Genomic DNA, 57421 nt, shown 5'->3' on the forward strand with positions numbered 1-57421 from the left:
GGGCGGCCCCGCTGCATACGCGAGATAAACCCGGGGTTCAGCTCACGTACCTGCGCTTCCAGCAAACCGCTGTCAACCTTTATACCCGCTTCACGCAAGCGCGAAATACCACGACCGGCCACTTGCGGATTGGGATCCTGCATGCCAACCACCACACGCCTGACACCAGCCTCCACCAACGCCTCTGCGCAGGGTGGCGTGCGCCCGGTATGACTGCAAGGCTCCAGTGTCACATAGACTGTTGCACCACGGGCGCGCGCACCGGCTTCGCGCAACGCATAAACCTCGGCGTGTGGTTCACCGGCACGCCGATGCCAGCCACGTCCCAGCACTTCACCCCCGGCCACCACCAGACAGCCAACGCCGGGGTTCGGGTGTGTGCTGTAGATGCCACGCCGGGCCAGCTGCACGGCCTCGGCCATACAGGCGTAATCGGCTGCATCAAACAACATTTCACCCGCCGCCGGCGCCTCAGGCATCGGGTGCTGCATCCTCTTCGTCAGGCAACAGCGGCATCTGGTCACGCTTTTCTTCCGGCGTCGGCCCCTGCTCAAGGCGCTCGATCTCGTCACGGAACTCACTCACATCCTGGAAGCTGCGATAGACCGAGGCAAAACGCACATAGGCCACCTGGTCGAGGTTGCGTAATTCGTTCATGACCCATTCACCCAGCTGTCGCGATGGAATTTCGCGTTCGCCACAAGCCTGTAACCGGTGTTGAATGCGATTGATGGCAGCTTCTACACTGTCCGTGTCAACCGGACGTTTTTCCAGTGCACGCAACACACCGGTCAACAGTTTCTCCTCGTTGAACGGTTCGCGTGTTCCATCACTTTTAATGATGCGCGGCATGACCAGCTCAGCTGACTCATAGGTGGTAAAACGGTCCGCACAGGCGATACATTCACGACGACGACGCACCTGCATGCCATCACCCGCGAGACGCGAGTCAATGACCCTGGTGTCCATGTTCCCACAGAACGGGCAGCGCATAGGCAGTCAGCCTCCGATGGCGTAGTGGCTTCAGCCGTATACCGGGAAGCGTTTGCAGATTTCCAGAACTTTTGCCCTGACTTGCTCAATGGTATCGGCGTTGTCCACATCATCCATGATATCGCACATCCAGCCGGCCAGTTCGCGTACTTCGTCGTCATTGAAACCGCGGGTCGTCACTGCCGGGGTGCCCACACGGATGCCGCTGGTTACAAACGGCGACTGCGGGTCATTCGGCACGGCGTTCTTGTTCACGGTGATATTGGCTGCACCCAGCGACGCATCCGCCTGCTTGCCGGTGATACCTTTGGAAATCAGGTCAACCAGGAACAGGTGGTCGTCGGTGCCACCGGACACCACGTTGTAGCCGCGATCCAGGAACACCTGCGCCATGGCGCGCGCATTGGCCAGTACCCTGCCCTGGTATTCACTGAACTCGGGCTGCAGGGCTTCCCTGAACGCCACGGCCTTGGCGGCAATCACGTGCATCAACGGACCGCCCTGGATACCGGGGAACACCAGTGAGTTGAGTTTCTTTTCGATATCCGGGTTGGACTTCGCCAGAATCAGGCCACCGCGCGGACCACGCAGGGTCTTGTGCGTGGTGGTGGTCGTCACATCGGCAATCTGTACCGGGCTGGGGTAATGCCCGGTCGCAACCAGGCCGGCGACGTGCGCCATGTCGACAAACAGGAAGGCGCCGACAGAATCGGCAATCCTGCGACAGCGTTCCCAGTCCACCACACGCGAGTAGGCGGAGAAACCGGCAACGACCACTTTCGGCTTGTGCTCCTGCGCCAGGGCTTCCATCTGATCGTAGTCGATCTCGCCGGTGTCGGCATTCAGTCCGTACTGGATGGCGTTGAATACCTTACCGGAAAAATTCACTTTCGAGCCATGGGTCAGGTGCCCCCCATCGGCGAGACTCATCCCGAGAATGGTGTCGCCCGGGGCGCATAGCGCGAGATACACTGCCGCATTGGCCTGCGAACCCGAGTGCGGCTGCACATTGGCGTAATCGGCACCGAATAACTGTTTGGCGCGGTCGATAGCCAGCTGCTCGGCCACATCAACATGTTCACAGCCGCCGTAGTAACGCTTGCCCGGGTAGCCTTCTGCATACTTGTTGGTCAGCACGCTGCCCTGCGCTTCCATGACACGCGGGCTGGCGTAGTTTTCCGACGCAATCAGCTCAATATGTTCTTCCTGGCGCACCTCTTCGGCGGCAATGGCAGCGGCGAGTTCGTCATCGAACCCCTTGATGGTCATTTTCTTGCTGAACATTCGACTTCCCCGACACGGCTGAAAAGAGGCGAATCATACTGGAATCAGGGCGTTTCGCCCAGTAGCGCGGCAATCACCGCGGTCCAGGCACGGGCCAGATTATCGCGGTTGTAACCCCCGCCACCCAATACCAGTAATCGACCACCGCCATGACGCTCAGCCAGCTGTTTCAGGCGGGCTGCGGCATGGGCATGGGCGGCCTCGGACAGCTCCAGGTGGGTAATCGGGTCACCCGCCAGGCTGTCGGCACCGCATTGCAGCACAATCACCTCGGGCGCGAGTTTATCGAGGAAGGACTCGGCCGATTCCCATAGCCGGAAGAAGGTTTCATCGCCTGCCCCCGGTGACAGTGGAATATTCAGCTTACGCCCTGCAGCCGGGCCCTGCCCGGTTTCGTCCACCGACCCTGTACCGGGATAGAGATAACGGCCATCCTCGTGAAAGTCTACATCAATCAGTTCCGGATCATCTTCAAATGCGTAGAACACACCATCACCGTGGTGTGCATCGATATCGACATAGGCCACTCTGCCAATACCATGACGCCGGCGCAATGACTCGATTGCCACCCCGCAATCGTTGAATACGCAAAACCCTGCTGCACTGTCGCGGCTGGCATGATGCAGCCCGGCAATCGGCACAAAAGCCTGCCGGCAATCGCCGTTCATAACCTCTTCCAGTGCTGCCAGCGTGGTGCCAACCACCGTGCCTGCAGCCTCATACATACCCTTGAAGGCTGGCGTATCACCACAATCGAGGTACCCCTCGCCAGTCGTCGACAGACGTTTGACCTTTTCCAGGTAGGTCGGGGTGTGGAACAGCAGGATATCTTCGTCACTGGCCCGAACCGGCACCCGGGTCTCGACCCGCTGATCCATTCCCTCGTCACACATTCGCTGCCAGAACGCCGCCATACGATCAGGCCCAAAAGGATGGCTGTCGCCAAAGCCATAAGCGGCCAGCGCATCGCCAACATAGACAGCCACACAATCAGAACCCATACACAGATCCCGCAACCAACTGCTCAAGTTGGGGTAGTTCTCGTTACCCTGCCAGCATTCAGCGTCGATACCGCGGACACCAACACAACCCCAGCACGTAACCGGTATAATACCTCCAGTCTACACCAACCAGCGAGGTCACATGGCCCAATACGTCTACACCATGAACCAGGTCGGCAAGGTTGTGCCGCCCAGACGCGAAATACTGCGCGATATTTCCCTGTCATTCTTTCCCGGCGCCAAAATCGGGGTTCTGGGCCTGAACGGTTCCGGTAAATCCACGCTGCTGCGCATCATGGCCGGCATCGACACCGAGATTAACGGCGAGGCGCGCCCGCAACCCGGTATCAAGGTCGGATACCTGCCACAGGAGCCGCAGCTGGACGAGAGCAAGGATGTGCGCGGTAATGTTGAAGAAGCACTGGCAGAGATCACCGATGCACAAAAACGGCTCGATGAGGTCTATGCCGCCTACGCCGAACCGGATGCGGATTTTGACGCACTGGCCGCTGAGCAGGCGAAGCTTGAAAATATCCTGCAGGCCAGTGACGGCCACAACCTGGAACGTACGCTGGAAATTGCCGCTGATGCGTTACGGCTGCCACCGTGGGATGCCGACGTCAGCAAGCTGTCCGGTGGCGAGAAACGCCGCGTCGCGCTGTGCAGGTTGCTGCTTTCCAAACCTGACATGCTGCTACTCGACGAACCGACCAACCACTTGGATGCCGAAAGCGTGGCCTGGCTGGAACGCTTCCTTCACGAATACCCCGGCACCGTGGTCGCCGTCACTCATGACCGTTACTTCCTCGACAATGTCGCCGGCTGGATTCTGGAACTGGATCGCGGCCATGGCATCCCGTGGGAAGGTAACTATTCCTCCTGGCTGGAGCAAAAGGAAAACCGCCTTGAGCAGGAAGAAAAAACCGAAAGCGCCCGCCAGAAAGCCATGAAGGCGGAACTGGAATGGGTACGCAGCAACCCCAAAGGTCGCCACGCCAAGAGCAAGGCCCGCCTTGCCCGCTTCGAAGAACTGTCCTCGCAGGAAGCCCAGAAGCGTAACGAGACCAAGGAACTCTACATCCCGCCAGGTCCGCGGCTGGGTGAACTGGTGGTCGAAGCCAGCCATATTCGCAAGAGCTTCGGCGACCGACTGCTGATCGACGACCTGAGCTTCCGTCTGCCGCAGGGCGGCATCGTCGGCATCATCGGCCCTAACGGCGCAGGCAAGACTACCCTGTTCCGTATGCTAATGGGCGTTGAACCGGTTGACAGCGGCGAACTGCGGATTGGTGAAACTGTACAACTGGCCTGCGTCGACCAGAGCCGTGACGCGCTGGATGACAACAAGACTGTGTGGGAAGAAATCTCGGACGGCCAGGACATCATCACCATCGGAAAATACGAGATCAACTCACGCGCCTACGTATCACGCTTCAACTTCGGCGGCACTGAGCAGCAGAAACACGTCGGCACGCTGTCCGGTGGCGAACGCAATCGCGTGCATCTCGCCAAGCTACTGCGGAGTGGCGGCAACCTGCTGCTGCTCGATGAGCCAACCAACGACCTTGATGTCGAAACCCTGCGGGCACTGGAAGAAGCCCTGCTGGATTTCCCGGGCTGCGCCGTTGTTATCTCCCACGATCGCTGGTTCCTGGACCGCATCGCCACACACATACTTGCCTTTGAGGGCGACAGCCAGGTCACCTGGTTTGAAGGCAACTATGCCGACTATGAGGAAGACCGAAAACGCAGACTCGGCGACGAGGCCAACCAGCCACACAGGATCAAATATAAACGACTACACTAGTATTGAGCGGGTATATAACTCAGAAACAAGGAGGCAGATATGTCCAGACCAGATCACACGCTAAAGGCAGCCGCAATCGTCGCATCTCTCGTGGCCTTTTCCGGCACAGGGTATGCTGACGATATCGAAGACTCCATCAACGAGGCCTTGCAGTATTACCAGGACGGCGAATACAAGGACGCCGTGGAAAACCTGAATTATGCAACACAGCTGATCCAGCAAAAGAAAGCTTCACAACTGGAGGCGTTCCTTCCGGAACCTGTGAGCGGCTGGAGCGCGCAGGATGCATCATCCCAGTCTGCCGGCACGGCCATGTTCGGTGGCGGGGTAACAGCAGAACGCACATACAGCAAGGGGTCCAGTTCGATTACCGTCAAGATCATCACAGACTCCCCGATTATGCAGGGTGTAATGATGATGTTCTCCAACCCCATGTTTGCCACCTCGGACGGCGGAAAACTTGAGCGCATCGGGCGTCAGAAAGCTATCGTGAAATACGATGCCGGCAACCGGGACGGCGACATCAACATTGTCGTTGACAAGCGCTTTCTTGTGACAATCGAAGGCAGCGATGTCAGCATTGAAGACCTCAAGGCCTACGCAGGGGCAGTTGACTACAAGAAATTGAAGGCCATGCCATAACCCACACAACAACAGGGTGGTGGTGGCAACGGGAAAACAGGCCGCCACCTTCCCTGCATGAGCGGGAGCGTTATCAGCTTACGCAGCGCTCTGTCGATGTACGGGCAACAACAGGCTTGCGCTTCAACCTGAGCGCAAGCAGTAAAACAAGAACAGCCGCATACACCAGCGGTTCCAGTACATCAGCCTTCACCAGCCACCAGAAATGCAAAACGCCGAGCAACGGAACCACATAGGCAAGGCGATGCAAACGCTTCCAGTTGCGTCCAAGTCGTCGCACCATGGCATTAGTGGACGTTGCAGCAAGCGGCAACAACAAAATAAAGGCGAGCATACCGACGGTAATAAACGGCCTGTCGATAATATCCAGCCAGATTTCACCCCAATCAAAAAACTGGTCGAGCCAGAGATAGGTAACAAAATGAAGTGCTGCGTAAAAAAATGCAAAAAGACCCAGCATACGCCGCACCCGGACAGGCCACCCCCAACCAGACAGGCGTTTTAACGGGGTTGCCATCAGCGTTATCAGCAGAAACCGTAACGCCCACTCACCTGTCGTATCAGCGACTTCATCGATGGGGTTTGCACCAAGCCGGTCGGCATAAAGCCCCCAGACCAGCAGCGCAAGCGGCGCCAGGCACAGGAGAAAAACCGCTGGCTTGAGTAATTGTCTCTGCATATCGGGCAGCGCAGGCCTAGAAATATTTATTCAGGTCCATCCCCGCGTACATGGCGGCGACCTGTGCTTCGTAACCGTTAAACATGAGCGTGTTGCGTTTGCGGAACTCACCGATGCGGCGCTCGCGCTTCTGGCTCCAGCGCGGGTGCGGTACATTCGGGTTCACATTGGAGTAGAAACCGTATTCGCGTGGCCCGGCTTTCATCCAGGAACTGGTTGGCTGCGTTTCACGGAAACGGATTTTTACAATCGACTTGATACTTTTGAAACCGTATTTCCAGGGCACGACCAGGCGCAAAGGTGCGCCGTTCTGGTTGGGCAGGACTTTCCCGTACAGCCCAACCGCCATGAGCGTCAGCGGATTCATGGCCTCATCCATGCGCAGGCCTTCGCGGTAAGGCCAGTCCAGCACGCGGCGACGCTGACCACGCATCTGCTTCTTGTCGTACAGGGTTTCGAATTCGACGTACCTGGCTTTCGATGTCGGGGAAAAACGTTTTATGAGATCGGCAAGCGGGAAACCGATCCATGGAATCACCATCGACCAGCCCTCCACACAACGCAGTCGGTAGATACGTTCCTCCAGTGCGTGGGGCGCAACAATGTCTTCCAGTGTGAACATGCCCGGCTTCTCGCATTCACCCACAACCTCTACCGACCAGGGGTCGGTTTTCATGCGGTGGGCGTTTTTTGCGGGATCCGACTTGGATACGCCGAACTCATAGAAATTGTTGTAGGTCAGCACATCCTTGCGGTCGGTTTTTTCCTCGTCTGTGCTGAACGGCCCGGGCGTTACATTCGTAAGCGACAGGGCTGCCGATGCTGAAGGCAACCATAACGAACCTGTCAGCGCCACGCCGGCAACCACAAGCCCGGACTGCAGAAATGCCCGCCGCTGTTGATAAATTTCGTACGGAGTGACGTCGGACTCTTTGAGATCGGCGGATTTTCTGATCAGCACGGCACTACCCTCTGACTTCAACACTGTGACTGCAACGCGGGAAGGCAAGTTCCTCACACCGCCTTACAGGAGTGTAGCGACTTGCGCGGGGAAGTCTTCACAGAATGATCACGAACACCTGGCAGGCTGCTAACCAACCCAGTGGCGGGCATTACGGAACATACGCATCCACGGCCCTTCCTCACCCCATTCATCCGGGTGCCAGGAATGCTGCACAGTACGGAACACTCGCTCCGGGTGCGGCATCATGATGGTAAAGCGACCGTCATCCGTGGTAACACCGGTAATGCCGAATGCTGAACCGTTAGGGTTCACCGGGTAGGCTTCTGCAGGTTCGCCGTAATGATCCACGTAGCGTAGTGCCACGCGCCTGTCCTCCAGTGCTGCCTGCGCCTGCTCGCGCGAACCGAAGCTGGCACGCCCTTCGCCGTGTGCGACAGCAATCGGCAAATGGGAACCGGCCATTCCCTTGAGCAGAATCGAAGGTGTATCCAGTATTTCCACCAGCGAGAAACGCGCCTCGAACTGTTCAGACAGGTTGCGCTCGAAGCGCGGCCAGTGTGTCGCACCGGGAATCAGATCACGCAGACCGGACATCATCTGACAGCCATTGCATACACCCAGTCCCCAGCTGTCATCACGCTCAAAAAAAGCATTGAAGGCGTCACGCACAGCGGCATTGAACAGGATCGATCTCGCCCAGCCCTGCCCGGCACCCAGTACGTCACCATAGGAAAACCCGCCACAAGCCACCAGTCCGCTGAAGCCGGACAGGTCGCTACGCGCAGTGATGATATCGCTCATGTGCACGTCATGACATTCGAATCCCGCCGCAGTGAAGGCCGCGGCCATTTCGAGGTGGCCATTAACACCCTGCTCACGCAGGATGGCGACCCTCGGCGCTACACCAACGGCAATCATGGGCGCCGCAACATTATCTTCCGGGTCAAAACTGACACGTGGCTGCAAACCCGGGTCACTGCCATCGAGCAGGCTGGCAAATTCCTGCTCCGCACACTCGGGGTTATCCCGCAACGCCTGCATCTGATAGCTGGTTTCTGCCCAGGCACGCTGCAGATCAATACGTTTTTCGTCAAACACCGGCTTGCGCGCGCGCGTAAATACAATACGGTCATCGTCACGCAAGCTGCCAATAACATGGCTGTGGCGCCACAGGCCCGCCTCGCGCAATGTTTCCAGTATGGTGTCGGTATCGCAATGCCGCACCTGCAACACGGCGCCCAGCTCCTCATTAAATAACGCCGCGCGACTGTTATCACCCAACGCATCGAGTTTAACTTCCACACCACAGTGAGCGGCAAAAGCCATTTCACACAGGGTCGTAAACAGGCCACCGTCGGAACGGTCATGGTAGGCCAGCAACAAGTCGTTCTGGTTGAGGTCCTGGATGGCAGCAAAAAAACTCTTCAGTGCATCCGGGTCGTCCAGATCGGGCGCATGGTGACCGACCTGTTTATAGGCCTGCGCCAGCGCAGAACCGGCCAGCCGGTTACGGCCCTTGCCCAGGTCAACAAATACCAGGTCCGTATCGCCACAATCCCGGCGCAACTGAGGTGTCAGGGTTCTGCGCACATCGATAACCGGTGCAAAACCGGTCACGATCAAGGACAGGGGCCCGGTAACCGAGCGCGACTCACCCTGCTCTTCCCACACGGTCTTCATCGACAGTGAGTCCTTGCCCACCGGGATACACAGGCCAAGGCGCGGGCATAATTCTTCGCCCACAGCGCGCACCGTATCGAACAGGCCGGCGTCTTCACCGGGGTGTCCGGCCGGGGCCATCCAGTTGGCCGACAAACGGATACTGGACAGGGCTTCTATACACGCAGCCGCCATGTTGGTGATGGTCTCACCCACCGCCATGCGCCCGGAGGCCGGCGGATCGACCAGCGCCACCGGCGGCCGCTCGCCCATTGCCATGGCTTCACCGCGATAACCCTGATAGTCGGCACAGGTTACGGCAACGTCGGCCACCGGCACCTGCCAGGGACCAACCATCTGGTCGCGTGTCACCTGCCCGGTCACGGAACGGTCGCCGATGGTAATCAGAAACTGTTTGCTGCCGACCGATGGCACGCGCAGCACGCGATAGGCCATATCTGTCAGGTCATCCGGCAAGTCGAGGTCGGGCTTACTGAAGGTGCGATGATGGACATCGCGCAGCATTTTAGGCGGCTTGCCGAGCAACAACGACATGGGCAGGTCGATCGGCGTGTTGTCGAAATACCCGTCTCCCAGCACCAGCTGCGGTTCACCGGTGGCTTCACCCAGCACTTCCATGGGACAGCGTTCACGCTCGCACAGCGCCTGGAACTCCTCAACACGTTCGTCCGACACTGCCAGCACGTAACGTTCCTGCGATTCGTTGCACCAGATCTGCATGGGCGACATGCCCGGTTCATCGTTGGGTATGGCACGCAACTCGAAACGACCGCCCCGGCCGGCATCATTGACCAGCTCCGGCACGGCATTGGACAACCCTCCGGCCCCAACGTCGTGAATAGACAGGATCGGATTGGCTTCGCCCATCTCCCAACAGCGGTCGATAACTTCCTGGCAACGGCGTTCCATTTCCGGATTGCCGCGCTGCACCGAAGCAAAATCGAGATGCTCGGCACTTTCGCCGCTGGACACAGACGAAGCCGCACCACCGCCAAGACCGATCAACATGGCCGGACCGCCGATGACAATAATTTGTGCGCCGGCCGGAATATCCTGTTTTTCAATGTGCTGTTCGCGGATATTGCCATAGCCGCCGGCGATCATAATGGGCTTGTGATAGCCGCGCACTTCTTCACCGGCCGGTCCCGGCACACGTTCTTCAAAGGTACGGAAATAGCCACACAGGTTGGGGCGGCCGAATTCATTATTGAACGCTGCGGCACCGAGTGGTCCTTCAAGCATGATATCCAGCGCGGACACGATGCGTGCCGGCTTGCCATGATCGGTCTCCCACGGTTGCACAAAATCCGGTATGCGCAGGTTGGACACGGAGAAACCGCACAGCCCCGCCTTGGGTCTGGCGCCACGCCCTGTCGCCCCCTCGTCGCGGATCTCGCCACCGGAACCGGTTGCCGCACCCGGGAAGGGAGAAATGGCTGTCGGGTGGTTATGGGTTTCCACCTTGATCTGGATGTGGGCCATTTCGTCATGACTGCGATAACTGCCGCTCCCGGCATCGACAAAAAAACGCTTCGCCGGGTTGCCCTCGATAACAGCAGAATTATCGTGGTAGGCCGACAGCACGCCCTCGGGGCTGGCCCGGTGCGTGGCGCGGATCATGTTGAACAACGAAGTCTGCTGCGGTTTGCCGTCAATAACCCAGCTGGCATTGAAAATCTTGTGCCGGCAGTGCTCCGAGTTGGCCTGCGCAAACATCATCAGCTCGACATCGGTCGGGTTACGACCCAGCGCAGTAAAACTGTCTACCAGGTAGTCAATCTCGTCGTCAGACAACGCCAGCCCCAGCTCACGATCAGCGGCCAGCAATGCAGCCCGCCCGCCCTGGAGAATATCCACGCACGTCAGTGGCGCTGGCTCAGCGTGGCTGAACAACGCCTCGGCATCCTCTGCACGTGGCAGTACCGACTCGGTCATACGATCGTGCAGTAGTGCCAGCAGGGATTCCAGCGTTTCGCCGTCCAGTGTTGCGCCCGCATCCAGCCCCAGGTCAAAACGGATGCCACGTTCAATACGCGCCACCTTCTGCAACCCGCAATTGTGGGCAATATCAGTCGCCTTGCTTGACCAGGGAGATATTGTGCCAATACGCGGAACCACCCAGAAACGGTGTGCCGCCGCCTGACCCGTGGGACCAGCGCCACCGAGCAGCTGTTCAAGCAGCTGGTGCTCGGCTGGTGTCAGCTGCTGCTCCAGCTCCACGAAGTGAATATAGCGGGCATCCAGCGCCGTAACGCCTGCAGTGACCCGGCGCGCACGTTCCAGCAGTTTACGGATTCGGAAGGGCGAAAAGGCAGGTGCGCCAACGAGCTGCAACATGGGCTTTCCCGGTTAAAAACAAGGCCCGCTATGATACGGGATGCCCGGGTGGCGGTACAGCCGCGAGCCGGACAACTCGCGGCTTTTCTCACACCTTGAAACGATCTACAACTGCCTTGAGGCGTGTTGCAGTACCGGTGAGTTCCAACATATCCTGACTACTCGCCGACATCAGATCAGCATTTTCGGTTTGCGCGGCGGACATCAGTTCGACATGACGCGCAATGTCCTCACTGACCAGGGATTGCTCTCTTGCCGACCGGGCAATTTCTTCCACCATGTTATTCATCAGATTGACGCTCTCTGTCATGCGGTTGATAACGCCTTCCGCCTCCGTGACAGTATGCGACATTGAGCCACCCGCCTCGGCCACCTGCTTCATAGTGGAAACCAGTTCCTGACTGGAACTGCGGTTGCTGTCCAGCAGTTCGTGAATACTGGCCGTGGACTGTTGGGTCTTGGATGCAAGCTGGCGCACCTCATCCGCCACCACGGCAAAGCCACGTCCGGCTTCACCTGCGCGTGCGGCCTCGATAGCGGCATTCAGTGCCAGCAAGTTGGTCTGCCCGGCAATTTCGTTGATCACGCCAACCATGGATTCCATGGCGCGGCCTTTTTCCTCAATCATAGCAACGCTTTGTTGCAAATGCTGGATCCTGGATTCCATAACACTGGCCCTGGAAGCCATTTCACGCATGGCAGCATTACCTTCCTCGGCCTGCTCGCGCGCTTTATCGGCCTCACCGGCTGCCGTTTCAGCATTACTGGCTATATGAGCGCTTGTGGCTGACATCTCCTCGGTTGCCGCCGCAGTACTGCGCGTGCGTTCGGCTGCATCCGTCACATTGCTCTGCACCGTGCTGACACGTTCGCTGGACTGCCGGGCGCTGTCCAGCACCTGCTCGGACACAGCCACAATTTCAAGCACCATTTCCTGCAAACTGGCCATCAGCTGGTTGAAATAGCCCGACGTCTGTCCCAGTTCATCTTTTGAAGCCAGTCTTGCCCGCTGGGTCAAATCACCTTTACCACTCGCCATGCTTTCGAGAATGCTTCTCAGGCGCAAAATCGGTGCCACAATATGCTGACCGGCCAGTATCGACACACCTACGCCCAGCACCAGCGCCACTGCCAGCAAAATGCCAATAAACGACACACTGTTGTGAAGATTATCCAGCACATCGCTACTGGCTGCAGTCGCCAGTTGTCGCTGGCTTTCAACCAGGGCATCCAGTTCATGGTTAATCTCCGCCAGTAACGGTGATATTTCCGACCGGATAAGGCTGACATCCGTTCGCCAGCGACCTTCAGCATCGAGCTTCTTCAGGCCTTCAAAGTCGCGGAAAAACTTTTTCTTGGCATCGATGAAACGTGCCAGCCCGTCGTCCTGCTCAAAGGTCAGTTCGTTTTCGTAGGAACCCAGCGCCTTGATCTTGAGGTCGGTGAGGTCACTGTAAAGCTGGATTTCGTGCAGCGACCGTTCACCGCGAAACGCAATATAGGCACGCACACCGTTCATGACATTGGCCCAGGCATAGCGCATTTCGTGGATCTCGTTAAACAGTCCACGCCGACCGATACTGGCTTCTTCATCAAATTCACTGTCCAGCATTTCGCGGGTAATCTGCAGCATTTCCTGACTGACAGGGTTGAGATTCCCGGCCGCATACTGCAGACCCGCCATGTTGCTCATGCGGTTCTCCGTCAATTCAACCATACGATCACGGTAGGCCTTGAAACGTTCCACCAGGGCAACAAGGCGTCTCACGCGTTCTTGCATCAAGGTATCTCCGCGCATGGACGCCAGTTTACCCAGCTCGGTCGTCGCTGCTTCTACCTGCTGCAGGGATTTATCGTAATCCTGCAGGCTGCGTTCTTCCTCGGCCAACAAGTAAAAGCCCAGTGCGGCAGATGCCTGCGCCAGCGCGCGCGACAGGGTTTGCGAAGCCAGCATGGTCGGCTGCACTTCCTCGACCACTGTACTGAATTCGCTCTCGATCTGGAACAGACTACGCCAGGAAACGGCAGATACCGCGACAATCAACGCCAGCAGTATCCCGAAGCCACCCCAGACTTTATTGCGGATTGACAACCGTGAAAGCAATTCAAATTTCAACATAATCAGACACTCGTCCAAAAATCACAGTAGGCAGCACGCAGTACGCATCCCCCTGTCGTGTGATTTGAATACACTCAGGATAGTGGCAGTTTGCCAAATACCTTTAAGCACATTTTAGAGGCAGGGAGCGGTTTTTTAGAGGCATTCCCAGGGAATGCCGACCGACTGGTCAGCAATATGGATACGGATATCCTGGCCATCGAGGGCTCGCTCGACCTGCTCGCGCGCCAGCTCAGGGTGATTGTTTTTTTCACTGAGATGCGCGGCCACCAGCAGCTTTAATCGATGCAGGTCAATCCTGCCAAGCAGGTCAGCCGCCTGACAATTGCTCAGGTGGCCATAATCCCCCCTGACCCGTGCCTTGAGGCCTGCAGGGTATGGCCCTTCCTCAAGCATGCGAGGGTCATGATTGAACTCCAGGATCAGGGCATCCAGTCCCTCCAGCGCCTCAACTATGTGACGGGTAATACTGCCCGCATCGGTTAACAGGCCAAGCCGGTTGTTGCCATCGGAAAATACGAACTGGCAGGGTTCCCGGGCATCGTGAGGCACGGGGAAAGGCTGTATATCGATATCGCCGATACAGAAGGTCTCATGGCTGCTGAAGTGGTTCAGCTCGGCGACCTCACCGCCCTGATGCATAACCCCGGTACCTGGCGTCATCCACACCGGCGTCCCGTGACGCCGCGAATATCGGGCCACGCCGGAAATATGGTCACTATGCTCGTGCGTTACCAGAATGGCATCGATGCTGCCCGGCTCAACCTCAAGGTGCTGCAGACGCTTCTCGGTTTCCTTGCAGGAGAAACCGCAATCAATCATCAGCCGGGTGGAACCCGCCTCAACCAGCGTTGCGTTACCCTGACTACCGCTACCCAGTGAGGCAAAGCGCATGGCGCTTATTTCAATTCCTCATAGAGCAGGGTCAATATGCGAACCGGCGTAACGGAGGTTTCAGCTTCGCCCTTCTCGTTCAGCACCATGACACGGGTATCCGCGCCATCGTCGACCAGTTTGATCTGGTAAGTCACGACCTTGTCGGTATCATCATCGGACCAGAACGCCAGTTTCGACAGGAAGCCCTTTTTCTGCTGCTTCATGGGGTCGTTGTAACGCACATAGTAAATGCCCGCCGAGCGATCACGATCCTCCACCGCAAAGTCAATACGGTCCAGGGTAATACCGACACTGCGCCAGGCCTGCGGGAAGCTGTCATGAATAACCAGTACCGGTTGCCCACTGTCCTGCCTCGTCAATTCCGCCTTGTCCGGCGCAGGGGCGTGCGGAGCCGTCAGCTGCTCGGCGCGCTGTGGTGTGGCGCCAAGGTAAATCATCAATTGTTTCAACATCTCCGATTCCAGGCCCGGGTCACTGGGGCGCGGCTCCCAGACAGTGGTCTGGATTTCATCGGTTCGACCTTCCAGTTTTTCCTGCAGCCCCTTGTGGGTAATATAAATTTCAGTGGTACCAGGCTCCTCACCAGTCTCCAGCCGCATGCGATAGCGATCGCGCAGCGAGGAGGAATAGGCATTCTGGAAAACACGGCTGATGGTATTGCGGATAATATCGCCGGGCGCTTCCACCTGGCTGTCCACCCAGTCGGTTTCCAGCACGCCAAGCGCCGGGTTTTCACGGCGGATCAGAAACCCGGCGTCCAGCCAGAACTCCCGCGCCCTGCTCCAGACAGCGGCAGGGTCGCCCTTCACGACCAGCCATGCACGACCGTTGTCGCGGGCAATACGCATATTTTCCGGTGTCGGCAAAACACCCTGGCTGGCCTTGCTGCGCGTCTGCGCGGCACTGTTATAACCCGACAGGGTTGCCGCGCCATCGCGCACCACCAGTGCATCATTGACCGGCGTGGTCGTAAGGTCCGGTGGCACATCCAGCGGCGCGCTGGTTTCTGTCTTGCGGTACTCCTCGCTTCGGTCGGGGAACATCCGCTTCAACGTACCGCACCCGGACAGGAAAGACAGCATCAGGACGGGTAGCAGGATACGCAGGATAGTTGAATTTTCTGGCATAAATAAAAGTCCGCTTGTTTTCGGTTCAGACATCGGAAGTTTCGAGTACGCCGGCCTGGCGTAACGCATCGCGGACCGGTGGGTAACATTCGCGAGACAGCGGTGTCATTGGCAGGCGCAGGCCCGGGGGGATCATACCCATTTCGTGCAACGCCCACTTGACCGGAATCGGGCTGGATTCAATAAACAGGTCACGGTGCAGGGCGCGCAGTGTGGCGTCGATCTTTTCCGCCGTTTCACGGTCGCCGGCCAGGGCCGCCGCACACATGTCGTGCATGGCTTTGGGGGCAACATTGGCGGTCACGGAAATATCACCTTTGGCTCCCAGCAGGATCAGCTCCATCGCAGTGGCATCATCGCCGCTGTACAGGTCCAGTCGATCACCGCAGCGTTGCAGGATTTCCCTGCCACGCTGCAGATCCCCCGTGGCGTCCTTGATGCCGACGATATTGGAGATCGGCGCCAGTCGTTCGACCGTTTCCGGCAACATATCACACACGGTGCGTCCCGGAACGTTGTACAGAATCTGCGGGATCGGCACCGCTTCGGCGATGGTTTTGTAGTGCCGGTACAATCCTTCCTGGGTGGGTTTATTGTAGTAGGGCACCACCAGCAGGCAGGCATCGGCGCCAGCCTCCATGCCACAGCGCGTCAGATCAATGGCTTCCTGGGTAGAATTGGCACCCGTGCCGGCAATCACCGGTATACGACCGCCCACCATGGCAACAATGCGTCGCAACAGGGCACAATGTTCCTTTTCATTCAGGGTCGCGGATTCGCCCGTTGTCCCTACCGCAACGATAGCATCAGTGCCCGCGGCAACGTGGAACTCGACCAGGGCCTCAAGGCTGTCCTCGTCGATTGCACCATCCTCACGCATGGGCGTGACCAGTGCCACCATACTGCCGTGAAACATCGGAACCTCCGCTGTGAAAAACCAGATGCATGTTACGTTTCCGTCCCGCTGCTGACAAGCCGGCCTGCGGTGACAAACCCGCCTGATTAGTCCATTTAATACCGGATTCAGCAACCCTTGGTTTCCATCTCGCGCCGGACAACGATAATTAGCCCCATCCGAGCAAACTGGCGAACCATCATGAGTGATCAGCCCGAAACCATCCGAGAAATCCGTATCAACCCCATCGTGCCCAGCGAATCCGTGCTGGTGTCTACCGCCCGCGGCATGCGCCCGCGCAAGGACGAGGCCCCGGCCCCGCGCGACACCCGCAAGCACGTCGACCGCTGCCCGTTCTGCCGCGGCAACGAGGAAATGACCCCGCCGACCGTCACAGCCTCTCCGGAAACCGGTGACTGGCAGGTACGCGTGGTGGAAAACCTCTACCCGGTGCTGGGTGACGAGAGCACCTCCGGTAACCTGGTATTCGGCCTGCAGCAGGCCATCGACGGCTACGGCCGCCACGAGGTCATTATCGACCACCCGGAACATGGTATCGCCCTCCATGAAATGTCAGAGGACCACCTGTTTCGCCTGATCGGTGTCTACCGGGATCGCATACGCAACCTGTACGAGGCCGATACACGCATCCAGTATGTACTGATCTTCAAGAACTTTGGCCCGGCTGCCGGTGCCAGCATTGCGCATACCCACAGCCAGGTTATTGCCATGCCGGTGGTGCCGGAGAATGTTTATAACGAAGTCATTCACAGCCGCCAGTATTTCGAGAAAAACCGGCAGTGTATTTTCTGCTCACTGATCGACGAGGCACTGACCTTCGAGGCCAGAATCTACGACCGCGAATCCGGCTCGGTACGCCGCAGGATCGACGTCGGGCAATACGTGATAGAACGCGGCGAGCACTTCGTCGCCATCAAACCCTTTGCCAGCCGCTATGAATGGGAGGTGCATATACTGCCCCTGAAACACGCCAGTGATTTCATCGACATCAATGACGCCCAGCGTGAAGACCTGTCACGCGTAATGAAACGCGCCATGGCCCGGCTGGACGCCGTGATCGGCGGCGCACAGTACAATTTTTTCCTGCATTCGCTGCCGCACAACAATGATTTCAGCAACTGCCGGGACAGTTACCACTGGCACATGGAAATCTGCCCGCGCACCAGCATCCCGACCGGCTTCGAGCTGGGCTCAGGCCTGTTCGTCAGCACCATCAGCCCGGAACAAGCCGCCGAACAGCTGCGTGCCGTGGTGCTGGATTAGTGGTAGGCTGCACACATGAGTAACCAGTTGGTGATTGCCGCGCTGGGCGAGGATCGGCCGGGTCTGGTCGACCGCCTGTCCGGCTGGGTAACGGGCAGCGGCTGCAATATTGCCGACAGCCGGATGACGGTACTGGGCGGTGAATTTGCCGTGCTGCTGCTGGTGACCGGCAACTGGAACAACCTCGCCAAACTGGAAAACCAGTGCGACGCGATGCAGGACCAGCTCGGCATGACGCTGCACATCAAGCGCACCGGACCGAGGTCTACCGAGGGTGACTTCCTGCCCTACGGCGTAGACGTGGTGTCCCTCGACCACCCCGGCATCGTGCACAACCTGGCCAGCTTCTTCTCCCAGCGCAGCATCAATATCCAGGACCTGTCTACCTCCACCTATGCGGCTGCCCATACCGGCACGCAGATGTTCGCCGTGCACATGGTGCTGGATGTCCCGGCCAGCACCCATATCGCCACCCTGCGCGAGGAATTTCTGGACTTCTGCGACCGCCTGAACCTGGATGCCGTAATCGAACCCGTAAAAGGATGAGTACCATGCCTGTCGTCCAGCTCAACAAAAAAGTACCTGATTTCAGCGCCGAATCGACTGGCGGCACATTTCGCCTGTCCGACCACAAGGGCAGAAATGTGGTGATCTACTTTTACCCGAAGGACAGCACACCGGGCTGCACCCGGGAAGGCCAGGATTTCCGCGACAATATCGCAAAGTTCCGGCGCAACAGGAGCGTCGTAGTCGGTGTGTCACGCGACAGCCTTGCCTCTCATGAAAAGTTCAGGGCAAAACAGGAATTCCCGTTCGAACTGATATCGGACAAGGATGAAGCCCTGTGCAAACTGTTTGATGTCATCAGGGAAAAGAACATGTACGGCAAGAAGGTAATGGGCATAGAGCGCAGCACCTTCCTGATCGATGGCAACGGCAAGCTGCGCCGCGAATGGCGCAAGGTCAAGGTCGACGGTCACGTCGATGAAGTACTGGAAGCCGTGCGCGAACTGAACCGCGTCAACCCGTAAACCCTGCATAGCGAGGAAAAAACCGCCCTCCATGACACAGGCCGACTCTGCCGCCAAACGCCTTTTTATTCTCGACACCAACGTGCTGATGCACGACCCAACGTCCCTGTTCCGTTTCAAGGAGCACGACGTCTACCTGCCCATGGTCGTACTGGAAGAGATGGACGCCGGCAAGAAAGGCGTGTCTGAAGTGGCGCGCAATGTGCGCCAGGTCAGCCGCTTCCTCGATGAACTGATGCGTGACATCAGCACCGAACAGATCGAGCAGGGCATCCCGCTGGTCACCCGCGGGCTGATCGAGGACCTGCCGGAAGAGCAAAGCGGCCGGCTGTTTTTCCAGACCCACACCCTGAAAGCTGCGTTGCCCGATGTGCTGCCCGGCAACCGTCCGGATAACAGTATCCTTGCCACTGCACTGGCGCTGCAGAATGAACACCCCGACCTGACCGTGACGCTGGTGTCAAAAGACATCAACCTGCGCATCAAGGCCGCCGTACTCGGCATCCACGCCGAAGACTACTTCAACGACCAGGTACTGGAAGACGTCAATCTCCTGTACCCCGGCGTATCCGAACTGCCGGAGGATTTCTGGCAGGCCCACAGCGATACACTGGAGTCCTGGCAAAAGGACGGCCGCAACTATTACCGCGTACACGGCCCGCTGGTGGAATCCTGGAATGTCAACGAGTGTGTGTATATTCCCGGCGAACAGGGCTTCGAGGCACTGGTGCAGGAAATCGGAGATGGCAGCGCCATACTGGAAACCGCCATTGACTACCGCGGTTCCAGGCACACGGTATGGGGCATCAGCGCACGTAATCGCGAACAGAACTTTGCCCTTAACCTGCTGATGGACCCGGAGGTCGATTTCGTCAGCCTGGTGGGTACGGCCGGCACCGGCAAGACGCTGCTGGCACTGGCAGCCGGCCTGACGCAAACGCTGGAAGAGAACCGCTACAAGGAAATCATCATGACCCGCGTCACCGTGCCGGTGGGTGAAGACATCGGCTTCCTGCCAGGCACCGAGGAGGAAAAGATGACACCGTGGATGGGGGCACTGATGGACAACCTGGAAGTGCTGACACGTTCCGATGTGGGCGGCGACTGGGGGCGTGCGGCAACCAATGACCTGCTCAGTAACCGCATCAAGATTCGCTCCATGAACTTTATGCGCGGGCGGACTTTCCTGAACAAGTACCTGATCCTCGACGAAGCGCAGAACCTGACGCCCAAACAGATGAAGACCCTGGTGACGCGCGCCGGACCGGGTACCAAGGTTATTTGCCTTGGTAACGTGGCGCAGATTGATACGCCCTACATCACCGAGACCAGTTCCGGCCTCACTTATGTGGTGGATCGCTTCAAGGACTGGGCACACAGCGGGCACATTATGCTTACCCGCGGTGAACGTTCACGACTGGCGGATTACGCGTCTGAGGCCCTGTAAACCCGACCCTCGTCATTCCGTCACACGCGGAATGACGGCTATGGAACAAAGACGGTTGTTAAACGGATAAGGGCTTCCTTAACCTGTGGAAACGTTCGCTTCAGGCAGGGGTTTCTTCGGCCAGGCCTTGAGCACTGCCTGCACCACCGTGGCCAGTGGAATGGCGAAAAACACGCCCCAGAACCCCCACAACCCACCGAACACGACCACAGCAATAATAATGGCGACCGGGTGCAGATTGACCACCTCGGAGAACAGCAGCGGGACCAGCACATTACCATCGATTGCCTGAATTACGCCGTAGGCCAGCAGGATATACCAGGCATCGCTGCTCCAGCCCCACTGGAAAAAAGCAATTGCTGCAATCGGCAAGGTCACGACTGCCGCACCGATGTACGGGATAATGACAGAAAGACCCACCAGCGTGGATAACAGTACAGCATACTGCAGCCCCATGAGGGTGAACGTGGCGTAAGACACGCCACCGACAACAAGAATCTCCCAGACCTTGCCACGCACGTAATTCGCAATCTGCACATTGACGTCCTGCCATACGCGGGTCGTCAGCGCCCGCTCTTTCGGCAGATAGCCCTGCAACCAGTCAATAATGCGCTGTTTGTCCTTGAGGAAAAAGAACACCAGGAAAGGAACCAGTATCAGGTAGACCATCAACATCATGATACCGACGACCGACGCCATGGAAGCCGATACCACGCGCTGACCCAGACTGCCCAGCTCGGCACGAATGGCATCCATCAATTCGGCAACCTGCGCCTCGCTGACAAGATCCGGGTACTGCTCCGGCAGGTGCATGATAACCGCCTGGCCCTTACCGATGATATTGGGTAGTTGCTGAAACAACTGCGTTACCTGGTAGGACAACCTGGGCAGCAGCCCGAGTAACGCAAATACCAGCACGACGATGAACACCAGGAACACCAGCACCACAGCAAACAACCGAGGCATCCCCAGGCGCTGCAATGCGGCTACGACACCCTCCAGCAGGTAGGCCAGCACCAGCGCTGCCAGCACCGGCGCCAGCATCTTGCCCATGGTGACGACCACCACAAAGCCCAGCAACAGGACCAGCGCAAGAATAACAACCTGCGGATCCGAAAAATGGCGCTGGAACCACTGACGAACAACCTCCATGTTGTCAGTCCCCGCCCTGCCTGAGCGCTTCGTACTCTTCCTGGAAAACGCGCTCCAGTTCAGCAATCACATCACTGGCCTCACGCCCCTGCAGAACATGCTGCGTCATCAGGTCTGATGTCACCCCGAGCATCTTGCTCTTGCCCAGCATGGAATAAGTCTTTGACAGGCGTTTAATCGCCGCCACCACGCGTTCGTTTTCGGGAGCGGGTATATGCTCAGGCTCAGGGATTTCAGATGGCTCGTCCACCACCGGGGCCGGGCTATCCTGCAGAGGGACAGAAAAACCGGGCGAACGCTTCAGCAGGAAGTCAGCAAAACTGGTAACCGCCGACTGGTCTGTCGGCGAGAGTTTTTCAAACGTTTCTAAAAGGGCTTTCTTCCGGTCGGCGTCCATACGTGGATTTATACAACGTCGGGGTGTGATTTGCAGTAGTTTCTTGCGAAATCCAGCAACTCATCCATGGCACGGTGGCGAAACTTCTGCTTCTGGTGCACAAAGGAAAAGGGGCGTTCCAGTGCCGGCTCAAGCCTCAGCCTGACGAGCGTGCCAAGCTTGAGTTCTTTCTGGATCGTCGCGAGGGATACAATCGATACACCCATGCCAGCTTCGACCGCGCCTTTAATCGATTCCGGACTACCCAGCTCCATCGACAGGTGTACCTGTCCCGGCGTAATACCAAGCCCGTGCATGTATTCCGCAATGACCTCGCGGGTACCGGAACCTTCTTCGCGGCAAATGTAGGGATATTGCAGCAAGTCCTTTATCTCTACCATGTCACGCTCGGCAAGATGGTGCGACGGCGACACAACGGCCACCAGCTCATCCTTGCGACACATTTCCACCACAAGGTTCTTGTTCATCACCGGCGATTCAACCACACCAAGGTCGATCACATTGTTCTCGACCATATGCACGATGCCTTCGGAGTTCGACACCTTGAGCTGGACGTTCACGTCCGGATATTTCTTTTTGAAATCGCCAAGTAGTGCAGGCAGCATGTACTCAGCGATGGTGGTGCTGGCGCCAATCATCAGTATACCGCTGACATCGCCGGTCATGTCCTTGACGGCGTTCTCCATCTCCGAATACAGGTCGAAGATACGCCCGGAGAAATCAAACACCCGCTTCCCGGCTTCGGTCAGACTGATACGATTATGGGTACGGTCAAACAGGCGTGTATTGAACTGTTCTTCCAGCTGGCGCACCTGGAAAGTGACCGCTGGTTGAGTCATGTGCAGAGTGTCCGCCGCCTTGGTAAAACTCAGAAGACGAGCAACCGTATGAAATACCTGCAATCTGCGATCTGACATGTTTTCGAACCCTTCTCTGCGCCCAGGCGCCAGCTAAAATTTTTTCGAGCCAATAAAAATAATTGATCCGGGCGCGAACAATACAGTACAGAAGCTCTTTTTGCATGCCTTTTCACCCCTCCCAAAAGGGATAAAAAAAGCCGGACGGTGTCCCGTCCGGCTTGCCATTTTGCAGTTTTCCGCCCTGACTAGATCTTGAACTGGGCCATCAGCGACTGCTGCTCCGCTGCCAGACGCGCCAACTCCTCGCTGGCCTGGGCTGTCTGCTGCGCCCCTTCTGCCGAGCGGTCAGAGACCTCACGGATATTGTTCATGTTCGCCTGCATCTCGGCAGCCACCGCACTCTGCTCTTCGGCAGCACTGGCAATCATGGTATTCATGTCATTGATATTGGAAACGGCACCGGCAATCGAGGCCAGTGATTCCGCCGCCTTTTCGACAAGCTCGGAACTGTCCTGCGCCTTGTGCTGAGCGCCTTCCATCACCTTGACTGCATTGACAGCACCATCCTGCAAGCGCTGAATCATATCGTGAATTTCCTGGGTCGACTGCTGGGTGCGGCTGGCCAGCGTGCGGACTTCATCCGCCACCACGGCAAACCCGCGACCCTGTTCTCCGGCACGCGCCGCTTCAATCGCGGCATTGAGCGCCAGCAGATTGGTTTGCTCGGCAATGCCGCGTATGACATCCAGCACCGAACCGATATTTTCGCTTTCCTTCTCCAGGTTACGAATGACCTGTGCCGCTGAATCAACTTCACCCAGTAATGAGTCAATGCCACCAATGGCCTCGGTTGCCACCAGCGCACCGGACTTCGCATCATTGTCTGCACTGTCGGCCGCTCTCGATGCCTCTGCGGCATTTCGCGCCACTTCCTGCACGGTAGAGGTCATCTCATCCATCGCCGAAGCAATGCTGTCGATCTCTGCCCGCTGTTGCTGAACACCGCGACTGGTTTCATCCGTGATAGCAGAGGTTTCCTCGGCCGCCGCCGCCAGCTGGGAGGTTGCCCCGCTGATCTGCCCGATCATGTTGCGCAGATTGGCTGCCATCTGGTTAAACGCATCGATGATGTCACCGATCATGTCATTACTCTGCATTTTACATTCATGCGATACATCGTTCTGGCTGATAGCATTGGCGATTTCAGAGATGCGCCTCAGCCGTTTAAGTAAAATCACATTGACCAGCCAGTAGTTGCTGACGCCAATAAATGTACCGGCAAGCAGACAGGCGCCAACGAACCAGACAAACATATCCTCCTTGACATCGACAAATAATCCGGCAAAAAAGGGGAATACCGCACCGGTGGCAAGTCCAAATAATACACTTGAAATCAATAAATTACGGAGTATGCTGGGCTTCATTTTAATACACTCAAGTCCTTGATAGCGATAAGTTCGCGCCGTTTGGCGTCTGCCCATTATGACGGCCACTTGTGGCGCAACTTAAAAGCTATTTGCATCTAATTTTTCGTTGCTCGCGATCCACTCGCGAACCTGCCTCATCCATAAAAAAACCCCTGCAAGCAGGGGTTTTGGACAGCTGCCGAACATGCTCGTTCAGATCACTTGCCGCCCGCCACAGCGGTAAGCGCCTTGTCAACGGCTTTTGGCGTAGGCATAACATTCATAAAGCTGTTCTTGCCCATCATTTTCAGATCCGGGCGGTGCAATGCCATGCGGAAACGCACATGCAGGGCAACAACCTTGTTGCCATCGACCAGGATCTCGTATGGCAGGTAAGCGGTACTCCTGGGATCCTCAAAATCGATATTACCCATGATCCAGACATCATCCATGGCCTCATTGCCGTTTTCACCCGCCTTGCGCGCCACACCGAACACCGTAACATCCCCAGGCAGGTCGAGACGGTAGACCTTGGTCACGCCGGCAACGCCGGCAGCAAGGTTCTTCTCCAGAGTCGCCACTGCAGCTTCATGGCTGTCATACTCCGCCAACTCAAGAACATCATCAAAGTATTCCATACCGAAGGTGTAGTGATACTTGCGCAATTTACGTGCCGACAGGCCCTTCTTCGAACCAAAGGTTTCAATCGCACCCAGTGAACGGCGGAATGCATCGTTCACACCTTCCAGGTCTGTCTTGAGGTGATACGCCTTGGCGATGTAGATCGGGTTCGGGTAAGCCACCTGAACCTCATCGCCGACCCTGGTGATACCAATGCGCCAGGGCGCGGCAAAACCACCGTACTTCGACATGCCCGCAGCCTTGATCAGCTCATCATTGGTCACAATGATGATGTGCGCCTTGTCGACGTGTGTTCCCTCGTACGGGGTATATTCACCCAGAATCCTGAAGCCTTCGCTCTTCAGCTTGTCACGAACTTCATTAACCCTGGTATCAAAATCTGCCGTTCCCTTGAATGCCAGTACAAATGGCTTGAACTTCTCGGCCGCCTGCACGCTGCCGGAAAATGGCAACAGCGCAATCCCGACCAGCATGAACACGGAAAACAAACGTTTGATATTGACCATTCTTCTCTCCTTGACCTTTAATTTTTTTACTCCACGGGGGAGTCTAAACAACACCCGTTAAAAATTCGACCGCATATGTTGTACAAAAAAGGGCCGTGACATCACGGCCCTTTCCCGTCAACCTGACAACATGTCAAAGTCAGCCATCAACACGACTCAGAACTTCCAGGCGTAACTGGCTTCGATAGCGTTCTGGGACATGGCTTGTGCAGCGGAGAAATTGAACCCGGTGAAATTACCCGAAGCAGGAACTGTATTTCCACCAATATAGTCATAATCCAGGCTTTCGCGGAATGCATGCATATACGCCACCGTCAGCTCAGAGGTAGTGGTTGGGCTGTAAGTAAAACCAACTGTCGCATGTTTCTGAACCACCGCAGGAGCAAGAACGTTAAACAACGCCTGATCGTCATCGTACGGCGATTCGGAGAAATTATAGCCCGCACGGAACGTCCACTTGCTGTTGTACATGTAGCTGACACCAACCTTGATGACATTGATATCGTCCCAGCCAAAACCCCAGCCATCGTTGGTTCCCAGCGGGTTCGTGATCGCTGCCGGGTTGCCAGTCAATGCCCCGACAAAAGCGCTAAAGAATTCGTCAGCTGTCGGTCCTGCATTGTTGATTGCTGCAACCTCACTATAGTTGATACGTGCCCAGTCTACTGCCAGAGTCAGACTGGATGACGGGTGGATAGCCAGACCGATACCATAGGTGGACGGGATATCAAAATCACCCTTCTCTGCAAACAGCCCGGCATACTGATCAAAAGCCTCCATGTTCAGCTTGCTGGTGTAGGATGCACCAAGAGAAAACATACCGTACGTTGCCTGATAACCGACACGGGCACCGTAACCCCAGGACTGGCTGTCACCGTTGTTGGTTACCTTGCCGGGGTTACTGGAGAAAGCCTGGAACAAACCCAGACCATAGGCACGGAAACGCTGGTAAGCAATCACCGGCGCAAATCCGACCGAGTGATGCTGATTGATCTTATATGCGATGGTCGGCGTAATCAGCACCTGAGAGAGATTTATACCCAGCGACGGAGTGTTATTCGGATTGGTATACAGTGTCTGCAGATTCGGATCCATGGCCGCTGCGGGTACACCCTGAAACTCAAGAAAACCGGCAAAGCCTGCCTGACCACCGAAATTTCCGGTCGAGGTATCACCAATGACAGGCCCGAATGCATCCATGTATACATTACCCGTACCGCCGTTGGCGCTACCATAGCGAGTATTCATGCCACCATTGGCAACAACAGCCAGTCCAAAGGTCATATCATTGCCCATGTCCATCGTGATACCAAAATTGGGTATTGCGAATACTGTTGCACCACTGGTTTCACGGCTATCCACGCCCTGACGCGGACCATTACCGAAATCCGGCGTGGCCATACCGGTAGCATCCACCTGGCCTTCTCGCTGACTCGGGCTGAACAATTCAACGCCGGCATCAACGCGGTTACCCATGCCAGCCAATGCGGCTGGATTGATGGCAGCGGCCAGGGCATCCTGCCCGAAGGCCATGCCCGCACCCGCCATACCACGGTTCTTCGAACCGTAACCAATTTTGAAATACCCGTTCGTCGCATTTGCCAGTGGCGCTGCAACCAGTGCCACCGCCACAGCGACGGATGTCAACGTACGTTTCAGGATGAGTTTCATAAGTCCTTTCCTCTCTTAAAAATTCGGCAATGTAGTGTGGCGCCCGCACTCTGTTGTATTTTCACAACACCCGGTTGGGGTGTTCGCTACAAACATGTAGCAAAAAGGTACGGGCTGTCAATTCCCCATTCACGAAAAAGCAAGTTCCATGCCGACAATTATATATAAGGATTTCCTGATACTTAGCTGCCCTTTTGAAAGCAGTTTTACGTGGATTCTGCTTGTATTACTGCGGCTGCCGGCGATATGCTGGGCACCCGTAGCGGCTACACAACAAATTAGAGGAGCTTCCGATGCTGAATCCGAAAGCCAGATTCCCGTCACTTCAACTCGCCACCGCCGGAATACTGACCCTGATGGCACCGGGTGTCATGGCGGCAGGCTTTGCACTCATCGAACAAAGCGCCAGCCAGATGGGTAATGCATTTGCCGGCAGCGCGGCCATCGCCAACGACGCCTCGACGATCTATTTTAATCCGGCCGGCATGACGCGACTGCCCAGACAACTGGTTGGCGGCCTGCACCTGGTTGCAACCCAGGCCGAATTCAGCGGTAGCGCAACAACACCGGCGACCACCCCGGTAACAACCGGCGGCGATGGCGGTGATGCCGGCGGCCTTGGCGTCATCCCCAACCTGTATTACACCTCACCTGTCAATAACCGATTTGTGCTCGGCCTTGGCATCAGCGTCCCGTTTGGCCTGGCCACGGAATACGATGATAACTGGGTAGGTCGTTACCAGGCGATCAAATCGGAAGTCACCACGATCAACATCAACCCTGCCCTTGCCTTTAAGGCCAGCAATTCACTATCTGTCGGTATTGGTGTGAACTTCCAGTACATAGAAGCCGAATTAACCCAGGCGATTGATCAGGGAACCCTGTGTGCGCCAATTCTGGCCCAGCTCCAGGCAGCCGGCGTACCAGGAGCAGACCCCACAAATTGCGCCGGCCTGCTACCTGAAGGCGCCGATGGCTTCGCCAAGGTGAAAGGAAACAACTGGGCGGGCGGCTTCAACTTTGGCCTGCTGTATGAACCCGATAACAACACCCGTATCGGTGTCAGCTACCGCTCCCGAATCAAGCAACAACTGATCGGCGATGGTGAATTCTCTAATATCATTCCGCAGCTCAATCCGGCTTTCGGGATCTTCGTGGATACGGACATCAGTGCCGGCATCACCCTGCCACAAACCGCTTCGCTGAGTGCCTATCACAACCTCAACAATCAGTGGTCAATCATGGCGGATGCTACCTGGACCGGCTGGAGTTCCTTTGACGAATTGCGTATCGAATATGATTCCAACCAGTCCGATACCGTTGTGGATGAAAGCTGGAACGACAGCATGCGCTACGCCATTGGCCTGGACTATCGGCACAATAACCAGTGGACCTTCCGCGGCGGTCTTGCCTTCGACGAAAGCCCGATCCCCGGCGACAACAAAAGGACGGCGCGTATCCCCGGTGAAGACCGCACCTGGGTATCGGTGGGCTTTGGTTACAAGATATCTCAAACGCTCGGCATCGATGTCGGTTACTCCCATCTGTTCATCAAGGAACCGAAGGTTGATCATGGCACCGCGACGACCGGCACAATCACCGGTGATTACGATGCCAGCGTAGACATTCTCAGCGCCCAGCTGGTGTGGAATATATAGCAGGCGATCCAGTTCATTGCCCGGTATGTGGCCATCGGAAGGCCCTCCTTAACTTTTTTCCCACCCAAATATGCAAATATCATTGCTGACTATCCAGAACTGGACGAGGATGATATCAAGGCTTGTTTGGCATTCGCAGCAGACAGGGAGCACCACCTGACAAGTATCACTGCTGCGTGAAACTTCTGCTGGACCAGAACATTCCCGCTGGAATCACACTACCCGGGATCTACCCGGGTTGCCGCGCCGACCACAGCCAGGCAGGTATTACACTGATCAATCCGGAGCCTGTCTCAATTTCTTCTTCGCTATCAAGACTTACAATCATTGCGCGCGTTATTCCGGTTTCCTGCATTGCAGTCGTCAGGGCTTTAACTTCACGCTCACGTGTTCGCTTGTCACGCAAATCCAGTGACACTTGATAAAGTGTCTGCAAACCGCCCTGACCCGTGGTTATGAAGTCCACTTCCAAACCACCCTCGGTACGATAGTATTCGATACCCAGTCCTTGCCGCCTCAATTCCATATAAACAAAGTTTTCCAGTAATCTTCCCCAGTCAGACTGTGGCTGGTGCAGGAAGGCATTTGCCAGTCCTGTATCGATCGCATAGACTTTTCGGGGGTTGACCCGCTTTGCTCTCTCCGAACGCGAGTAAATCGTAACTGAATAGATCAGGTAGGCATCTTTCAGATATTCGAAATAATCATGCAGCGCATTCTTGCCGCAAGCCAGGCCTTGTGACTTCAGATCATTGTAGAATTTGTTAACGCTGAACAAGGTGGCGGGGGTCGCCAACAAGCGTCGAATGAGCGCTCGCAGAGGAAGAATATTGCCTATCTGATACCGTTCGACAATATCTCGCAGGATTACAACATCGACATACTCCTGCAAGATGCGGATACGGTGGTTATCCTTGACTGACTGAACTTCCGGAAAACCGCCGTTGAGCAAATAACGACGCAGGCGATTCTCCAGCAGCGCACGCTTTTTCGCCCCCGGGCGTGGTGCCGAAATACCCCCTACCCCTTCATGGGCCAGTGTTTCGCGAAAGCTGAAAGGAAACATCTCTGTGCTGAGGGAACGCCCGCGCAACGCGGTGGCAATCTCCCGACTCAGCAGTTTTGCCGAAGACCCGGTGACCGCAACCTGTACCTGCTCAGTGTCAACCAAACGCCTTAGCCACACTTCCCAGCCGGAAATGTTCTGCACTTCATCAAAAAAGAAATAGCAGGTTCGGTCACGATGACCGGGGAACATACGATAGTAGGTTTCAGTAATTCGGCCAAGCTCATCTGCTGACATGGGCAACAGGCGTTCATCGTCGAAATTGAGATAGAGCATCGCCTCTTTGGGGATACCTTGCTCCAGGTAGCGATTCATTACCTGAAACAAAAACCAGGTCTTGCCCGTCCTGCGCATCCCGATAACTGCATCAATTTTTCCTGACAGCGCGGGCAGATCCACTTCACGATGAGTTGGCGCCGGTAAAGAGCGCTCGTGAAAGTCGGCGATCAGTTGTTCGAGTAGCGAATCCATACTGGAATACTATCTTTATAACAAAGATAATTCAAGCTATATATAGATCTAATATAAAGACAATATAAGCAATAACTGATATTGATCCGGGATTATTCATGACCACAAAAAAAAAGCGGCGCCGGAAATCTCCGACACCGCTTTTTCCGGAATCCGGCGCAGCTTACGCTTTCTTGATCAGAAACTCGTATTTGCCGCCAGCTTCCTTGGATTCGATCAGCTCATTGCCGGTCTGCTTGGCAAATGCCTCAAAATCTTTCACGGAACCCGGATCGGTCGCAATGATATGCAGCACCTTACCGCTGTCCAGCGTTCCGAGAGCCTTCTTGGCGCGCAGGATCGGCAGCGGGCAGTTCAGGCCGGATGCGTCTAGTTCTTCGTCAAAATTTGCCATCTTAAAATGCTCCTTAGCGTGTGTTCGATATAAAACGATTGGGTGGTCAGACTTGAAGGCCCGTACTTATAAGGTAAGTAATCGGCAAACGCAAGCAAAAAGCGCCTGAATACCCCATTCTGGATAGCCCTGTATCTGCTACTGGCAGCACACCAGACAGCTGCGTTCCATCACTGCACAGCGGCAACAAGCCCGGTTTCCGGTATCTCAACAGGCAAGCCGTTGCGCGCCCAGTCGACAATCCCGCCGCGCAGATTAATCACCTGATCAACACCCTGTTGCTGCAAAAAAGCGCAAACTTGTGCCGATCGTGCACCGGTTCGGCAGTAAAAAACAATTTTTCCGGATTGACGCAATTCATCGATTTTCAATGGAACAAGGTGCATGGGCAAAGCCTCTGCTCCTGGCAGCATGCCCTGCGCCATTTCATTCGTGCTGCGAACATCAATCAACCGGAAACTTTCCGTTCCTGTTTCGATCATATCGTAAAGTTGTGATGTGTTAATTTCCTGTATTGCCGTCATAGATCCACCTATATTAGCAGTTTCTTATATTTTTGGGGCAAGCCTGCCCGATGTCAACCCGGCCCCATCAGAGATCCTATGCACTATCCATCTATCCATTCACTCATACCGCGCCTTGGCGCCGACACGGCACTGGGTTATTCTGCCGGGCGAATGATACAACGCGCCTTTCAGATTCTTGCCCTGACCCTGCTGTCAGGTGGCTTTCCGCAGTTCGCATACAGTGAAATCTCGGCAGACCAGCTCCCGGATTTCGGCGATTCCAGCGGCGCACTGATTTCCCCGGCCCAGGAACAGGCGCTGGGCGAGGCCTTTATGCGCAGTGTACGCAGCCAGGCAACGCTGGTTGCCGACCCACATGTAAACCACTATATCCGGCAACTCGGCGCGCGCCTGGTCACTAACAGCGATACACCCACTTACCCGTTTACCTTTTTTGTCGTAGACGATCCATCAATTAATGCCTTTGCCGGCCCTGGCGGTCGCATTGGCGTTCATACCGGCCTGCTGCTGGCGGCGGAAAGCGAGAGTGAACTGGCAGGCGTTATGGCGCACGAAATCGCCCATGTGACCCAGCGCCACCTGTTGCGCGCGTATGAATCTGCACAGCAACTCAGCCTGCCCACGGCAGCCGCGACTATTGCCGCCATCCTGCTGGGTGCCGCAACCGGCAGCGCCGATGCCGGTATCGCCGCTGCCTCGGCCGTGCAGGCGGGCAGTATCCAGCAGCAACTGAATTTCACCCGTGCAAACGAGAAGGAGGCCGATCGTATCGGCATCCAGACACTTGCGCGTTCCGGCATCGACCCGTTTGGCATGCCGGCATTCTTCGAACGCCTGTACCAGACCACACGCCTGTATGGTGCCGCCAGTATTCCTGAATTTCTCAGCACTCACCCGGTCACGACCGACCGTATTGCAGAGTCAACAGACCGTGCACAAAAATACGGGCATGGCAAGCAACGCGATACACTGGAATTCGAGCTGGTAAAGATACGCCTTGCCGTACAGCAGTCGCGCAACCCCGGCAGTATGCTGCGCAGTCTCAATGCCGAAGCCGGTCCCGCACAGCGTTATGGACTGGCGCTGGTTAGCTGGCGCATTGGCGACACGGCCACTGCGCGCAAGCATATCGCCATTCTCCGGCGCTCAGACCCTGACCGCATACTCTACCGCACCACCCAGGCGCGCCTGCTCATGGAAGACGGCAAGCCCCGGGAAGCCCTGAAACTGTTCGAGGACACCCAGCGCCTCTATCCCGGCGACGACGTGGTCGGCCAGTATTATGCAGAAGCCCTGCTGCTCGCCAACAGGCCTGCACAGGCACGCAGCGTCATTCTGACGCTGCTCAAGGGCGAACACGCGCGTACACCACCTATTTATAAGCTCTGGGCTCGCACCACCAGTGCTAACGGGCCGGCCTGGGAAACGCGCTTTGCCTCCGCGGAACTCTATGCCATGAACGGAAATCTGTCGCTCGCCGTCGACCAGCTCGAGCAGGCACTCCGCCTCAAGGGAATCAACGACTACGACCGTGCCAGGGTTCAGGCAAGACTGCATGACCTGAAATCTCTCCTCGCCAGGCGAGCAGAACGGGAATAAAACCTCTACAAGCCCCGTCTTCGCGACTAGTAACTTGAGAAAATACCTGATTCACGACCCGAAACATGGCATCGGCCGGGTGAACAGCGCACCGCGCCGAACAAGATCTTCAACTGCCATGACAACTGTTTTGACTCACCGGAAACAGAGGTCTATAGTCGCGAAAGCATTAGGATTATTGCAGGTTCATGATGAGGTGCCTGGCTTCGCAGCCGCGCAGTTATTCGCCAGACAGCTGGCACAACAACCACACTGAAAGCGCATTGTAAGGAGGATAAAGATGCGGAAATTCCCCAGCATCCTGAAGACAGCAAGTTCTGTGCTGGCGATTGCGGGCAGCCTTGCGCTGTTCCCGGTCACCGGCACTGCTGCCGAGGCACAAACCGCTTCGGTCACCGAGCAGGGTAAAGCCCTGTCGTTTGATCGAAAAAAAGGTAATTGCCTGGCATGTCACCAGATTGAGGGTGGCAAGCTGCCCGGCAATATCGGCCCGCCACTGATCGCCATGAAAGCGCGTTACCCGGACAAGGGCAAGCTACGCGCCCAGATCTGGGATGCCACCAGGGCCAACCCCAACACCATCATGCCGCCCTTCGGGCGCCACAAGATTCTCAGCGAAAGCGAGATCGATAAAATTGTTGAGTTTATCTACACGCTGTAAGCAGCGTGCAGTTCAATCAGGAGAGATACCAGTGATTAACATGAAACGCAGAACCTTCCTGAAAGGCTCCGTAGCCGCAGGCGCAGTCAGTGCCGCTGTGGGTGCAGGCCTGTTAACCCCGCGTGCCGTTCTCGCCGCCTGGCCAACTGACGCGTTCAAGGCTACCAGTGTGGAGGCTGCGCTCGACGCGCTCACCGGCACACACGCCATGGAGGCCTCGGACAAGGTTCAGATCGATGCACCGGATCTGGGCGAAAACAGTGCCGTGGTTCCGGTCAAGGTCATCAGCCAGCTGGACAATATCGAGTCCATGAGCATTATCGTTGAAAAGAATGCATCACCGCTGACGGCTTCCTTCATCCTCGGCCCGGGCGTACAGGGCTTTGTCAACACCCGCATCAAGATGGGCAAGACGTCCAACGTCATTGCTGTCGTCAAGGCGGGCGGCAAACTGTACAGCGCGCAGAAAGAGGTCAAGATCACCATCGGTGGTTGTGGCGGTTAACCAGGATTCAGAGGAAAGAAACATGTCAACTATCAAGATTCGGGCAAAAGCCGGCGACAAGGTCACCAAGGTCAGTGCGCTGATCGAGCACCCCATGGAAACCGGCTTGCGCAAAAACAAAAAAACGGGCAAGAAAATTCCTGCCCATTTCATCCAGGAAGTGGTCTGTGAGTTGAACGGCACAGTCGTCCTGACCGCGCTGTGGGGCCCTGCGGTTTCCAAACGCCCATTCCTGCAGTTCAAGATTGAAGGCGCCAGGAAAGGCGACGTCATCAAACTGAGCTGGGTCGATAACAAGGGCGAAAAAGATTCCGCCGAGGCCAAGATTGCCTGACGTGATTCAGGCCATCCAACCGACTACCACCTATCACGGAGGCAGACAAGTTATGAAAAAACTGCTCACCATCGCCGCGACCCTGGGTCTGATGTGCACAACATCGATCACGGTTCAGGCAAGTCCACAGCAGGATCTGAAAGAATTCCGCAGCTACTTCGCCAAGCGGTTCCCCGATGTTCCCTTCCAGGAATTCGTCAATGGCGTGTACGCCATCGATGCAGCCTCCCGGGCGCAGTGGGAATCCATCGAGGAATTCCCGCCCTACGAACTCAGTATCGACAAGGGTAAAAAGCTGTTCGAAACCCCGTTCGCCAACGGCAAGACCTACGCCAGCTGTTTCCGCAACGGCGGCATTGGTATCAAGCAGGACTACCCCTACTTCGACACCAAAACCGGCAAGGTCGTTACACTGGAAGGTGCCATCAATGCCTGCCGTGTGAAGAACGGCGAGAAGCCTCTCGGCTGGAAAAAAGGCAAGATTGCCGACATTTCCGCCTACATGGCTTACACCTCACGTGGCAACAAGGTCAACGTCAAGATACCGGCTGACCCGGCCGCCATGGCAGCCTACGAGCGCGGCAAGAATCACTTCTATGCCAAGCGTGGCCAGCTGAACATGTCGTGTGCCGATTGCCACCAGTGGAACGCGGGTAACCGTATCCGTGCCGACCTGCTGAGCCCCGCGCTCGGGCACACCACCCATTTCCCGGTCTACCGCTCCAAGTGGGGCGCGCTGGGGACGATGCACCGTCGTTATGGCGGCTGTAACAAGCAGGTTCGCTTCAAGCCCTTCAAGGCCCAGAGCGACGAGTACAGGGCGCTTGAGTACTTCCACACCTACATGAGTAACGGTCTGGAGATCAACGGCCCTGGCGCTCGCAAATAAGCGCTAGCTGACCCCGAAAGCCCGGTCTCTGACCGGGCTTTTTTGTTTCTGCAAATCGGAATAAACTTGACCGCGTCACGTCTTTCCAGACAGCTTTTCCAATTGCCTGTACCTAACCCGGGAATACTAAATTATGAATATCAGTCGCCGTGAATTCCTCCAGATGCTTGCTGTTGCCAGCGCATCCGGCATTTCCCTGAGTGCCTGCGACTCGGACGCGCCTCCCCCTTCAGCCGGCGTCAAGCCGACGTCAGCCCCACTGGGGCCCTATGAGATGCTTCCCTACGGTAATGTCTCCCTGATGCACTACACGGATTGCCATGCGCAGCTGCTACCGATCTATTTTCGCGAACCGAATATCAACCTCGGCATCGGCGACATGCGCGGCCAGCCGCCACACCTGGTCGGGGACAAGTTCCTTGCCTACTACGGCATCAAACCGGGTTCCCGCGAAGCCCACGCTTTCACTTACCTCAACTTTACCGAGGCGGCGAAGAAATTCGGAAAAGTTGGCGGTTTCTCGCACTTTGCCACACTACTGAAAAAAGTCCGCGCGCAACGCCCCGGCGCCCTGCTGCTGGACGGCGGCGACACCTGGCAGGGGTCAGGCACCGCGTACTGGACCAATGCGCAGGACATGGTCGATGCCCAGAAGCTGCTCGGTGTCGACGTCATGACCGCACACTGGGAAATGACCTACGGCGCAGACCGCGTCACTGAAATTATCGAAAAAGACTTCAAGGGCCACATCGATTTCGTCGCCCAGAACATCTTCAACAACGAGTGGGAAGAGCCGGTTTTCAAACCTTACGTCATCAAGGAAATCAATGGTGTTCCGACAGCCATTATCGGTCAGGCCTTCCCTTACACACCGATTGCCAATCCCCGCTACATGATGCCGGAATGGAGTTTCGGCATCCGTGACGAACGTATGCAGAAAATGGTCGACCAGGCACGCGGAGAAGGCGCCCAGGTGATCATCGTGCTGTCGCACAACGGCATGGACGTTGATCTCAAAATGGCCTCCCGTGTCACCGGTATCGACGCCATTATGGGTGGCCACACGCACGATGCGATCCCGCGCCCGGTCATTGTCGACAATGCCGGCGGCAAAACCCTGGTGACCAATGCCGGGTCCAATGGCAAGTTCCTCGGCGTGCTCGACCTGGATGTTCGCAACGGCAAGATTCAGGGCTACCGCTACCACTTGATGCCGATCTTCTCCAACCTGCTGGAACCGGATGCAGAGATGGAAGCCTATATCAGGAAAATGCGTGCACCGTACGAAGCAAAACTGGCGGAAGAGCTGGCTGTCACCGACGAACTCCTGTACCGCCGCGGTAATTTTAACGGCACCTTCGACCAGCTGATCTGTGATGCGCTGATGGAAGTCCAGGGCGCCGAAATCTCCCTGTCACCGGGCTTCCGCTGGGGCGTCAGCGTGTTGCCAGGCGAGGCCATTACGTTTGAGCACGTTATGACCCAGACCGCCATTACCTACCCCACGGTCACGCTCAACAACATGACCGGCGCACGCATCAAGGAAGTCCTGGAAGATGTCGCCGACAACCTGTTCAACAAGGACCCCTACTACCAGCAGGGCGGCGATATGGTGCGCGTTGGCGGACTGAAATACAGCATCGCCCCGAATGCCGGCATGGGTGATCGCATCAGCAATATGGAGCTGGATGGCAAACCGATCAGTGCCGACAAGGAATACTCGGTGGCCGGGTGGGCCAGTGTAGGCCAGCCACTGGAAGGTACACCAATCTGGGATGTGGTCAGCGAATACTTGCGTGACAAGAAGACCATTTCCCATATTGAGCTGAACGAACCCCTGATCAAGGGTGTCGGTGATAACCCGGGATTTGCAGCAAAAACGTAAAGCGGCGGCGGGGGTTACCTGCCTGCAGGAAAAAACCGGGCGCAAGACCCGGTTTTTTTATGTGGGTCCCCTGGCACAAATCCGCCACACGCCCCGGCATTGCAAAAGCAACGGGGTCATCGTTATTCAGCCTCTGCTATCGACCGGATACGTTCCATAACAATTGGAACCCGTCTCTGACTACTCATATCACCGGGCAAATGACCGGATACAGCCTCGACAAAACGAGCGTCATCCAACAAAGCCCGAAATCGCTCAGCCAAATGACTTTGTAGTGCTTCAGGAGAGGCCTGTACTTCGCCAACCACCTCCGGCCGCCCATCCAGCACAGCCACAATATCTTCGATATCATGACTCATCAGATAGTCCCCCCTTCCCTCTGCCATCAAAAGCGGAAAGCTTTGGGGCTAAAAAACAGGGCGCTGTCACCATACGGATCTTATTCCCCGACGGGAGATCAACAGCTCCCGCGGCATCGAGTGCAGGCTGGTACCACTCGTTGCCAAAACCCAATATGTCAGGATTTGTCGGCATGACATCGAGCAAGATACCCTTCGCTGTCCAGCGGCAGATCGGCGCCTCCGGACTTTGGTCCTCAGTAAATCCTCTTTCCCTGAGCTGTTCGGATCAACGATGATAATCCGCCAAAGAGGCGGCCTCGGTAATGACATCAACATCCTGTGTCGGCCGGATCGGCGGTGCTGCGACATCGGTCAATAACAGCCCTGTCGCACAGCCTCCCAGAAAAACCATGTCCTGCACTAACGGACCCAGGGCATCGACCGCAATTTCCAGGATCTCGATATTCGGATTCCGTTCTCTATGCATAGCGCTGAAGTCTCGCCCTGAGTTCTTTGCTGGCAATATCCCGCTCCCGCGCCCGGCCAGCCCGAATGCCATCAACCAGCACGAGTAACTCGTAAAGCTTTGGATCCGCTCTCGCCGCTTTGGGTGCCGATTTGTACAACGGCGAAAATGCAATACCGCGTGCCTCTCCTTCCGGATCTGGCCACACAGGTGGCGGCTCGTTCGATGAGACAAACAAGTCCCCCAACGGGGACGCGGCGTAGCCCGTCGGCATTCCCCAGGCCATTTCTCCTCGCTCAGGCACAAACACGTATTTCAGGCCGTGGACCAGAAACTCTTCCAGATTCCTGATATTTGGAGCTATTTTTTCACCACTATGGACGGCCAGCGATGCGGCCAGTGACCGCTTCACCGCCGAATGAACCTGGGATGAGGCTAATCCCAGCTCGACCGATAGCGACACGTAGGACCAGGACCGATTACCCAGGGCCACGAGTTTCAGCATTACCAGGACATCTTGCGGTTTTAGAAGCACCGGGCGCTCTCCATTCTGGATTCTAGAATAGAGAATATCTGGATAGGCCAGATTGTCAACACCGAAACCCTGATTAAAGTCTGCTTATGGGGCTAACTCAGTGAGTGTAACCATCCAAAGAAAGTCACCGACGAAGACGTATCGGGCGCCGGGATTACCCGCAACGCATACCGATTGAAGGATAGTTCGGGCAGGGCAAGAACGGATACAATCTCAACTCTATTCGAGCGAAATTACTCTGTCAGAATGATACCCGTCCGGACATTGACCGCGCGTCCGAGCGACTATCGGTACTGGCGTACTGACTCGATGAGCAAGCTCTATGATTTTGGTGGGTCGTATAGGATTCGAACCTATGACCAATTGGTTAAAAGCCAACTGCTCTACCAACTGAGCTAACGACCCGGAAAGGCCGGCATGATACCGAACCGGCCAAAAATGACAAGTCTGAACCTTCGGGCTATTGTATCAAACGGCTTCCAGGCGCCGAAGCGACTTTGGCAACAAATGCATGTCGACCAGTGAGGTTACCAGCGCTGCGGCAAAACTGGCATCATCCTCATATACCATTTTGTAGTACTGGATTTTCATGGTCAGTGCGCTGCCCAGGACAATAGCACCAAAGGCAATAAACGATCCAAGCGCCAGCGTCGAAATCCCCGTAACCCCCTGGCCGATGGTACAGCCCAGCGCCAGTACGCCGCCGAAACCCATGAGTGTGGCGCCAACAAAATGGTTGAGAAAATCCCTGAACGAGGAGAACCATTCAAAACGGAAACGGCGACTCAATAGCGACCAGAGCAGTGAGCCGAGTATTACACCGGCAACCGCCATCACACCAAAAGTCACGTACGCCGAGTTGAAACCGGACAGGGTGTAGCCAGCCGTCTGCCCCATGGGATTGATGAAGGTAAAAGACTGCGGCATCAGCGGCCGGGTATCGGCCGGCTTTCCTTCTTCCGAGTCGGCAAGGAAATCCCACTGCTGGGCAAAAGACTGCAAGGTGTACTGCTCGTCGTCGATATCAATCTGCACATTGCTGGTCACATACCAGGCAGCCAGCACGGCCAGGCCAACGGCCAGACCGCCCAGAATATTGTCGAAACTGCCGCGGAAGTCGCGCGAACGGAATACAAAGAACACCAGCAGCAGTCCCAGCGCACCCCCGATAATCATACGTGCCGTAGCCGCGCTTTCAACGCCGGCAACCAGCGTACCCAGATCCTGGCTGGACCCCAGGTCGACCGCCAGCGGACGAATCCAGTTATAGAAAAGCACGGTAAACAGCGTCTGGTCAGAATCAGGGAATGGATTGATCATGAAATAGGCGATCACTGCAATGACGACAAATACAAGGATCGATTTGAGATTGCCGCCGCCAATACGCACCAGGCACTTGTTGCCACAACCGCTCGCCAGCGTCATGCCAATACCGAACATAAAGCCGCCCAGCAGGTTCTCGGCCCAGATCAACTGTGATCCGCGATAGGGCGGGAAGGTGGTGCTGACGTTAACCAGCGCATAAGGCTCGAGTGCAGTCACACCCAGCATGGCCACCGCAATAGCAAACAGCCAGGCACGAAAGCGCCCGGTATCACCTATATTGACCCAATCGGATACGGCACCCATGGTGCAAAAATTGGTTTTATTGACAATGGCGCCCATCAGCAGCGCAATGCCAAAAACAGCCCAGAGAAAAAAAGACTGCGCGGAGACAAAACTGTCAAATGTCATAACTTGGGTTCCTCTAAACTGAAATCGGTCATGGCTGGTAGTCTGTGGGATCATCAATCCCGGCTGCCGCAAAACCGGCAGCGCGTAGACGGCAGGAGTCACATTTTCCGCAGGCCCGCCCGGCTGTATCAGCAGCGTAGCAGGAAATCGTCATCCCGTAGTCCACCCCGAGCCGGGTTCCGGTGCGGATAATCTCCGCCTTGCTCATCTTGATCAACGGGGCGCGCACCTCGAAGGTACCACCCTCGACACCCGCCCGGGTTGCTAGCCGACAAAGACGCTGGAAAGTCTCAATATATTCCGGGCGGCAGTCCGGATAGCCGGAATAATCGACAGCATTGACGCCTATAAACAGGTCCCAGGCGCCCAGCACTTCAGCCCATCCCAGCGCCAGGGACAGAAAAACCGTATTACGCGCAGGCACATAGGTAACAGGGATACCCTCACCGGGCTGCTCCGGCACATCGATTTCCCTGTCTGTCAGGGCCGAACCACCAAATGCCCCCAGATCAAGCGGGATTATCTTGTGTTCCACGACGCCGAGGGCACTCGCGACGCGCTTCGCCGCTTCCAGTTCCGAATGGTGTCGCTGACCGTAATCCAGGCTCAGCGCATAACAGGTAAAGCCCTGCTCGCGTGCCAGTGCCAGCGTGGTGGCCGAATCCAGCCCGCCGGACAGCAGCACCACAGCCTTGCACTCAGCGCCCTGGCTCATTGCCCCAGAGGATCTTGTGTAACTGAATCTGGAACCTGACCGGGAGCCGATCCTCAATGATCCATTCAGCCAGCGCCGTAGCATCCTGCTGGCCGAATGCCGGCGAGAAAAGCACCTCGCAGTGAAGTGCAACCGCATATTGCTCCAGCACCCGGCAGGCCCAGAGGTAATCTTCCCGGTCACAGATCACGAACTTTACCTGGTCACCCGCTGCCAGGTACTGGAGGTTTTCAAAACGGTTTTTATCGACTTCGCCGGAACCCGGCGTTTTGAGATCCATCACCTTCATAACACGGCCATCGACCTGGCTGACGTCCAGCGCACCACTGGTCTCCAGGGATACCTGGTAGCCCGCGTCACACAGCTGCTCCAGCAGCGGCAGGCAGCCGGGCTGTGCCAACGGTTCCCCACCGGTTACCGTGACGTGCTGTACGGCATAGTGCCCCACACGTCCCAGAACATCCCCGCTCAACATGAAGTCTCCACCCCGAAAGGCATATTCCGTGTCGCAATACTGGCAACGCAACGGACAACCGGTCAGGCGTATAAACACCGTGGGTAGACCCATGGTGGTCGACTCACCCTGCAGGGACAGAAAAATCTCGCTGATACGCAGCCGTTCGGCCAACCGGCGCGATGACGTGTGAAGAAGCGGCTCCATAGCCGGCATATTACCATTAAAGCCCGTACAACAGCCGCGTGTACGTGGGGGTTATTTGGCCGGAATATGGCCTTCCTGCTTCATGCGGTCCAGCCGTTTCTGCGCCAGTTTTGCCGTCGAGGTGCCGGGGAAGCGCTTCACCACCTGTGAGAGCAGATCTGCAGCCGCCTTCCAGTCTTTCAACTCATACTCGCTATAACCCATCTTTAACATGGCGCCGGGCACTTTGGGGCTGTCGGGAAAGCCTTTCAGTAATTTGCCGAACTCATCCAGCGCCGCCCTGAAGTCACGCGTCACGTAATAGACTTCACCCAGCCAGTACTGCGCATTATCCGCGTAGCTGCTGCCCGGGTATTTTTCCAGGAAAGCGCGAAATGCCGCTGCCGCTTCGTCGTAGCGCAGCTCATTGAGAATCGCCAGGGCCTTATCGTAGTCCCTGCGCTGCGCTGCAGGGTCCAGCGCAGGCGCCTGCAGCCGGGGAACGGCCCGGTTATTCTTCGATGACGCCACAGGGGGCGCTGAAGTGCCTGCCGTACCTGCCACAGCCGATGTCGCACGGCCTGTGGAACGGATGACAGCACCTGTTTGCGCCGGGGTTCCGCCCTGCACTCCAGCGGCCTCCAGGCGATTCAGACGCCGATCGATATCCACATACAGGTCACGCTGGCGTTTCTTGAGGCTTTCCATGTCGTGTGCCTGTACCTCCAGCTCGCCGCGCAACTGCCGCACCTCTTTCTGCAAGGTTGAAACCTGATCAAACAGTTCCACCAGCCCACGGCTGTCCAGCTTGCGCTCCAGCTGCTGGATACGCGTCTCCAGCTCCGACTTGCTGATCGACCAGACGGCCGGTGCCGCTGACAGCAGACCGACGACAAGTACGCTTCTAGTAACCCACATAGACCAGTTCCACGCGACGGTTCATGCTCCAGGCCGATTCATCGTGGCCCTCGACGGCGGGTTTCTCCTCGCCATAGCTGACGGTCGTGATCTGCTGCGGTGAAACACCCTGAAATTCCAGCATACGACGTACGGCCTGGGCACGGCGCTCACCGAGCGCGATGTTGTATTCGCGTGCGCCACGCTCGTCGGTATGGCCCTCTATCGAAACCTTGACGTCCGGATTGGCTGACAGGAATGCGGCGTGTGCGGCCACCAGTTCACGGTCCTGCGCTGCCACCTCGTCACTATCAAAGGCAAAGTAGATAACCCGCTGCGACAAGGGACTGTTGGGGTCGGACAGTGACCCGATACTCAAGTCACCATAACCGGATACACCGCTGGTCGTGGCACCTTCATAACGACTGGAAGTTCCATGATCCTCGACTGCAACCTCACCTTCCTTGCTGCCGCCTGTTGAACTACACGCGGCCAACCCGCCGAGGGTCAGCATTACCACCAGAAGTTTTATGAATTTCATTGTTACGCTCCTTTATCTGTTTCAAATAGTACATCCAGGCCGTACTCAACGCTGCTGACTGAACGGCGACCACACCGGCTCTCTCACATCGCTTTGCTGCACACTGAGGCGCTGGCGAAAACGACCATCACTCGATACCGCCGCCAGCACACCACGACGACCGGCCTCGGTCGCATAAATAATCATGCTGCCATTAGGCGCGAAGCTGGGGGACTCGTCCAGTGTGCCGTCACTGACCACGCGCAGCAGCCCACTTTCGAGATCCAGCACAGCAATGCGATAACGGCCACGCTCGCCATTCACCATGGCGAGACGACGACCATCCGGTGAAAAATCCGCACTGGCATTGTAACTGCCTTCAAAGGTCAGGCGCCGGGCCTGTCCACCGCCTGTCGACATCCGGTAAAGCTGCGGACTGCCGCCACGGTCGGACGTAAACACAATACTCTTGCCATCCGGCGACCAGACCGGCTCGGTATCGATAGCCGGCCCGAAGGTCAGGCGTTTCAGCTGACCGTCTTTCAGGCGCAGCGTGTAGATTTCCGGGTTGCCATCACGTGACAGGGTCAAGGCCAGCCGGCTACCGTCCGGTGACCAGGCCGGTGCGCCATTAATCCCGGAAAAACCGGCCACCTTGCGCCGCTTGCCGGTCGAGGCATCCTGTATAAAAATGGACGCCCGACGCTTCTCGAAGGACACATAGGCAAGCTGGCGGCCGTCTGGCGACCAGGCGGGTGACATCAACGGCTCGCGCGAAGTCAGCAGGGTTTTCGCATTGAAACCGTCACTGTCGGCAAGCAACAGGCGGTATTCCTTGTAACCAGCTTTCTTTTCTACCTCAACATAGGCGATGTGCGTTGCAAACGCACCCGGCTCACCCGTGAGTTTTTCATAGATCAGGTCACTGATGCGGTGTGCGACATAACGCAACTGGTCTGCCGTGGCAGGGATACTGTGGCCCGTGATCTGCCGCCCCCGGTATACATCGAACAGACGAAACTGGATACGGTACTTGTCCACACCGGCTGTTTCGACCTTGCCAATGACCAGGTTGTCTACACCGAGCGTGCGCCAGTCCTTGAAACGAACCTGCCTGATGTCACTCGGCCTGGACAGCATGTCACGCTCGTCCAGCGGCGCAAAACGGCCGCTGCGGGCAAGATCTGCCGCGATAATACCCGACACATCCTGTGGTGGCGGGTAACGGTTATTGCTGATATCGAACGGCACCACCGCAATCGGTGCGGCACCTTCCATTCCCTGGGTGATCTCAATGGTCAGCGCTGCCTGCACAAGACCAGACAGCAGCATTAACAGACCAAACAGCGGTTTTCTACAGGCTTTTATTTTCATGAATCAGGATTGAACTCAAACGTTATTGAACGGAATTTTTCCATGACCTCGGGATCCGACGGCACCGGCAGGGGCGAGGCCCTGAATACAGCGGCCTCCACCGAGCGGTCAAACGCTGCATTGCCGCTACTACGAACAATTTTCACATCGACCACTTCACCTCCCGGGATCAGCCTGACTTTGACCACACACGACAAACTGGCATTACTGCCCGAAGGTCGAATCCAGTTCCGCTGCACCTTTTCCTTTATGTACAGGCCATATTCGTCAATCATACGCTGCATTGCCGAATCGCGCTGCGCGCGCAGACGCTCCTGCTCGGCGGCAAGGCGTTCACGCATTTCACGTTCTGCCTCGGCCTTTTTGCGCGCCTCTTCAGCCTTGCGCCTTTTCTCGGCTTCCGCCTTTTTACGCGCTTCCTCTGCCTTGCGTTTCTTCTCCGCCTCGGCTTTTTTGCGTGCTGCTTCAGCCTTGCGTTTCTTCTCCGCCTCCACCTTCTTCTGTTCGGCTTTACGCTTCTTTTCAGCCTCGGCCTTTTTCTTCAGCATCGCCTGACGTTTCTTCTCCGCCTCCACCTTCCTGCGTTCTGCCTCAACCCGGCGTTTTTTCTCGGCTTCCGCCTTGCGCTGCTGCTCGGCACGCTGCTTTTTTTCCTGCTCGCGTTTCAGGCGCAGCTGTTCGGCGCGCGCTTTTTCCCGTTGTTTTGCTTCCGCGATTTGCTTCTTGCGTTCGACCTCGGCATCCAGCTTGCGCGCATCAATGGCAACAGCCTGGATCGGCGCCGGTTTGCGTGCAACACTGGGCGCCGGACTCCAGTCCAGACTGAATACCAGCACCGCGAGCAGTACAAGGTGGGCCAGCACCGCATAGATAAAGGAGCGCGGATAGTCGCGCAGAAATCGCCACAGTTCACGAATTTCAGCTCCCTCCTTCCACCGGTTCGGTTACCAGCCCGACACGCTGTGCACCGGCCTGCTGCAGCAGTGCCATGGCTGTCACGACGCGGCCATAACCCACCTCGGCATCGCCGCGCACCATCACCGCAACCCCGGGCCTGCGCCTTAATACCGCGCTGGCGCGCTCTACCAGTGCATCTTCACTGAGCGGCTGTTCGGGATCGTCGCCAATATTGAGAAAATAGCGCCCATCCGCGTCGATGGTCAGTACCAGTGGATCTTTCGGGTCACCATCCATGGGTTCTGCATTGGCCTGTGGCAGCTCGACATCGACCCCCTGGTTCAATAACGGGGCGGTAATCATGAAAATCACCAGCATGACCAGCATGACATCAATATAGGGAACGACATTGATCTCTGACATTGGTCGTTTGCGCGGGCGTTGTCTGGCCATAGGGAAGTATCAGTTATGCGCCTGGCGCTGCAGGATAGTGGAAAATTCTTCAAGGAAGTTATCGTAGCGGTTTTCCAGTCGCTCCACGTCATTCGAGTAACGGTTGTAGGCAATGACCGCCGGAATTGCGGCAAACAGGCCCATCGCGGTGGCGATCAGCGCCTCTGCGATACCTGGCGCCACCATCGACAAGGTAGCCTGGTGGACGTTGGCCAGCCCGCGAAAGGCGTTCATGATACCCCACACCGTACCGAACAGGCCGACATAGGGGCTGGTTGAGCCCACAGTGGCGAGAAAAGACAGGTGCGTTTCCAGCTCATCCACCTCGCGCGACAGGGCGACCCGCATACAACGCTGGGCACCCTCGACAACCGCCATCGGGTCCACACCGCTCTGCTTGCGCAGGCGGGTGAACTCCTTGAACCCGGCAACAAAAATATTTGGCAAACCCCGCAGTGTTTCGCCTCGCTGCGACACCTGGTGGTACAGCGTTGACAGGTCACCGCCGGACCAGAAACGCTCCTCGAATGCTTCAGCCTCTTCGCGTGCTTCGGCAAGCGCGGTGCGCTTGCGAAAAATCATGGTCCACGACATAACGGAAACTGCCAGCAACAGGAACATGACCATCTGCACGACGAGACTGGCGCCGCTGATAAGACTGAAAAACGAGAGGTCAGCAGACATCGGTTAATGCCTCCAGGATAAGGCCGGGGATGGGGGTTGGGCGGAATGTTTCGGCATCGACACAGGCGATACGGATCTTGCCGCTGCACAAAATGGACGTCTCACCCTGCCGTCGAACCTTTTGGTCGAACGTCAGACTGACCCGCCGCTGCTCACAGACGGCGGCACTCACCTCAAGCGCATCGTTGAACCGCGCCGGCTTGTGGAAATCAACCTGGACGGAATGCACGGTAAAAAGCACTCCCTGCCCGGTACGCAAGCTGTCCTGTTCGAAACCCAGTGACCGTAAACATTCGGTGCGCGCACGCTCCATAAACTTCAGGTAATTGGCGTAGTAGACCACGCCCCCACTATCGGTATCCTCGTAATACACGCGAACCGGCCAGGTAAACTGCAACAAACTCATCCCTCTCAGTGACCACAACGATACAAAAAGATTCCTGTTGTGTTGTCATTCAAATCATCAGCGGCATAGCTTACCGGCGCAGCATTTGCTTTGCACCTGCGCTGACCCCGAACAAAAAAAACGCGGTCTGGGGGACCGCGTATTTCCCATGGACGGGAACAGAAGCCTGATTATCACCAGGAGGAAAACAAGTGGATCAGGGTTGCAGCGCAGGCGCGATGCAGAACAGCAGCGTTGCTGCCGGAATTTTCATCCATGCTCCTCGTTATTGTTGTTTGCCGTTTTATGAGGTGCAGGAGCAAAGGCTATGCCAGCTTCGAAAAAACACCACGGCACAGTCGTTTGCCGGGGTGAAAACAAAGCAACGCGGAAATTCACTGTCAAAACCGGCCGTTTTCGTTACCTGCTGGCGACAGCCGCCGGGGAATAGCAGGTAAGCAACTGATAATCAGCCAGTTAGGCCGTCCCCAAACAACGACAAGCCAGGCCGGCGCCAGCATGTCAGCGCCCACCGGAGACGACTCAAAGTGGTATCAGGTTACCGCGCGAGCACCCTTGAACTGGGAAGGATTGAGATGGTGTTTGTGCAGCAATTTGTAGAACTCGGTGCGATTCCGCTTGGCAATTCGCGCCGCCTGACTCACGTTACCACTGGTAATCTGCAACAGTTGCGTAAGGTATTCCCGTTCGAAACGCGAACGCGCATCTGCAAAGGCCGGCATTTCTTCATTGGCCTCGTCACGCAAGGCACGTTGCACCAGGCTGGCCGGAATCAGCGAGGTCGTCGTGAACGCGACTGACTGCTCCACGACATTGTACAACTGTCTCACATTGCCCGGCCATGGCGCTGACAGCAGCACCTCCATGGCCTCCGGCGCAAATCCCTTCACCCCCTTGCGGGCGGCATCGGCAAGATTGCGCAGCACATGGTTGGCGAGCAGGGGAATATCCTCGCGCCTTTCGATCAACGAAGGAATCTCCAGCGCGACCACATTCAGCCGGTAGTACAGGTCTTCGCGGAATGCGCCCGTTTTGCGCAACTCATCCAGGTCGCGGTGGGTTGCGGAAATAATACGCGTGTCAACAGGCACAGAAACGGTAGAGCCCACCGGCCGTACTGCACGCTCCTGAATGGCGCGCAGCAGCTTCACCTGGAAGCTCATCGGCATATCACCGATTTCGTCGAGAAACAGTGTACCGCCCTCGGCCGCCTGAAACAGGCCCTTGTGCTCACGCGTTGCGCCAGTAAACGAGCCTCTGGCATGTCCAAAGAACTCAGACTCGAACAGGGACTCAGGGATGGCGCTGCAATTAACGGCAACAAATTCGCCGTCAGCCTGCGGACTGGCGCGATGTATCGCCTTCGCCAGTATTTCCTTGCCAGTGCCGCTCTGGCCATGGATGAACACACTGGCGCCACTGGCGGCAACCAGTTTCGCCTGTCCCAGCAGGTCTTCCATCAGCGGGCTGCGGGTTACGATGCCCTGACGCCATTCTGAGACAGAGGACTCCCCGGAACGGTTATGCTGCTCACCGGTAACGCGTAAGGCACGCGTTACCTGATCCAGCAGATCCTTGCTGTCGAACGGCTTGGTCAGGTAGCCGAAAACACCACGGCTGGTGGCATCAACTGCATCGGGGATGCTGCCATGCGCTGTCAGAATAATGACTGGCAACGCCGGACTGCGTCGATGAATCATGTCAAACAGCGTCATGCCATCCATGCCATCCATGCGTAAGTCCGTGATTACCAAGTGAGGCTGGAAAGTCGGGATCTGTGCGACTGCCTTTTCTCCACTCTCAACGGCGGCTACTTCATAGCCCACAGCCGACAGGCGCATGGACAACAGCCGCAGCAGGGCGGGGTCATCGTCAACCACCATGACACGATAACGACAGGCACTCATTTTTACTCCTTACCGACCCCTCGGTCAGTTACGTTGCTGGATACTTTGCTCGATGTTGGTCAGCTCTTGCAACTGTCGTTCCAACTCTTCCACGCGGGTATCCGCCTGTTTCAATTTCAATCTTAGTTCATTAATTTTATCACGGGACCACAACTGTTCGTCGATTACCTGCTCCAGCAACGCCGCCAGCGCCCTGGCGCTGGCGCTGGCCCGACTGGCGTCCAGTCCTTTCAACAGCGTCAGGGCCCGGGGCTGGTCACGTACGGCCCTGGGGCCCTCGGCCAGCAACAGCGCCAGACGCAACCGGCTGCGCGGTGTTCGGGACGTCTGGAAGTCACGTTCACGGGTCTGCAGGGTACGCACCAGCTTATCATCCGGTAGTTCGCGGATACGGTTCCATTCTTCCAGCCAGTAGGCGGCGTCGTCGACCCGCACCGTCAGGGGAACCGGCCCCTCGGTACGCTGCACCGTCACCGGCTGGCAGCCCGAGATCAGAATAAATACCAGTAGAATAAATAGCTTACTCACCTACACTCTCCGATCTGTGTATTGGCAATACGACCCTCAGGCACGCCCCGGTATCCGCACTGTCAATCACTTCAATATACCCGCCATGGGCCTGCGCATACTCACGGGCAATGGACAAGCCGATTCCCGTACCGCGCACATGGCCATTGGACGATGACGACCCCTGATAGAAGACATCGAATATACGTCGTCGTTCCTCTTCAGGTATCCCCGGCCCTGAATCCGCCACCTCCAGCACAGCCTGCTCTCCCTGGCGTTCGAGCCGCACTCGCAACCGCCCTTCTACAGGCGAGAATTTGATGGCATTGGACAGCAGATTATCCACCAGTGCCTGTAATTTTTGCCTGTCTCCGTCCAGTTCGACCGGCTGCAACGATACATCCAGCAACAGCTGACGCGCCAGCACGGCAACCTTGTGGTCTTCCAGCACGGAGTCGATCACCCGGTGCAGCGGTACCACGCTGAGCTTCAGCTGTGCAGCGCTGGAACTCGCCACATTGAAGTCCAGCAGGTTTTCAATGAGTTTCTGTAACTGCAGGCTGTTGTCCCGCAGGATCGCCACAATCTCGTTCTGCTGGGCATTCAGGTTGCCAACTGCCTGCTCTGTTAACAATTCCGCGCCCTCGCGGAGGGCTGTCAGCGGGGTCTTCAGCTCGTGCGATATATGGCGCAGAAAGCGGTTCTTCTCCTGTTCGACTTCCAGCAGTCGCATACGCATCCAGTCCAGCCGTTCGCCGAGCTGTTCCAGGTCACGCGGGCCAACAATATGCGCAGAACGGGAAAAGTCACCATCACCCAGCCGGCGAATGGCCCGATCCATTTGCCGTATGGGACGCGTAATAAGCACGGTGAAAAATACCGTCAATATCAGCGCGGCGGGCACCAGTGCCATCGCCTGTACGATCAGCCCACGCTGCAAACCCGCACCCTTGGCGTCCAGCCGGTCAACCTCGCGCTCGACCAGTTTACGATTATCGACCAGCATTTTGCGCGCATCACGTGTCAGCTCGCGGAAACCATCAACAGCGGAACGGATTTCAGGCGCATCGTGAGGGTATTCCGACGTCAACGCCGCGTTCATAGACGACTCGACCGCCTCTATCATCTCCAGGCGCTGACGCTGCAGTCTGGACAGGTTCAATGTCGCAAGACGTTGCACTGCCTCAAGAAACTGCTGGTGGTATTCGTGGTAGACCTCCAGCAATTTGGTTTCGCCGGTCACCTGGTACTGACGCGCATTGCGTTCCATTGCGGTAATGGCTTCGACCAGCAGCTGGCTGCTCTGGGTCGCGCGCACCGTTGCAAACAGCGCACGCTGGCCCTGCGCGACCAGCTGGTCAACGGACCAGGTGGCGTGAATCAGGGCGGCGAGCAGGGGAATCACGACCAGTGCAAAACCAACCAGCAGCAATCGTCGAATCGACTTGGGGCGATACAGGCGCAAGATGCGACACCTTTAAACCATGAATAAGTGTGTATTGTCGGTGAAAGGCCGGCAAATTTGAAATACCAGCGGTGTTTTCAGGTAGTATGCGCCGCATGAAACAACACGCTGCACTGCTGCTGACCGGCCTGCTCGCCCTTTCCGGCCTGCCGGTAAATGCCGCCGGCACGGCGCCTGTCGAGCTGGAATTCAAACCCCGCACACCAGACCAGATGAGCGCTTTCTACGAGGCACGAGGCTTCCCGGACGAGATGATCAAGCCCCTGCATGAACAGTGCTTTATCACCGTGCGCGTCACCAATACCGGCAAGGATGTCGTATGGCTGGAACTGGCCAACTGGACGTTTACCGCCAACGGCAAGCCTGTGCAGCGTTATCACCGCAACTTCTGGCTGAAAAAGTGGAAAGATATGGGCATGCGCCCGGCGCACCGCTCAACATTCCGCTGGACACTGTTGCCGGAACGTCTGGATTACCAGCCGGGAGAAAGTGAAGGCGGCAACATTATCCTGCCCCGCGTAAAAGGGCCGATCCATCTGCACGCCGAATTTGCCACGGGCAAAGACAAAAAAGGCCCGACCGTAAAACTCGATTACGACAACCTGCGCTGCGTGGAGAATATTTCCTGATGCATCTTATCCTGCCTGTACTGCTGACCCTGCTGCTCGCACTTCCCGCCGGCGCAGACAGCGGTGAGATCAAACCGCCTGCCGGCGTCCGTGTGTATAACATCGGTCCGGCGCCTGACTTTGAACTGGCCGACATGGACGGCAACCGCGACACCTTGTCCAGCGGACGCGGGCAGTGGGTGTTTCTGCACTTCTGGGCCAGCTGGTGCGGCCCTTGCCGCAAGGAAATGCCTGCCATCCAGCGAATGGCCAGGCTGATGAAAGACGAGGCACTGAAGATCCAGCTGGTGAATACCGCTGAAGACGAAGACACCGTTTTCAGCTTTCTGGCGGGTGTTGCACCGGATATGACAACGTTAATGGACAAGGACGGGGAGGTGACCGAAGTCTGGAAACCCCGCGGTCTGCCTGCAACCTATCTGGTCGATCCACAGGGGCAGGTGCGCTACCAGGCACTCGGGGGGCGAGAGTGGGACCAGCCCGAGTACCTGGGTTTTCTGAGAGCACTTGTCCACAGCGTATCAGGCGCAGCGAACAGCTCGCGCTGACAGATCAGACGACGCTGCCGAAACCCCGGTCAATGGCACCGGGCGGCGGCTCAAGCCCGGCCAGCCGACACCCCTGGGCAACCGGCCCACCGGGGAACAACTCGTACAGGTACTTGATGCCGCCCTTCTCATGAAAACGTTCGTCCAGTGCATCATGCAGTTCACGCACACTGATGCGCGGGGAATCCTTGCGATTGTAGTACTCCTGCAAGGCATTCAGCTCCTCCCAGTGGTCTTCGCTCAATTCCAGACCCTCCTGCCGGGCGATTTCAAGCGCCCCCTCCTGTGACCAGCCTTCCGGTGCATAGGGAAACGTCACTTCACGATCCAGTACAGCCATAGCCTTTCCTCCCATATCCGCTTCAATCGAGCGTCCTGTATGCGCCCTGAAAAAAAGCATAGCAGCTTTCAGGCGGTTCGCCTGTCGAAGCAACGGGAATATTTTGCCACCCGCCACCATCCACTGAGGACAAGTCAAGGATCACAACAAACAAACCACCGAGGAGCACACATGAAAAACTTCACCGTAGGGCTGCGTTTTGCCCTGACACTACTGCCAGCCCTGTTGCTGGCACCCTTCACCCCGCAGGCCGCCGAAGACGCCGGCCTCGGGCATGACTACCGCACCTTCCACAGCAACGGTAAAATCGACTACGGGAAAATCGGTGACTCATACACCGCTGACCTTGTGATGTACCTGGCCGGCAACCAGTTCATGGTCATGGAAGACCTGATCAATGATTTCCAGAAAAAGCACCCCAACATCAAGACTGTCTACGTGGAAACCATCCCGCCGGGCCAGATACTTAAACAGCAGCTCCTCAAGCAGGGGCAGATCAACGGAACCAACACAGCACAAAACCCGGATCTTTTTGCCAGCGTTAACCTGGGGCATCTCAAAAAACTGCACGGCAAAAACATGATGGATAAATACATCATCTATACCCACAACAAACTGGAGTTGATGGTAGCCGAAGGCAACCCGAAAAAGATCAGGGGCCCGAAAGATCTCGGCCGCGATGACCTGGTGCAATCACACCCCAACCCGTTGACCGAAGGTATCTTCAAGTTCTACGGCTCCGAAATGCTCAAGGATCTCGGTCTGTATGAGAAAGTAACCGGCAATGCCATGTGTAAAAGCTGCTGGGCCGTGCCAGGGAAAACCTGGTTTACTTCACGCCACCACCGCGAGACACCTCATCGCATCGAGAACGGAAAGGCCGATGTCGGTATTGTATGGACGACCGAGGTTGTCCATGCAAAGAAAGAAGGCCGCAAGGTTGACGGCGTAGCTATCCCTGCACCCTACAATAAACAGGACAAGGTTGGTTATGCCATCGGCACACTCAACAAGGGCCGCAACCCGGCAAATGCCAGAACCTTCCTGGATTATCTGGCCAGCAATGCCGCACAGAACATCTATGCCAGCCACGGCTTTATCAAGGCTTCCAGCGAGGAACTGAAGCTGAAGAATATCCCCTGACAAACCTCCGACTGATTCTTTCCGTCATACCGGCGCAGGCCGGAATCCAGTAACTTCAATGCGCTGGATACCGGCCTGCGCCGGTATGACGGATTAATCAGATGATCTCTTTATTCCTGCTTGCGCATTGCCTTATTCAATTCACCCCCGAACCAGTCACGCACGGAATCCAGCCGTTGCTGCAAATCAGTCTGTTCATACGGAACGGCTGAGCTATGCCCCCACACCGGGCCAGGCCAGGCAGGATCACCGGCAAAGCGCGCGATATGATGAACATGCAGTTGCGGCACCAGGTTACCCAGGGCACCGATATTGATCTTGTCCGCGACGCAGATTTCTTTCAGGTAACGGGAAAGCTGTGCCGATTCGCGCCACAATTGCTGCTGGTCCGCTTCATCAAGCTCGAACACTTCGGTAATACCCGCACAGGCGGGAACCAGCACAAACCAGGGATAACGCGCATCGTTCAGTAATAACAGCAGGCTGAGCGGTAAACGTCCCACTGGAATACAGTCTTCCGCCAGACGCGGATGTAATTCAAAGTTTCCGGCCAATTCAGACTCCTGATGACATCGCTGACCTGCTTTGTACGCCTTGCCCCTTCTTCCTTCAAGCCATTGGGGTTATCTTTGAGGTTATGGACTATCTGCTCGCCATCGATCAGGGGACACACGCCAGCCGCGCATTGCTGTTTGATGCAAACGGCCAAAGGATTGCCAGTCACCTTGTACCTGTCTCGCTCAGGCGGCCCAGGCCAAACCACGCAGAACAGGATCCGGAGGAAATTATTGACTCGGTTCAGAATGCGATTACGCAGACCCTCCACGCCCTGGCCCCCGGAGAACGCAGGAATGTCCGCGCCTGCGGCCTGGCTACCCAGCGCTCCACTGTGTTGGCATGGCAATCGAATGGCGCACCCTTGTCTGCCGCCATCAGCTGGCAGGACACCCGTGGGGCCCCGCTTGTCACCGCTTTGCAGACCCACGCTGCAGACATCCGCGAACGCTCCGGCCTGCCACTGTCAGCCCATTACGGGGCGAGCAAACTGCACTGGCTGCACCAGCTGCTGGTGGACGAACCCGGACTGCACCTCGGCCCGCTGGCCAGTTTTCTGCTGACCCACCTCACTGGCAGCGGGCATGTCATCGACCACAGTAATGCGCAACGCATGCAGTTGCTGGATGTTGGCCACCTCGACTGGTCACACCAACTGGCCGACTGGTTCGCGGTTCCCATTGATATTCTGCCAACGTGCCAGCCGGTCATGAGTGGCTATGGCACACTTGCCGACCATGACATACCGATCACCGCTGTAGCCGGCGACCAGAATGCCGCCTGGCATGGCAGCGGTATGCACACAGCCTGTTGCGCCCTGATCAACCTCGGCAGTGGCGCCTTTATCCTGGCCCCGCAACAGCCCGGAGGCGATATACCGGAACTCCTGCGCAGTCTGTCCGTCAGTGATGCACAAGGTGCCGAGTGGTTGCTCGAAGGCACCGTAAACGGCGCCGGCAGCGCACTGCAATGGCTCAGGGCACAATACGATCTGGATAACCTGTCCACGCACCTGCCTGACTGGCTGGAACAGGTGACGAGTCCGCCACTGTTCGTAAATACCGTCGGCGGCCTCGGCTCTCCCTGGTGGCGTACCGCCGGTACAGCGGGTTTTGTACCGGACGGTGAACCCTGGAGCGATGCTGAACGTGCTGTTGCCGTCATCGAAAGCATCATCTTTCTGTTGCAATGCAACCTGGAACGTATGAGCCGCCAGTCAATCATCGAGCGCTTGCGGGTCAGCGGCGGGCTGTCACAGCTCGATGGGCTTTGCCAGAAACTTGCCAACCTCAGCGGCCTGCCAGTCGAACGCTGCGATGATACTGAAGCCAGCGCGCGGGGTATTGCCTGGCTGGCTGCGGGACGTCCTGACGAATGGCTGACAACAGATGACCTGCCCCGTTTTGAGCCTCGGCCGGATACGCCACTGCACAACCGTTACCAGCGTTTTGCAGAACAAATACAACGGCAGCTGGAGGACGTCGATGACCGCTGATGGAATCCCGCAACTGGTTGGCCATCGTGGCGACATGACGCAATACCCGGAAAACAGCTGGCCGGCCTTGCAGGCGGCAGTCAGCGCTGGCGCCTGCTGGCTGGAGTTTGACGTGCAAATGTGTGCCGATGGCCGCTTTGTGCTGCTGCACGATGCCAATTTCCAGCGCACAGGAAATGATCCTCGCAGCGTCTTTGAACTGGATACAGGAACCTGCCAGCGCATCAGCGTGCACTATCCCGAACGGTTCGGCGAACGCTTCGCACCTGCGCCAACCCCTCTGCTCGATGAAGTTCTCACATGGCTATCCCGTTACCCCGATGTGCGTGCCATGGTGGAAATAAAATCAGAAAGCCTTGCATACTTTGGCCGCGAAATCGTGATGCAGACACTACTGGACACTCTCACGCCGCATCACCATCAATGCGTACTGATCTCCTTTGATTATGGCGCCTTGCAGGTTGCCCGCCAGCAGTCATCACTGGAACTGGGCTGGGTACTCCACAAATATAACAAACAACACCAGCAACACGCCGAACAGCTGAAACCGCAATACCTGATATGCAACTACAGAAAAATTCCCCGGCAGGAAACACCCTGGCCCGGGGACTGGTACTGGATGCTGTACGACATTAAAGACCCGGAACAGGCACTGAAATGGGCACAACAGGGTATAGCGCTGATTGAAACCGGCGATATTACCCGTATGCTGAAACATCCCCGACTTGCCGAACGAGCCTGCCTTCATGGACTATGATGTCCTGATTACTGGCGCAGGCATACACGGCGCCGCGGTGGCGCACGTTGCCGCACGGCGCGGGTACCGTGTACGGGTTTTAGAACAGTATGACCAGCCGGCCAGAGGCACATCGAGTCGTTCATCAAAGCTCATTCACGGTGGCCTGCGCTAACTGGAAACCGGCCAGTTCCGCCTGGTTCGCCAGTGCCTGCGCGAGCAACGTAACCTGCTGCACGAGCGGCCAGCACTGGTCACCCTTACCCCGTTCTACCTTCCCGTTTACACCCACACCCTGCGTCCGGCCTGGAAGATCGCTACGGGTCTGTGGTTGTACCGCCTGCTTGGCGGTCATCGGTTCTACCGTGTCCCTGCCAGTGAATGGAATGATCTGGACGGACTGGATACCCATAACCTGCTCGCCGTGTTCCGCTATTTCGATGCACAGACCGATGACCGCGCACTGACAAAAGCCATACTCGCCGATGCACAGGCACTGGGCGCAACCCTTTCATTCAACACAAATCTTGAACAGGCTGAATATCACCAGGATCATTGCCGGGTGCGCTGTCACGGCCCTGCAGGCGAGGAAGTGGTGACGGCTAAAGCCGTGGTAAATGCCACCGGCCCCTGGGTCAACCAGCTACTGCAACGCATCACGCCACACCTGACACCCGTGGAAATCGAACTGGTGCAGGGTACGCACATCGTGCTACCGGGAAAACTGAAACGGGGCATTTATTACCTGGAGGCCCCGCAGGACAAACGCGCGGTTTTCGTCATGCCGTGGCAAGACCGTATCCTGGTCGGCACAACCGAAACCCCTTACCAGGGCGATCCAGCGGACGTTCATCCGCTGGAAACGGAGCAGTCTTACCTGCTGACGGTGTACAACCATTATTTCAGCAGCCAGCTCGAACTCACGGATATTATCGACGCCTTTGCAGGGCTGCGCGTGTTACCGGCCGGCGAGGGTCGCGCATTCACCCGGCCACGGGACACAATCCTGCATTACGATCGCAGCATGCCACGGGTTGTCAGCATTTATGGCGGGAAACTGACCTCGCATGCGCATACCGCAGACAAGGTAATGAAGATTCTGAAGCGTGTATTAAAGAACCCGTGAGCTTTTGCATATACCGGCGCAGGCCGGTATCCCGGCCATTCAGCGCGCTGAAGCACGGTGTGACAACCCGGAATTGCCTGTCTACAGCCGCCTAATCGTCTATCAGCGGCAGTGTCTCGCCCTCGGCTTCAGGAGGCTTCAGGCCCAGTTGCGACCAGGCATGACGGGTTGCCATACGGCCGCGAGGGGTACGAATAATAAAGCCCTGCTGAATCAGGTAAGGCTCAAGGACATCTTCGATCGTCCCCTTTTCCTCACCGATGGCAGCTGCCAGGTTTTCCACGCCAACCGGGCCGCCATCGAACATTTCGATAATGGTGCGTAACAGCCGCCGGTCCTGGCTATCGAAACCCTGCGCATCGACCTTCAGCATGCCCATGGCGTTTTCCACCACTTCTGCTGTCACTTTCCCCTGCGCCTTGATCTCGGCAAAGTCGCGCACACGCCGTAACAGGCGGTTGGCAATACGTGGCGTACCGCGCGAACGTGTTGCCAGTG

The 57421-nt window shown here is 56.8% G+C and carries 57 protein-coding genes, 1 tRNA gene and 1 pseudogene (2 of these 59 only partly in view); 19 read left to right on the forward strand and 40 right to left on the reverse strand.

Going from position 1 to position 57421, the window contains the following annotated elements; all coding sequences use genetic code 11:
- The 4 genes in view from ribD to ACW81B_RS09480 are tightly spaced (at most 44 nt apart) and all read right to left on the reverse strand, a layout consistent with a single transcriptional unit that may run on beyond the window.
- Positions 1-479: the 5' portion of a bifunctional diaminohydroxyphosphoribosylaminopyrimidine deaminase/5-amino-6-(5-phosphoribosylamino)uracil reductase RibD gene (ribD, locus tag ACW81B_RS09465; RefSeq protein ID WP_491579977.1), read on the reverse strand. The gene continues 667 nt to the left of window position 1, outside the view; only the first 479 of its 1146 coding nucleotides appear in the window; its start codon is at positions 477-479; its stop codon lies beyond the left edge, outside the window.
- Positions 472-993 (reverse strand): transcriptional regulator NrdR, encoded by a 522-nt coding sequence (gene nrdR, locus ACW81B_RS09470; RefSeq protein WP_491579978.1) that lies wholly within the window; start codon positions 991-993, stop codon positions 472-474. Before nrdR ends, ribD begins: the two co-directional genes overlap by 8 nt.
- Positions 994-1023: 30 nt before the next feature.
- A complete protein-coding gene (gene glyA / locus ACW81B_RS09475; RefSeq protein ID WP_491579979.1) occupies positions 1024-2277 on the reverse strand; it encodes a serine hydroxymethyltransferase in 1254 nt (417 codons plus the stop codon).
- Positions 2278-2321: 44 nt separating this feature from the next.
- Positions 2322-3278: an acetoin utilization protein AcuC gene (locus ACW81B_RS09480; RefSeq protein WP_491579980.1), complete on the reverse strand. Its 957-nt coding sequence runs from the start codon at positions 3276-3278 to the stop codon at positions 2322-2324.
- 142 nt (positions 3279-3420) lie between these two features.
- On the opposite strand from ACW81B_RS09480, the gene ettA reads away from it, so the two are divergent.
- Positions 3421-5085: an energy-dependent translational throttle protein EttA gene (gene ettA / locus ACW81B_RS09485; protein WP_491579981.1), complete on the forward strand. Its 1665-nt coding sequence runs from the start codon at positions 3421-3423 to the stop codon at positions 5083-5085.
- A 39-nt stretch (positions 5086-5124) separates the two neighbouring features.
- Entirely contained in the window at positions 5125-5727 is a 603-nt protein-coding gene (locus ACW81B_RS09490) for a hypothetical protein (RefSeq protein ID WP_491579982.1), read from the forward strand.
- A 73-nt stretch (positions 5728-5800) separates the two neighbouring features.
- Here ACW81B_RS09490 and msrQ read toward each other — a convergent pair whose 3' ends face one another.
- The 7 genes from msrQ to dapA all read right to left on the reverse strand — a co-directional run bounded on the left by msrQ (position 5801) and on the right by dapA (position 16446).
- A complete protein-coding gene (gene msrQ / locus ACW81B_RS09495) occupies positions 5801-6406 on the reverse strand; it encodes a protein-methionine-sulfoxide reductase heme-binding subunit MsrQ (protein ID WP_491579983.1) in 606 nt (201 codons plus the stop codon).
- Between the two features lie 16 nt (positions 6407-6422).
- Positions 6423-7367: a protein-methionine-sulfoxide reductase catalytic subunit MsrP gene (gene msrP / locus ACW81B_RS09500; protein ID WP_491579984.1), complete on the reverse strand. Its 945-nt coding sequence runs from the start codon at positions 7365-7367 to the stop codon at positions 6423-6425.
- A gap of 129 nt (positions 7368-7496) precedes the next feature.
- Positions 7497-11387 carry a phosphoribosylformylglycinamidine synthase gene (gene purL / locus ACW81B_RS09505; RefSeq protein ID WP_491579985.1) on the reverse strand — a complete coding sequence of 1297 codons (3891 nt, stop codon included), beginning with the start codon at positions 11385-11387 and terminating at the stop codon, positions 7497-7499.
- 88 nt (positions 11388-11475) lie between these two features.
- Complete coding sequence (locus ACW81B_RS09510) at positions 11476-13506, reverse strand: HAMP domain-containing methyl-accepting chemotaxis protein (protein WP_491579986.1); 2031 nt, start codon at positions 13504-13506, stop codon at positions 11476-11478.
- Between the two features lie 135 nt (positions 13507-13641).
- A complete protein-coding gene (locus ACW81B_RS09515) occupies positions 13642-14400 on the reverse strand; it encodes an MBL fold metallo-hydrolase (RefSeq protein WP_491579987.1) in 759 nt (252 codons plus the stop codon).
- 5 nt (positions 14401-14405) lie between these two features.
- Positions 14406-15530 (reverse strand): NlpB/DapX family lipoprotein, encoded by a 1125-nt coding sequence (gene bamC / locus ACW81B_RS09520; RefSeq protein ID WP_491579988.1) that lies wholly within the window; start codon positions 15528-15530, stop codon positions 14406-14408.
- Between the two features lie 25 nt (positions 15531-15555).
- The gene (dapA, locus tag ACW81B_RS09525; protein ID WP_491579989.1) at positions 15556-16446 is read right to left on the reverse strand and encodes a 4-hydroxy-tetrahydrodipicolinate synthase; all 891 of its coding nucleotides are present in this window, start codon (positions 16444-16446) and stop codon (positions 15556-15558) included.
- Positions 16447-16626: 180 nt separating this feature from the next.
- On the opposite strand from dapA, the gene ACW81B_RS09530 reads away from it, so the two are divergent.
- Genes ACW81B_RS09530 through ACW81B_RS09545 form a run of 4 tightly spaced genes read left to right on the forward strand, consistent with a single transcriptional unit; the run spans position 16627 to position 20187 of the window.
- The gene (locus ACW81B_RS09530; RefSeq protein ID WP_491579990.1) at positions 16627-17709 is read left to right on the forward strand and encodes a galactose-1-phosphate uridylyltransferase; all 1083 of its coding nucleotides are present in this window, start codon (positions 16627-16629) and stop codon (positions 17707-17709) included.
- 15 nt (positions 17710-17724) lie between these two features.
- Positions 17725-18255 carry a glycine cleavage system transcriptional repressor gene (locus ACW81B_RS09535; protein ID WP_491579991.1) on the forward strand — a complete coding sequence of 177 codons (531 nt, stop codon included), beginning with the start codon at positions 17725-17727 and terminating at the stop codon, positions 18253-18255.
- A gap of 5 nt (positions 18256-18260) precedes the next feature.
- Positions 18261-18740: a peroxiredoxin gene (locus ACW81B_RS09540; protein ID WP_491579992.1), complete on the forward strand. Its 480-nt coding sequence runs from the start codon at positions 18261-18263 to the stop codon at positions 18738-18740.
- Positions 18741-18771: 31 nt separating this feature from the next.
- Positions 18772-20187 carry a PhoH family protein gene (locus ACW81B_RS09545; RefSeq protein ID WP_491579993.1) on the forward strand — a complete coding sequence of 472 codons (1416 nt, stop codon included), beginning with the start codon at positions 18772-18774 and terminating at the stop codon, positions 20185-20187.
- A gap of 78 nt (positions 20188-20265) precedes the next feature.
- Here ACW81B_RS09545 and ACW81B_RS09550 read toward each other — a convergent pair whose 3' ends face one another.
- From ACW81B_RS09550 to ACW81B_RS09575, 6 genes are all read right to left on the reverse strand, one after another.
- Positions 20266-21339 carry an AI-2E family transporter gene (locus ACW81B_RS09550; RefSeq protein WP_491579994.1) on the reverse strand — a complete coding sequence of 358 codons (1074 nt, stop codon included), beginning with the start codon at positions 21337-21339 and terminating at the stop codon, positions 20266-20268.
- 4 nt (positions 21340-21343) lie between these two features.
- Positions 21344-21736 carry a hypothetical protein gene (locus ACW81B_RS09555; protein ID WP_491579995.1) on the reverse strand — a complete coding sequence of 131 codons (393 nt, stop codon included), beginning with the start codon at positions 21734-21736 and terminating at the stop codon, positions 21344-21346.
- Positions 21737-21744: 8 nt separating this feature from the next.
- Positions 21745-22653 (reverse strand): LysR family transcriptional regulator, encoded by a 909-nt coding sequence (locus ACW81B_RS09560; protein WP_491579996.1) that lies wholly within the window; start codon positions 22651-22653, stop codon positions 21745-21747.
- Between the two features lie 188 nt (positions 22654-22841).
- Entirely contained in the window at positions 22842-24020 is a 1179-nt protein-coding gene (locus ACW81B_RS09565) for a methyl-accepting chemotaxis protein (protein ID WP_491579997.1), read from the reverse strand.
- Between the two features lie 200 nt (positions 24021-24220).
- Positions 24221-25150 carry a hypothetical protein gene (locus ACW81B_RS09570; RefSeq protein ID WP_491579998.1) on the reverse strand — a complete coding sequence of 310 codons (930 nt, stop codon included), beginning with the start codon at positions 25148-25150 and terminating at the stop codon, positions 24221-24223.
- A gap of 156 nt (positions 25151-25306) precedes the next feature.
- Positions 25307-26821 (reverse strand): OmpP1/FadL family transporter, encoded by a 1515-nt coding sequence (locus tag ACW81B_RS09575; RefSeq protein ID WP_491579999.1) that lies wholly within the window; start codon positions 26819-26821, stop codon positions 25307-25309.
- Between the two features lie 293 nt (positions 26822-27114).
- Here ACW81B_RS09575 and ACW81B_RS09580 point away from each other — a divergent pair, with 293 nt between their 5' ends.
- A complete protein-coding gene (locus tag ACW81B_RS09580; protein ID WP_491580000.1) occupies positions 27115-28479 on the forward strand; it encodes an OmpP1/FadL family transporter in 1365 nt (454 codons plus the stop codon).
- Positions 28480-28708: 229 nt separating this feature from the next.
- On the opposite strand, the gene ACW81B_RS09585 is transcribed toward ACW81B_RS09580, so the two are convergent.
- From ACW81B_RS09585 to ACW81B_RS09595, 3 genes are all read right to left on the reverse strand, one after another.
- On the reverse strand, positions 28709-30016 hold the full coding sequence (locus ACW81B_RS09585) for an ATP-binding protein (protein WP_491580001.1): 1308 nt from the start codon (positions 30014-30016) through the stop codon (positions 28709-28711).
- Between the two features lie 163 nt (positions 30017-30179).
- A complete protein-coding gene (locus ACW81B_RS09590) occupies positions 30180-30410 on the reverse strand; it encodes a sulfurtransferase TusA family protein (RefSeq protein ID WP_132971281.1) in 231 nt (76 codons plus the stop codon).
- 170 nt (positions 30411-30580) lie between these two features.
- Positions 30581-30934, reverse strand: a complete 354-nt coding sequence (locus ACW81B_RS09595) for a rhodanese-like domain-containing protein (RefSeq protein WP_491580002.1) — start codon at positions 30932-30934, stop codon at positions 30581-30583.
- Positions 30935-31012: 78 nt separating this feature from the next.
- Here ACW81B_RS09595 and ACW81B_RS09600 point away from each other — a divergent pair, with 78 nt between their 5' ends.
- The 6 genes from ACW81B_RS09600 (at position 31013) to soxB (ending at position 36810) form a co-directional block, all read left to right on the forward strand.
- The gene (locus ACW81B_RS09600) at positions 31013-32536 is read left to right on the forward strand and encodes a beta-barrel assembly-enhancing protease (protein ID WP_491580003.1); all 1524 of its coding nucleotides are present in this window, start codon (positions 31013-31015) and stop codon (positions 32534-32536) included.
- A 280-nt stretch (positions 32537-32816) separates the two neighbouring features.
- Positions 32817-33197, forward strand: coding sequence for a sulfur oxidation c-type cytochrome SoxX (soxX, locus tag ACW81B_RS09605; RefSeq protein WP_491580004.1), 381 nt, complete (start codon positions 32817-32819; stop codon positions 33195-33197).
- A gap of 31 nt (positions 33198-33228) precedes the next feature.
- Positions 33229-33702 carry a thiosulfate oxidation carrier protein SoxY gene (gene soxY, locus ACW81B_RS09610; RefSeq protein ID WP_491580005.1) on the forward strand — a complete coding sequence of 158 codons (474 nt, stop codon included), beginning with the start codon at positions 33229-33231 and terminating at the stop codon, positions 33700-33702.
- Between the two features lie 22 nt (positions 33703-33724).
- Entirely contained in the window at positions 33725-34036 is a 312-nt protein-coding gene (gene soxZ, locus ACW81B_RS09615) for a thiosulfate oxidation carrier complex protein SoxZ (RefSeq protein ID WP_491580006.1), read from the forward strand.
- A 52-nt stretch (positions 34037-34088) separates the two neighbouring features.
- Entirely contained in the window at positions 34089-34925 is an 837-nt protein-coding gene (gene soxA, locus ACW81B_RS09620) for a sulfur oxidation c-type cytochrome SoxA (protein ID WP_491580007.1), read from the forward strand.
- Positions 34926-35058: 133 nt separating this feature from the next.
- Positions 35059-36810: a thiosulfohydrolase SoxB gene (soxB, locus tag ACW81B_RS09625; RefSeq protein WP_491580008.1), complete on the forward strand. Its 1752-nt coding sequence runs from the start codon at positions 35059-35061 to the stop codon at positions 36808-36810.
- A gap of 122 nt (positions 36811-36932) precedes the next feature.
- Here the strand turns inward: soxB and ACW81B_RS09630 are convergent, their stop codons facing one another.
- The 17 genes from ACW81B_RS09630 to ACW81B_RS09710 all read right to left on the reverse strand — a co-directional run bounded on the left by ACW81B_RS09630 (position 36933) and on the right by ACW81B_RS09710 (position 50351).
- Positions 36933-37169 carry a hypothetical protein gene (locus tag ACW81B_RS09630; RefSeq protein ID WP_491580009.1) on the reverse strand — a complete coding sequence of 79 codons (237 nt, stop codon included), beginning with the start codon at positions 37167-37169 and terminating at the stop codon, positions 36933-36935.
- 268 nt (positions 37170-37437) lie between these two features.
- Positions 37438-37638: a hypothetical protein gene (locus ACW81B_RS09635; protein ID WP_491580010.1), complete on the reverse strand. Its 201-nt coding sequence runs from the start codon at positions 37636-37638 to the stop codon at positions 37438-37440.
- On the reverse strand, positions 37631-38122 hold the full coding sequence (locus ACW81B_RS09640; RefSeq protein ID WP_491580011.1) for a hypothetical protein: 492 nt from the start codon (positions 38120-38122) through the stop codon (positions 37631-37633). Before ACW81B_RS09640 ends, ACW81B_RS09635 begins: the two co-directional genes overlap by 8 nt.
- 359 nt (positions 38123-38481) lie before the next feature.
- Positions 38482-38557: transfer RNA gene (locus tag ACW81B_RS09645), tRNA-Lys, on the reverse strand.
- Positions 38558-38620: 63 nt separating this feature from the next.
- Entirely contained in the window at positions 38621-39886 is a 1266-nt protein-coding gene (locus ACW81B_RS09650) for a YeeE/YedE family protein (protein ID WP_491580012.1), read from the reverse strand.
- A 28-nt stretch (positions 39887-39914) separates the two neighbouring features.
- Positions 39915-40601, reverse strand: coding sequence for a 7-cyano-7-deazaguanine synthase QueC (gene queC, locus ACW81B_RS09655; protein ID WP_491580013.1), 687 nt, complete (start codon positions 40599-40601; stop codon positions 39915-39917).
- Complete coding sequence (gene queE / locus ACW81B_RS09660; protein WP_491580014.1) at positions 40585-41262, reverse strand: 7-carboxy-7-deazaguanine synthase QueE; 678 nt, start codon at positions 41260-41262, stop codon at positions 40585-40587. Before queE ends, queC begins: the two co-directional genes overlap by 17 nt.
- 51 nt (positions 41263-41313) lie before the next feature.
- Positions 41314-42159 (reverse strand): tol-pal system protein YbgF, encoded by an 846-nt coding sequence (gene ybgF / locus ACW81B_RS09665; RefSeq protein WP_491580015.1) that lies wholly within the window; start codon positions 42157-42159, stop codon positions 41314-41316.
- Positions 42146-42679 (reverse strand): peptidoglycan-associated lipoprotein Pal, encoded by a 534-nt coding sequence (gene pal, locus ACW81B_RS09670; RefSeq protein ID WP_491580016.1) that lies wholly within the window; start codon positions 42677-42679, stop codon positions 42146-42148. The genes ybgF and pal overlap by 14 nt, the downstream gene beginning before the upstream one ends.
- A 45-nt stretch (positions 42680-42724) precedes the next feature.
- A complete protein-coding gene (tolB, locus tag ACW81B_RS09675) occupies positions 42725-44032 on the reverse strand; it encodes a Tol-Pal system beta propeller repeat protein TolB (protein ID WP_491580017.1) in 1308 nt (435 codons plus the stop codon).
- Positions 44029-44895, reverse strand: coding sequence for a cell envelope integrity protein TolA (gene tolA, locus ACW81B_RS09680; protein ID WP_491580018.1), 867 nt, complete (start codon positions 44893-44895; stop codon positions 44029-44031). The genes tolB and tolA overlap by 4 nt, the downstream gene beginning before the upstream one ends.
- 55 nt (positions 44896-44950) lie before the next feature.
- The gene (tolR, locus tag ACW81B_RS09685; protein WP_491580019.1) at positions 44951-45382 is read right to left on the reverse strand and encodes a protein TolR; all 432 of its coding nucleotides are present in this window, start codon (positions 45380-45382) and stop codon (positions 44951-44953) included.
- A gap of 9 nt (positions 45383-45391) precedes the next feature.
- Positions 45392-46066, reverse strand: coding sequence for a protein TolQ (gene tolQ, locus ACW81B_RS09690; protein ID WP_491580020.1), 675 nt, complete (start codon positions 46064-46066; stop codon positions 45392-45394).
- The gene (gene ybgC, locus ACW81B_RS09695; RefSeq protein WP_491580021.1) at positions 46056-46472 is read right to left on the reverse strand and encodes a tol-pal system-associated acyl-CoA thioesterase; all 417 of its coding nucleotides are present in this window, start codon (positions 46470-46472) and stop codon (positions 46056-46058) included. Before ybgC ends, tolQ begins: the two co-directional genes overlap by 11 nt.
- Positions 46473-47005: 533 nt before the next feature.
- A complete protein-coding gene (locus tag ACW81B_RS09700; protein WP_491580022.1) occupies positions 47006-48379 on the reverse strand; it encodes a sigma 54-interacting transcriptional regulator in 1374 nt (457 codons plus the stop codon).
- A 24-nt stretch (positions 48380-48403) separates the two neighbouring features.
- Positions 48404-48907 (reverse strand): hypothetical protein, encoded by a 504-nt coding sequence (locus tag ACW81B_RS09705; RefSeq protein ID WP_491580023.1) that lies wholly within the window; start codon positions 48905-48907, stop codon positions 48404-48406.
- Positions 48900-50351, reverse strand: a complete 1452-nt coding sequence (locus ACW81B_RS09710; RefSeq protein WP_491580024.1) for a HAMP domain-containing sensor histidine kinase — start codon at positions 50349-50351, stop codon at positions 48900-48902. The genes ACW81B_RS09705 and ACW81B_RS09710 overlap by 8 nt, the downstream gene beginning before the upstream one ends.
- A gap of 95 nt (positions 50352-50446) precedes the next feature.
- Between ACW81B_RS09710 and ACW81B_RS09715 the strand changes: the two genes are divergently transcribed.
- The gene (locus ACW81B_RS09715) at positions 50447-50980 is read left to right on the forward strand and encodes a hypothetical protein (protein WP_491580025.1); all 534 of its coding nucleotides are present in this window, start codon (positions 50447-50449) and stop codon (positions 50978-50980) included.
- Complete coding sequence (locus tag ACW81B_RS09720) at positions 50980-51528, forward strand: TlpA family protein disulfide reductase (RefSeq protein WP_491580026.1); 549 nt, start codon at positions 50980-50982, stop codon at positions 51526-51528. The genes ACW81B_RS09715 and ACW81B_RS09720 overlap by 1 nt, the downstream gene beginning before the upstream one ends.
- Positions 51529-51532: 4 nt before the next feature.
- Here ACW81B_RS09720 and ACW81B_RS09725 read toward each other — a convergent pair whose 3' ends face one another.
- Positions 51533-51868, reverse strand: coding sequence for a TusE/DsrC/DsvC family sulfur relay protein (locus ACW81B_RS09725; RefSeq protein WP_491580027.1), 336 nt, complete (start codon positions 51866-51868; stop codon positions 51533-51535).
- 171 nt (positions 51869-52039) lie between these two features.
- Between ACW81B_RS09725 and ACW81B_RS09730 the strand changes: the two genes are divergently transcribed.
- On the forward strand, positions 52040-53011 hold the full coding sequence (locus ACW81B_RS09730) for a molybdate ABC transporter substrate-binding protein (RefSeq protein WP_491580028.1): 972 nt from the start codon (positions 52040-52042) through the stop codon (positions 53009-53011).
- Between the two features lie 110 nt (positions 53012-53121).
- Here ACW81B_RS09730 and ACW81B_RS09735 read toward each other — a convergent pair whose 3' ends face one another.
- Entirely contained in the window at positions 53122-53514 is a 393-nt protein-coding gene (locus ACW81B_RS09735) for an HIT domain-containing protein (protein WP_491580029.1), read from the reverse strand.
- Between the two features lie 134 nt (positions 53515-53648).
- On the opposite strand from ACW81B_RS09735, the gene ACW81B_RS09740 reads away from it, so the two are divergent.
- The 3 genes and pseudogenes from ACW81B_RS09740 (at position 53649) to ACW81B_RS09750 (ending at position 56923) form a co-directional block, all read left to right on the forward strand.
- The gene (locus tag ACW81B_RS09740) at positions 53649-55061 is read left to right on the forward strand and encodes an FGGY family carbohydrate kinase (RefSeq protein WP_491580030.1); all 1413 of its coding nucleotides are present in this window, start codon (positions 53649-53651) and stop codon (positions 55059-55061) included.
- Complete coding sequence (locus tag ACW81B_RS09745; RefSeq protein WP_491580031.1) at positions 55051-55818, forward strand: glycerophosphodiester phosphodiesterase family protein; 768 nt, start codon at positions 55051-55053, stop codon at positions 55816-55818. The genes ACW81B_RS09740 and ACW81B_RS09745 overlap by 11 nt, the downstream gene beginning before the upstream one ends.
- Positions 55808-56923: pseudogene (locus tag ACW81B_RS09750) on the forward strand (glycerol-3-phosphate dehydrogenase/oxidase). Before ACW81B_RS09745 ends, ACW81B_RS09750 begins: the two are co-directional and overlap by 11 nt.
- A 91-nt stretch (positions 56924-57014) precedes the next feature.
- Here the strand turns inward: ACW81B_RS09750 and ruvB are convergent.
- Positions 57015-57421 carry the 3' end of a Holliday junction branch migration DNA helicase RuvB gene (gene ruvB, locus ACW81B_RS09755; RefSeq protein ID WP_491580032.1) on the reverse strand. Its footprint extends 631 nt past the window's final position, so 407 of the gene's 1038 nt are visible here — the last part of the coding sequence; its start codon lies beyond the right edge, outside the window; its stop codon occupies positions 57015-57017.

It is taken from the genome of Thiogranum sp. (genome assembly GCF_058323355.1).

Coding starts and splice junctions, on each gene's coding strand:
- msrQ (WP_491579983.1), bottom strand. CDS start 6,406: ATGCAGAGACAATTACTCAAGCCAGCGGTTTTTCTCCTGTGCCTGGCG.
- ACW81B_RS09715 (WP_491580025.1), top strand. CDS start 50,447: ATGAAACAACACGCTGCACTGCTGCTGACCGGCCTGCTCGCCCTTTCC.
- ACW81B_RS09595 (WP_491580002.1), bottom strand. CDS start 30,934: ATGACGGCAATACAGGAAATTAACACATCACAACTTTACGATATGATC.
- ACW81B_RS09650 (WP_491580012.1), bottom strand. CDS start 39,886: ATGACATTTGACAGTTTTGTCTCCGCGCAGTCTTTTTTTCTCTGGGCT.
- ACW81B_RS09530 (WP_491579990.1), top strand. CDS start 16,627: ATGAGTGATCAGCCCGAAACCATCCGAGAAATCCGTATCAACCCCATC.
- soxZ (WP_491580006.1), top strand. CDS start 33,725: ATGTCAACTATCAAGATTCGGGCAAAAGCCGGCGACAAGGTCACCAAG.
- ACW81B_RS09600 (WP_491580003.1), top strand. CDS start 31,013: ATGCACTATCCATCTATCCATTCACTCATACCGCGCCTTGGCGCCGAC.
- ACW81B_RS09570 (WP_491579998.1), bottom strand. CDS start 25,150: ATGGTCAATATCAAACGTTTGTTTTCCGTGTTCATGCTGGTCGGGATT.
- soxB (WP_491580008.1), top strand. CDS start 35,059: ATGAATATCAGTCGCCGTGAATTCCTCCAGATGCTTGCTGTTGCCAGC.
- ACW81B_RS09490 (WP_491579982.1), top strand. CDS start 5,125: ATGTCCAGACCAGATCACACGCTAAAGGCAGCCGCAATCGTCGCATCT.
- tolR (WP_491580019.1), bottom strand. CDS start 45,382: ATGGCCAGACAACGCCCGCGCAAACGACCAATGTCAGAGATCAATGTC.
- ACW81B_RS09575 (WP_491579999.1), bottom strand. CDS start 26,821: ATGAAACTCATCCTGAAACGTACGTTGACATCCGTCGCTGTGGCGGTG.
- ACW81B_RS09585 (WP_491580001.1), bottom strand. CDS start 30,016: ATGGATTCGCTACTCGAACAACTGATCGCCGACTTTCACGAGCGCTCT.
- ACW81B_RS09700 (WP_491580022.1), bottom strand. CDS start 48,379: ATGAGTGCCTGTCGTTATCGTGTCATGGTGGTTGACGATGACCCCGCC.
- ACW81B_RS09745 (WP_491580031.1), top strand. CDS start 55,051: ATGACCGCTGATGGAATCCCGCAACTGGTTGGCCATCGTGGCGACATG.
- ACW81B_RS09740 (WP_491580030.1), top strand. CDS start 53,649: ATGGACTATCTGCTCGCCATCGATCAGGGGACACACGCCAGCCGCGCA.
- tolB (WP_491580017.1), bottom strand. CDS start 44,032: ATGAAAATAAAAGCCTGTAGAAAACCGCTGTTTGGTCTGTTAATGCTG.
- ybgF (WP_491580015.1), bottom strand. CDS start 42,159: ATGTGGGTTACTAGAAGCGTACTTGTCGTCGGTCTGCTGTCAGCGGCA.
- ACW81B_RS09630 (WP_491580009.1), bottom strand. CDS start 37,169: ATGAGTCATGATATCGAAGATATTGTGGCTGTGCTGGATGGGCGGCCG.
- bamC (WP_491579988.1), bottom strand. CDS start 15,530: ATGCCAGAAAATTCAACTATCCTGCGTATCCTGCTACCCGTCCTGATG.
- ACW81B_RS09515 (WP_491579987.1), bottom strand. CDS start 14,400: ATGCGCTTTGCCTCACTGGGTAGCGGTAGTCAGGGTAACGCAACGCTG.
- ACW81B_RS09640 (WP_491580011.1), bottom strand. CDS start 38,122: ATGCTGAAACTCGTGGCCCTGGGTAATCGGTCCTGGTCCTACGTGTCG.
- queE (WP_491580014.1), bottom strand. CDS start 41,262: ATGGAGCCGCTTCTTCACACGTCATCGCGCCGGTTGGCCGAACGGCTG.
- ACW81B_RS09545 (WP_491579993.1), top strand. CDS start 18,772: ATGACACAGGCCGACTCTGCCGCCAAACGCCTTTTTATTCTCGACACC.
- ACW81B_RS09720 (WP_491580026.1), top strand. CDS start 50,980: ATGCATCTTATCCTGCCTGTACTGCTGACCCTGCTGCTCGCACTTCCC.
- ACW81B_RS09555 (WP_491579995.1), bottom strand. CDS start 21,736: ATGGACGCCGACCGGAAGAAAGCCCTTTTAGAAACGTTTGAAAAACTC.
- ettA (WP_491579981.1), top strand. CDS start 3,421: ATGGCCCAATACGTCTACACCATGAACCAGGTCGGCAAGGTTGTGCCG.
- ACW81B_RS09550 (WP_491579994.1), bottom strand. CDS start 21,339: ATGGAGGTTGTTCGTCAGTGGTTCCAGCGCCATTTTTCGGATCCGCAG.
- ACW81B_RS09590 (WP_132971281.1), bottom strand. CDS start 30,410: ATGGCAAATTTTGACGAAGAACTAGACGCATCCGGCCTGAACTGCCCG.
- ACW81B_RS09635 (WP_491580010.1), bottom strand. CDS start 37,638: ATGCATAGAGAACGGAATCCGAATATCGAGATCCTGGAAATTGCGGTC.
- purL (WP_491579985.1), bottom strand. CDS start 11,387: ATGTTGCAGCTCGTTGGCGCACCTGCCTTTTCGCCCTTCCGAATCCGT.
- queC (WP_491580013.1), bottom strand. CDS start 40,601: ATGAGCCAGGGCGCTGAGTGCAAGGCTGTGGTGCTGCTGTCCGGCGGG.
- ybgC (WP_491580021.1), bottom strand. CDS start 46,472: ATGAGTTTGTTGCAGTTTACCTGGCCGGTTCGCGTGTATTACGAGGAT.
- ACW81B_RS09725 (WP_491580027.1), bottom strand. CDS start 51,868: ATGGCTGTACTGGATCGTGAAGTGACGTTTCCCTATGCACCGGAAGGC.
- ACW81B_RS09565 (WP_491579997.1), bottom strand. CDS start 24,020: ATGAAGCCCAGCATACTCCGTAATTTATTGATTTCAAGTGTATTATTT.
- pal (WP_491580016.1), bottom strand. CDS start 42,679: ATGAAATTCATAAAACTTCTGGTGGTAATGCTGACCCTCGGCGGGTTG.
- dapA (WP_491579989.1), bottom strand. CDS start 16,446: ATGTTTCACGGCAGTATGGTGGCACTGGTCACGCCCATGCGTGAGGAT.
- ACW81B_RS09580 (WP_491580000.1), top strand. CDS start 27,115: ATGCTGAATCCGAAAGCCAGATTCCCGTCACTTCAACTCGCCACCGCC.
- ACW81B_RS09560 (WP_491579996.1), bottom strand. CDS start 22,653: ATGTCAGATCGCAGATTGCAGGTATTTCATACGGTTGCTCGTCTTCTG.
- tolQ (WP_491580020.1), bottom strand. CDS start 46,066: ATGTCTGCTGACCTCTCGTTTTTCAGTCTTATCAGCGGCGCCAGTCTC.
- soxA (WP_491580007.1), top strand. CDS start 34,089: ATGAAAAAACTGCTCACCATCGCCGCGACCCTGGGTCTGATGTGCACA.
- ACW81B_RS09730 (WP_491580028.1), top strand. CDS start 52,040: ATGAAAAACTTCACCGTAGGGCTGCGTTTTGCCCTGACACTACTGCCA.
- ACW81B_RS09510 (WP_491579986.1), bottom strand. CDS start 13,506: ATGTTGAAATTTGAATTGCTTTCACGGTTGTCAATCCGCAATAAAGTC.
- ACW81B_RS09480 (WP_491579980.1), bottom strand. CDS start 3,278: ATGGGTTCTGATTGTGTGGCTGTCTATGTTGGCGATGCGCTGGCCGCT.
- nrdR (WP_491579978.1), bottom strand. CDS start 993: ATGCGCTGCCCGTTCTGTGGGAACATGGACACCAGGGTCATTGACTCG.
- glyA (WP_491579979.1), bottom strand. CDS start 2,277: ATGTTCAGCAAGAAAATGACCATCAAGGGGTTCGATGACGAACTCGCC.
- ACW81B_RS09535 (WP_491579991.1), top strand. CDS start 17,725: ATGAGTAACCAGTTGGTGATTGCCGCGCTGGGCGAGGATCGGCCGGGT.
- ACW81B_RS09540 (WP_491579992.1), top strand. CDS start 18,261: ATGCCTGTCGTCCAGCTCAACAAAAAAGTACCTGATTTCAGCGCCGAA.
- soxX (WP_491580004.1), top strand. CDS start 32,817: ATGCGGAAATTCCCCAGCATCCTGAAGACAGCAAGTTCTGTGCTGGCG.